This is a genomic window from Microvirgula aerodenitrificans DSM 15089 (assembly GCF_000620105.1).
Classification (GTDB): Bacteria; Pseudomonadota; Gammaproteobacteria; order Burkholderiales; family Aquaspirillaceae; genus Microvirgula; species Microvirgula aerodenitrificans.
In genome coordinates this window covers 1-57,191 of the sequence record NZ_JHVK01000003.1, presented here as the reverse complement: position 1 = coordinate 57,191, position 57,191 = coordinate 1, and the positions used below count along the sequence as shown (strand labels likewise).

Below are 57,191 nucleotides of genomic sequence, written 5' to 3'. Positions count from 1 at the left end.
GTGGAACCGTATCTGGCCGAGCGACGCCAGTTCGGCCAGGCCATCGGCGACTTCCAGCTGATGCAGGGCAAACTGGCCGACATGTACGTGACGCTGTCGGCCAGCCGCAGCTATGTGTACGCCGTCGGCCGCGCGCTCGATGCCGGCTATGCCGGCCGCCGGGTACGCAAGGATGCCGCCGGCGCCATCCTGTATGCGGCCGAGCGGGCGACGCAGATGGCGCTCGATGCCATCCAGTGCCTCGGCGGCAACGGCTATATCAATGACTACCCGACCGGGCGCCTGCTGCGCGATGCCAAGCTGTATGAAATCGGCGCCGGCACCAGCGAAATCCGCCGCTGGCTGATCGGTCGCGAACTGATGGCCGACCAGCGCCAGTAAAGGACAGCGGACCATGCCGATCATCGAATCCTCGCTCAATCCGCGCGCCGCCGATTTCCTGCGCAACGCCAGCCGCATGCGCGAGCTGGTCGACGACCTGCGTGCCCGCGTGGCGGTCAATGCGCTTGGCGGCGGCGACGCCGCACGGCAGAAGCACGTGGCGCGCGGCAAGCTGCTGCCGCGCGAACGCATCGACCTGCTGATCGATCCCGGCAGCGCCTTTCTCGAACTGTCGCAACTGGCCGCCTTCGGCATGTACGGTGACGACGCGCCGGGCGCCGGCCTGATTACCGGCATCGGCGTCATCCACGGCACCGAATGCGTCATTGTCGCCAACGACGCCACGGTCAAGGGTGGCACCTACTACCCGATGACAGTCAAGAAGCACCTGCGGGCCCAGGACATCGCCCGCGAGAACCGCCTGCCGTGCCTCTATCTGGTCGACTCCGGCGGCGCCTTCCTGCCGCTGCAGGACGAGGTGTTTCCCGACCGCGACCACTTCGGCCGCATTTTCTACAACCAGGCCACGCTCAGTGCCGCCGGCATCCCGCAGATTGCGGTGGTGATGGGCTCGTGCACCGCCGGCGGCGCTTACGTGCCGGCCATGGCCGACGAGTCGATCATCGTCGCCCACCAGGGCACCATTTTTCTCGGCGGGCCGCCACTGGTGCGCGCGGCCACCGGCGAGGTGGTCAGCGCAGAGGAACTGGGTGGCGCCGATGTCCATACCCGCATCAGCGGCGTGGCCGACCATCTGGCGCAGAATGACGCCCATGCCCTGGCCATTGCCCGTCGCTGCGTCGCCAACCTGAACTGGCGCAAGCAGGGCGAGCTGGCCCGCGCCACGTCACGCCCGCCGCGCCACGATCCCGCCGAGCTGTACGGCGTCATCCCGACCGACAGCAAGACCCCGTTCGATGTGCGCGAAATCATCGTCCGGCTGGTCGACGACGGCGAATTCGATCCGTTCAAGCAGAACTACGGCAGCACGCTGGTCTGCGGCTTCGCCCGGCTGGACGGCTGGCCGATCGGCATCATCGCCAACAACGGCATCCTGTTCAGCGAGTCGGCACAAAAGGGCGCCCACTTTATCGAGCTGTGCTGCCAGCGCGGCATTCCGCTGCTGTTCCTGCAGAACATCACCGGTTTCATGGTCGGCAAGAAGTACGAGCACGGCGGCATCGCCAAGGATGGCGCCAAGCTGGTCACGGCGGTCGCCTGCGCCCGGGTGCCCAAGTTCACGGTACTGATCGGCGGCTCGTTCGGCGCCGGCAACTACGGCATGTGCGGTCGCGCCTTCGGCCCGCGCCTGCTGTGGATGTGGCCGAACGCGCGCATTTCGGTCATGGGCGGCGAACAGGCGGCCGGCGTGCTGGCCACGGTCAAGCGCGAGCAGAAAGGCGAGGACTGGAGCGACGACGACGATGAACGGCTGAAAGCCCCGGTGCGCGAGCAGTACGAGCGCCAGGGCCATCCGTACTATGCCAGCGCCCGCTTGTGGGACGACGGCATCATCGACCCGGCCCAGACCCGCGAGGTGCTGGCCCTGGCGCTGTCGGCCTCGCTCAGCGCCCCGGTCGAGACCACCCGCTTCGGCGTCTTCCGCCTGTAAGCGCAAGCACGCGCTCTGGAGAATTTTCATGTTCAGCAAGATCCTGATCGCCAACCGTGGCGAAATCGCGTGTCGCGTCATCCGCACCTGCAAGCGGCTCGGCATCCGTACCGTGGCCGTGCACTCCGATGCCGACCGCGACGCGCAGTTCGTGCGCGACGCCGACGAAGCCTGGCGACTCGGGCCGGCCCCGGCAGCAGACAGCTACCTGCGTGGCGACCTGATCCTCGACATCGCCCGTCGCAGCGGCGCACAGGCCATTCATCCGGGCTATGGCTTCCTGTCGGAAAACGCCGGCTTTGCCGCCGCCTGCGCCGAGGCCGGTGTCGTCTTTATCGGCCCGCCGGTCGAGGCCATCGCGGCCATGGGCAGCAAGTCGGCAGCCAAGCGCCTGATGGAAGCAGCCGGCGTGCCGCTGGTGCCCGGCTACCATGGCGACGCCCAGGACAGCGCCACCCTGCACGCCCGCGCCGACGACATCGGCTACCCGGTGCTGATCAAGGCCTCGGCCGGCGGCGGCGGCAAGGGCATGCGCATTGTCGGCACGTCGGCGGAATTCGACGACGCGCTGGCCTCGTGCCGGCGCGAGGCGGCGGCCAGCTTCGGCGATGATCGCGTCCTGATCGAGCGCTATCTGCAGCGCCCGCGCCATATCGAAATGCAGATATTCGCCGACAGCCACGGCCACTGCGTCCACCTGTTCGAGCGCGACTGCTCGGTACAGCGCCGCCACCAGAAAGTACTGGAAGAAGCGCCGGCACCCGGCATGAGCGACGAGCGCCGTCGCGAAATGGGCGAAGCCGCCTGCAATGCGGCGCGCGCCGTCGGCTATGTCGGCGCCGGCACCGTCGAATTCATCGTCGAACCGGATGGCCGCTTCCACTTCATGGAAATGAACACCCGGTTGCAGGTCGAACATCCGGTCACCGAGATGATCACCGGGCTGGACCTGGTCGAGTGGCAGTTGCGGGTCGCGGCCGGCGAGCCGCTGCCCTGCGCACAATCGGCGCTGACGCTGCATGGCCATGCGATCGAGGCACGGGTGTATGCGGAAGACCCGGAACGCGGCTTCCTGCCCGCCACCGGCCAGTTGCGGCGGCTGAGTCCGCCGCAGGCCGGCACCGGGGTACGCATCGACAGCGGCGTGGCCGAGGGTGACAGCATCACCCCGTTCTATGACCCGATGATCGCCAAGCTGATCGTCTGGGCGGAAGACCGCGATGCCGCGCTGGCCCGGCTCGATCGGGCACTGGCCGACTGGCGGGTGGTCGGTGTCGCCACCAATATCGACTTCCTGCGCCGGCTGATCACGCACCCGGCCTTTGCCGGGGCCGACCTGGACACCGGACTGATCGAGCGCCATCACGATGCCCTGTTCCCTTCCACCACGCCCGCGGCCGACGTGGCGCTGCTGGCTGCCGCACTGGCCGAATGCCAGCCCGGCTCCAGTCAGGACGCCTGGAAGGTCCGGCCCGACTGGCGCCTGAACCAGCCCGGCCAGCGCACGCTGCGCTTCGTCACCGCCGATGGCCGCGAGCACGCGGTGCATGTCCGCCATGACAATGACGGTGCCCGGCTGACGCTGGACGATATCCCCCACTGCGGCATGCTGGCCGGAGAAGGCGAACAGCGGGTACTGCACATCGATGGCCACCGGGTGCCGGTCACGCTGATCCGCGACGGCGAGCAGTACATCGTGTACGGACCACAGGGCAGGCAGGCACTGCGGCGGGTCGATCCGCTGGCGGTCATTGCCGATGACACGCAGACCGAGAGCCACTTGCGGGCTCCGATGCCCGGCCGCGTGGTCGCCGTGCTGGCCAAAACCGGCCGACCGGTCGAGAAAGGCGCGCCGCTGATGATTCTCGAAGCGATGAAGATGGAACACACCATCACCGCGCCGAGCAGCGGCAGCGTGTCCGAGTTCTATTTTGCCGCCGGCGAACAGGTCGGCGAAGGCGCGGACCTGCTCGACTTCGTCGCCGCCTGACGCACCCTGCCCAGCCAAGGAGAATCCGATGCCCCCTTCCCGTGTCACCCTGGTCGAGGTCGGCCCGCGCGACGGCTTGCAGAACGAGGCCGCGCCGGTCAGTACCGCCGACAAGATCGAACTGATCCGCCGCCTGGCGGCCACTGGCCTGACCCTCATCGAGGCCGGCAGTTTCGTGTCGCCGCGCTGGGTACCGCAGATGGCAGACACCGCCGAGGTGCTGGCCGCGCTGGATTTCGACGGTCCGGTCCGCTATCCGGTGCTGACGCCGAACCTGCACGGATTCGAAGCCGCCCGCGCTGCCGGCGTGCGCGACATCGCGGTGTTTGCCGCCGCCAGCGAGGCGTTCTCGCGCCGGAACATCAATTGTTCGATCGCGGAAAGCCTTGAGCGCTTCCAGCCGGTGGTCGAAGCCGCCCTCGCTGCCGGGGTCCGCGTTCGCGGTTATGTCAGCTGTGTACTCGGTTGTCCTTATCAGGGCGAGGTTGCCCCCGAAGCCGTGGCCGATGTCGCCGCCAGACTGTCCGACATGGGCTGCGAACAGATCTCGCTCGGCGACACCATCGGCCGCGGCACGCCGGAAGCAACGCGGCGACTGATCGGCACGGTGGCGGCACGGGTGCCGATGGAGCGGCTGGCTGGCCATTTTCACGACACCTGGGGCATGGCGGCGGCCAACGTCTACGCGGCATGGCGCGAAGGCGTGGCCACTTTCGATGCTTCGGTCGGTGGCCTTGGCGGCTGCCCGTATGCACGCGGCGCCAGCGGCAACGTGGCTACCGAGGATCTGGTCCACCTGTTCGCCGGACTGGGCGTCGACACCGGCGTCGATCTGGTATCGCTGGTCGAAACGGCGGTTTTTATCTGCGAACGCCTGGGACGTTCACCCGTCAGCAAGGTTGCTAAGGCAGTATTGGCTTCACAAGCCTATGATGTCAGGGAATGACATTGACAATAAAATAACAAAACACTTGATCCATTTTTTTCATCAACTTACTCTTGAAAAAAATTTCGCAGAAAATCCCATGCCGGCAGAAGCCCCCATCGACTTCGATCAACTCTGTATCCTGCTCGCACAGAAAGTGCCGGGCCTGTCCCCACAACTGGCCCGGGCGGCAACCCTGATCGAGCCGAACGTCGAGGATTTCGCGCTGCTGCCGCTGCGCGAACTGGCAAGCCGTTTCGGCCTGCCCATCGCCACGTTCTCCAGACTGGCCCGCGCACTCGATTTCGACAGCTTTGCCGCCCTGCGGCGTGTCTGTGCGAACCAGTTGCGCCAGCCCGGCGGCTTCAGCCAGCGGGTCGGCATGCTGGGCACGCCCGGCAACGGCACGCCATCGGACAGCGAACGCATCGGCAGCAGTCTGCTCGGCCATCTGCAATCGATGTTCACCCGCTGCGGTGATGACGAGCTCGATGCCGCAGCCCGCCTGTTGCACAGCGCCCGGCGAATTCACCCGTTTGCAGCGCGCAGCGGCGTCGCCCTCGCTCATACTTTCTGTTATATCGCCCAGCTGTTCGATGACCGCATCGTACCCATCTACGGCATCGGCGATACGCTGAACGACGGCCTGCGCCATGTCGGGCCGGAGGACGTGGTGCTGGCCATGACCTTCGATCCGTACACGCGACCGGTGGTCGAAGGGCTGTACTGTGCCCACGAGCGGGGCGCCCGCATCATCTACCTGACCGACAGCCCGCTCGCACCCGGTCATGAGCTGGCCGACGTGCTGCTGGTCGCACCGGTCGAGATTCCGTCGTTCTTCCACTCGTTCGCGGCGCCAATGGCCATGCTCGATGCGCTGCTGCTGCGCTGGTACCGGCTGGCCGGCGCCGAGGCTTTCAACCGGCTGGCCACCAGCGATGCCCAGCTCAAGCGGGCCCGCGCTTTTGTTCGCGCGGCGCCGCCCAGAGGAGGTCGTCTCGAACACAAGCATGCCGACGAGGCCGGCGACTGATACGATCACCCTTCGGATTCGACACAACAGGTCCGTCCACGGACCGCAAACCATAACAAAACAGGTGGCACACCGCCTGAGTCGCGACACGCCGGATTCCCCGGCGCGTCTCCATCCTGGAGCCTTTGGAGATTTATCAATGTTACGCAGACAATTGCTTGCTATCGGTGCCGCCCTTGCCCTCGTCGCTGCCGTGCCGGTCAAGGCAGCGGAAAAGGAACTGGTCGTCGCCTGCGACACCGCGTTCGTGCCGTTCGAATTCAAACAGGGTGACAAATATGTCGGTTTCGACATCGACCTGTGGAACGAGATCGCCAAGGACATCGGTGTCAAGTACAAGCTGCAGCCGATGGACTTCAACGGCATCGTGCCTGGCCTGCAGACCCGTAACATCGATGTGGCCCTGGCCGGCATCACCATTCGCGAAGACCGCAAGAAAGTCATCGACTTCTCCGATCCGTACTACGAGAGCGGTCTGCTGGCCATGGTCAGTGCGAACAACAAGACCATCAATACGGTGAAGGATCTGGACGGCAAGATCATCGCCGCCAAGACCGGCACCGCCACCGCCGACTACCTGAAGGCGAACGTGAAGTCGAAGGAACTGCGCCTGTTCCCGAACATCGACAACGCCTATCTCGAACTGCGCACCGGCCGCGTCGACGCCGCCGTGCACGACACGCCGAACGTGCTCTACTACGTGAACACGGCCGGCAAGGGCGCGGTCCGGGTCGTCGGCCAGTCGGTCAAGGGTGGCGACTTCTACGGCATCGGTTTCCCGAAGGGGTCCCCGCTGGTGCCGAAGGTCAATGCCGCACTGAAGAAGATCAAGGCTGATGGCCGTTACGACGCCATCTACAAGAAGTGGTTCGGCACCGCACCGAAGGCCTGAGTCCTGCCACCGGGAAATCAAGCCGCCTGACGGCCTGATCCGCCCGGACAATGTCGTCCCCGGCCATCGTGCCAGACAGTGGTCGCCGCCTTGTGCAGCGGCCGGGGACGACCGTATCCACCGGAACGTCCCGTCCGACGCCACCCTCGGCATCGGGAAGGAAACACACAAGCATCAAGGGGACCCGTTATGGACTTTCAATGGTCCGTGGTCATCGAAGCGCTGCCGAGCCTGTTCGACGGCGCCAAGCTGACTGTCATCATCGCCCTGATCGGCCTTGCCGGCGGCTTTACCGTCGGCCTGCTGGCCGGTCTGGCACGCGCTTATGGCCCGCTGTGGCTCAACGCCCTGGCGCAGATCTACATTGAACTGATTCGTGGCACGCCTATCGTCGTCCAGGTGATGTTCATCTACTTCGCACTGCCGCTGGTGGCCGATATCCGCATTGACGGCGTGACCGCCGCCGTGACCGCCATCATCATCAATTCCGGCGCCTATATTGCCGAGATCGTGCGCGGCGCCTTCCTGTCGATCCCGCGCGGGCTGAAGGAAGCCGGGCTGGCCATGGGCATGCCGTTCTACCGCGTGCTGATCTTCATCATCGGCCCGCTGGCGTTCCGCCGCATGATTCCGCCGCTGGGCAACCAGTGCATCGTCAGCCTGAAGGACACCTCGCTGTTCATCGTCATCGGCGTCGGCGAGCTGACCCGTCAGGGGCAGGAAATCATGGCCGGCAACTTCCGCGCGGTTGAAATCTGGTCCGCCGTGGCAGTGTTCTATCTGGTAATGACCGGTGTGCTGAGCCTGATCCTGCGCATCACGGAAAAGAGGATGCACATCCTATGAGCATGATCGAGTTTCGCAAGGTCACCAAGTGCTTTGGCGACAATGTCGTGCTGCAGGACATCGACCTGTCGATCGAACAGGGCGAGAAAGTCGTCGTGATCGGCCCGTCCGGCTCCGGCAAGTCGACCATGCTGCGCTGTATCAATGTGCTGGAAACCATCAATGGCGGCGATCTGATCGTCGACGGGCTCAGCGTTCGCGGTTCGCAGTCCGACATCCACCGCATCCGGCTGGAAGCCGGCATGGTGTTCCAGCAGTTCAATCTGTTTCCGCAGATGACCGCGCTGGAAAACGTGATGTTCGGCCCGATCCGGGTACGCGGCACGTCGCGCAGCGAGGCGCGCGCGCAGGCCGAGGCACTGCTGGACAAGGTCGGTCTGAGCCCGCGTGCCGGCCACTATCCGCACGAGCTGTCCGGTGGCCAGCAGCAGCGCGTGGCCATCGCCCGCGCACTGGCAATCCGGCCCAAGCTGATGCTGTTCGACGAGCCGACCTCGGCGCTGGACCCCGAGTTGCGCCAGGAAGTGCTGAAGGTCATGCAGACGCTGGCCGACGAGGGCATGACCATGGTCGTGGTCACGCACGAGATCGAGTTCGCGCGCCGCGTCGGCACCCGGCTGCTGTTCATGGAAGGCGGCCATATCGTCGAAGACGGCCTGCCCGCCTCGCTGATCGACAACCCGCAAAGCACCCGGCTGCGCGACTTCCTCCAGCACGTAAAATGACACTACCTCCTTCCCTGCCCCTGGTCCGCATTGACGGCACGCCGCGCCATGTCGGCCGCGTGCTGGGCGAACTCGCCCGCCCGGTCATGCGCGACTGTCTCGACCAGAGCCGGACCTGGCATGCACTGCAGGCCTGGCGCGATCACCCGCGACTCGACCGGCTGGCCGTGGCCGCACAGCGGCATCTGCCGCTGGTCTGGGACGAGCTGTCCGGCATGGCCGAAGGGCTTGCCATGCCGATGCACGACCTGTTCCTGTGGAACTGCCGTGGCGATCTGGTCGGCCGCACGCCGGACGGCTGCACCACGGCAGCGATCAACCGGCCCGGGCGGCAGTGGATAGGTCATAACGAAGACGGTGACCCGTATGTCCAGGGTCACTGTTTTATCGCAGACGTGCATCTTGATGATGCCCCGGGCTTTGTCAGTTTCTGCTACCCCGGCTCGGTACCCGGCCACACATTCGCGGTCAACCGCGCCGGCCTGGTGCAGACCATCAACAATCTGCGCATGGTCGAGACGCTGGACGGCCTGCCGCGCCAGTTCCTGAGCCGCGCCGTGCTGGACTGCACGACACTGGATGCGGCACTCGACCTGTTGTCCGGCCTGCCGCGCGCCGGTGCCTTCCACCATACGCTGGGTCAGTGCGGCGACGCGCGCATGTTCAGTGTCGAGGCCACGCCGCGCGCCTGCTCGGTCCAGCCGGTATCCGGCGTCTACGGCCATGCGAACCACCGCATCCATCCCGGTGCGCAGGCCGAGCCGCAGGTGATCACCGAGTCATCGCACGACCGCCAGGTGCGCATCGACAGCCTGACCGCCGCGTTCCCCGCCCAGGCGGGTGGCGAAGAGATCTGCGCCGCCCTGACCGACCGCGCCGCGGACGGCCTGCCGATCTTCCGCGACGATCCGGCCGACCCTGACGACGAGAACACACTGGCCAGCGCGATCTTCCGGCTCGAATCCGATCGCGTGGTCCTGAACGTGCACCAGGGCGGCAATGCCGCCGCGCCCCCGACTCATACCCTGGAAATCGCGCCCAGCCGCTAGTTTCCGGCCCCGCTCGCTCCCCGCAGCCCTCCTGTCGCGGCCTTTCCGGCCGCAACGGGGAACGTGCGCCCGGAGCAAATGCAAACCGCCCCACCCCGGAGCCGCATCATGTCCCACATTTTTCACCGCAATCCACGCCAGCAGCTGCCGACCGCCGTCGGCGGCGAAGGCATCTATCTGATCGACAGCACCGGTCGCCGCTATCTGGATGCGTCCGGTGGCGCCGCCGTGTCCTGCCTCGGTCACGGCCACCCGCGCATCATCAAGGCGATCCAGCAGCAGGCACAGACGCTGGCCTATGCGCACACCTCGTTCTTCACCACCGAAGTGGCCGAGGCCCTGGCTGACCGCCTGATCGAGCACGCCCCGGCCGGTCTGGACCAGGCCTATTTCGTTTCCGGCGGCTCGGAAGCCGTCGAGGCGGCGCTGAAACTCGCCCGCCAGTACTTTGTCGAAACCGGCGAGCCCGATCGCCAGTACTTTATCGCCCGGCGCCAGAGCTACCACGGCAATACGCTTGGCGCCCTCGCCATCGGCGGCAACGCCTGGCGGCGCGAACCATTCCTGCCGATTCTGGTACCCGGTCACCATGTGTCACCGTGCTATCCGTACCGCGACCAGCGCGAGGACGAGAGCGCGGAGCAGTATGCTCAACGGCTTGCTGATGAACTGGAAGCGCGCATTGTCGAACTCGGTGCCGGCAAGGTCGCCGCCTTCGTGGCCGAGACCGTGGTCGGCGCCACCGCCGGGGCGCTGGCCCCGGTCGGTGGCTATCTGCAGAAAATCCGCGCCGTGTGCGACAAGTACGGCGTGCTGCTGATTCTCGACGAAGTCATGTCCGGCATGGGCCGCACCGGCTACCTGTATGCGTGCGAGGAAGACGGCGTATCGCCCGACATCCTCTGCATCGCCAAGGGCCTCGGCGCCGGCTACCAGCCGATCGGCGCCATGCTGGCCAGCCGCCGGATCTACGACGCCATTGTCGGGGGCTCCGGCTTCTTCCAGCATGGCCACACTTATATTGGCCATGCCATTGCCTGCGCCGCCGCGCTCGAAGTGCAGCAGGTCATCGCCGACGATCACCTGCTCGACAATGTCCGCGCCCGCGGCGAGCAGTTGCGCGCCAGCCTGCGCGCCCGCTTCGCCGATCACCCGCATGTCGGCGATATCCGCGGTCGTGGCCTGTTCGTCGGTGTCGAGCTGGTGGCCGACCGTCACAGCAAGGAACCGTTCGCGCCGTCGCGCCGGCTGCATGCCCGGATCAAGCAACTGGCGATGCAGCGCGGCCTGCTGTGCTACCCGATGGGCGGCACGGTCGACGGCCAGCGTGGCGACCATGTGCTGCTGGCGCCGCCCTTCATCTGCACCGAAGCAGACATCGAGCTGATCGTCGCCCTGCTTGGCGATGCCATCGATGCCGCCATCGCCGAAAGCTGAGCCGATGACAGATACCTCTGCCCTGCCCGCCGTCGCCATTGCCGTCGCCCCGAATGGCGCGCGCAAGACCCGGGCCGACCATCCGGCCCTGCCGGTCACGCCGGATGAGCTCGCCGCCTGCGCCCGCGACTGCCTGGACGCCGGCGCCGCCATGCTGCACCTGCATGTCCGCCGCGCCGACGGTCGCCACAGTCTGGCCGCCGCCGACTACCGCCCGGCCATCGAGGCCGTGCGCCGCAGTGTCGGTGACGCACTGGTGCTGCAGCTGACCAGCGAGGCGGTCGGCATCTACGCCCCGCCGGAACAGATCGCCATGGTGCGCGAGCTGCGCCCGGAAGCGGTGTCGGTCGCGCTGCGCGAACTCGTGCCGGATGCCGGCCACGAGACCGACGCCGCCGACTTCTTCTGCTGGATGGCCCGCGAGCGCATCGTCCCGCAGTACATTCTGTATTCGGACGGCGACGTGCTGCGCTATCTCGACCTGCGCCGGCGCGGCCTGATTCCGCCGGCAGGACACGGTGTGCTGTTCGTGCTGGGCCGCTACAGCCAGGGACAACGTTCGGCACCATCCGACCTGCTGCCGTTCCTGGCGGCATGGCATGGTGGTGGCGAACTGACGGCCGGGGTGCCATGGTCGATGTGTGCGTTTGGCGCACGCGAGGCCGGCTGCGCACTGACCGCGGCACTGCTGGGTGGCCACGTGCGGGTCGGCTTCGAGAACAATATGCTGCTGCCGGACGGCAGCACGGCCACCGACAACGCCGCACTGGTGCGCGGCATTGCCGAACGGCTGCAATCACTGGGCCTGGCGCCAATGACGGCGGAGGCCTTGCGCACCCTGTATCACCCGGACGCCTGACGCGGGTCGGTCAGCCGTACACGACGATCGGCAACACCCATGCGGCGAAGACCGCAAGAGGAGACACAGCATGAACGATACCCTGCCCATCTGGACCCCGTCGGCGGAGCGGATTGCCGCCAGCCGGCTGACCGCCTTCACCCGCGAAGCCGAGGCCCGCAGCGGCCGGACTTTTGCCGACTACCCGGCGCTCTGGCAATGGAGCGTCGACCAGCGCGCCGACTTCTGGGATCTGCTGTGGGATTTCACCGGTGTCATCGGCAGCAAGGGCGAGGTCGTGCTGGAAAACGGCGAAGCCATGCCCGGCGCACGCTGGTTCCCGCAGGCCGAGCTGAACTATGCGGAAAACCTGCTGCGCCGGCGCGATGACGGGCCAGCCGTGGTGTTTTCCGGCGAAGGCCATGTCAGCCGCCGTCTGAGCCACCGCGAGCTCTACGACGCGGTCAGCCGGGTCGCACAGGCACTGGCCGCCGACGGCGTCGGTCCCGGCGACCGGGTCGGCGCCATGCTGCCGAACCTGCCGGAGACGCTGATCGCCATGCTGGCCACCGCCAGCCTCGGCGCGATCTGGGCGTCGTGCTCGCCGGATTTCGGCACCGATGGCGCGCTGGACCGTTTCGGCCAGATCGGGCCAACGGTCTGGCTGGTGCCCGATGGCTATCTGTATAACGGCAAGGCGGTCGATGTCGCGGCCCGGGTCGACCATATCGCGGCGCAGTTGCCGGATGTGCGACGGGTAGTGGTGGTGCCGTATGTGCCGGCCGGCATGCCGACCGATGCCCGCACGCAGCGCTGGGACGACTGGATTGCCCCGTATGCTGCCGGTGATATCGCCTTCGATCGCGGGGCCTTCGACCGGCCGCTGTTCATCATGTTTTCCAGCGGGACCACCGGCAAGCCGAAGTGCATTGTGCACGGGGCCGGCAGCACCCTGCTCCAGCACCTGAAAGAACACCAGCTGCACACCGATGTGCGGCCGGGCGACCGCCTGTTCTACTTCACCACCTGCGGCTGGATGATGTGGAACTGGCTGATGACCGGGCTGGCCAGCGACGCCACCCTGCTGCTGTACGACGGCTCGCCGTTCGCCAGCCGGGGGAGCGCCCTGTGGGACTGGTTCGCCGCCGAGCAGGGCACCCATTTCGGCACCTCGGCCAAGTATCTCGACGCGGCACACAAGACCGGCCTGAAACCAGTCGTCAGCCACAAACTGGATGCCCTGCGCGTGCTGATGTCGACCGGCTCGCCGCTGGTGGCCGAAGGTTTCGATTATGTCTATCGCGACATCAAGGCCGATCTGCAGCTGGCATCGATTTCCGGTGGCACCGACATCGTGTCGTGCTTTGCGCTCGGCTGCCCGACACTGCCGGTCTGGCGTGGAGAACTGCAGTGCCGGGGGCTGGGAATGGCGGTGGAGATCACCGACGAGCAGGGCCGGGCAGTGCGTGAGGAAAAAGGCGAGCTGGTGTGCCGCAAGCCGTTCCCGTGCATGCCGGTCGGCTTCTGGAACGACCCGGACGGCAGCAAATATCATGCGGCCTATTTCGCCCGCTTCCCCGGCATCTGGTGCCATGGCGATTTCGCCGAACTGACCGCGCACGACGGCGTGATCATCTACGGCCGTTCCGACGCGGTGCTCAACCCGGGCGGGGTGCGCATCGGCACGGCGGAAATCTACCGTCAGGTCGAGCAGATCGATGAGGTGCTGGAAAGCCTGGCCTGCGGCCAGCGCCAGGACGGCGACGAGCGCGTGGTGCTGTTTGTGCGGCTGCGTGATGGCATCACGCTGGATGACGCACTGCGCGATCGCATCCGCCAGCAGATCCGCTCAGGCGCCAGTCCGCGCCATGTGCCGGCCCGCATCGCCCAGGTCCACGACATCCCGCGCACGCTGTCGGGCAAGATTGTCGAGCTGGCGGTCAAGAACACCATCCATGGCGAGCCGGTGCTGAATCTGGGTGCACTGGCCAACCCGGAGGCGCTGCGGGAGTTCGTCGACCGGCCGGAACTGGCGGACTGAGGCCCGCGGGCGGTCAGCGCCGGATCAGGTAGTAGAACTCCTTGCGATCGCCCGGACGCTGGCCGGTCCAGACCCAGTTGGCCGGCCGGTCGCTGTCGCGATAGCGCATCACCAGGCTGTAGCGGCAGTCAGCATGCGCCCCGCTGTCCGGATGCAGGACCAGGCCGCCGTGATAGCGCGCCAGGGCGATAAACGACAGGCCGGCATCGGTCACCATGCAACTGTCGGTCGGCGCCGCCGGTCGCAGCTGCGAGATCAGTGGCGCATAGCTTTTCTGGATGTCGATCCAGGGCAGCCACAGGCTGGCCGCCAGTGCCCAGATCAGGGTCACGCCGGCCGCCCAGTTGGTCGACGCCTTGCGCCCTTCGAGATTGCGGCGCGTCACGGCCCACAGCCACACCAGCGTCGCCGCGCATGCGACCAGCAGCATCGGCAGGTTCAGTTCGGCCTTGTAGGTCGGCGCAAAGAACGCCGCCCGCTCGGCCAGCCGCGCCGGCCAGCCGAAGTTCAGGGCAACCCAGCCCAGCCAGATGAAGGCGGCGATCAGGCCGAAGGTCATCAGGCCGAACCAGTTGAAGCAGGCTGCCGCGCCGCGCTTCAGCGTGTCCAGCTCGGCGGCCGCCAGCACCGCCAGCGGCACCAGCCACGGCAGTGCCAGTTCCTGCGCCTGGACCGGAGACAGCGTCATCATGACGGCCAGCACGACGAAGAACAGCATCGGCAGCTGCAGCGCCGGCGACGACAGGGCCGCACGACGGCGCCACAGCGTCCACAGGCTCAGCGGCCACAGCGGCATCGCGAACCAGGGGAAAATCTGCAGGTAATAGCCGAAGTCATGCAGGAACGCAGTCCGCCCGAAGCCCTGGAACGTACCCAGCGCCCGGTGCCGCCACCAGTAGCTGGCCAGGGCCGGGTCGACCTCGGTCAGTGCCAGCGGCCAGGCCAGCGCCAGCGGCAGACCCACGGTCAGCGCCACCGCCAGTGCCTTGACGTGTTCCGGCGTTCGCCACGCCTTGAAGGCAAACAGCAGCAGCGCGATGATCCAGGCCAGCCCCAGTTCCAGCATGCTCGCCGACAGCGCCAGCATGCCGGTGGCGATGCCGAACAGCAGCCCGGCCAGCCAGCCGTGCGAGCGCGACAGTGACAGCGACCACAGCACCAGGGCAAAGCCGCAGAAGGTGGCAATGTCGGGCGACGCCGCATGGCCGAAAGTCATCAGACCCAGTGAGCCCAGCAGCAGCATGGCCACCGAGCGGCCGTAGCGACGGCCGAGCAGGTCGCGGCCGGCCAGACCGACGAACCACAGCGCGAACACCATGAAGAACGGCGTCGCCAGCCGCATGCCGTCCGCCAGCGGCAGAATCGGCGATGTCAGCCAGGCAAAACCCGCCGCCACCCAGTAGTACAGCGGCGACGAGTCCAGATACGGTACGTTGACGATGGTCGGCACCAGCCAGTGCCCGTCCTCCAGCATCGACTGGACCACCCCTGCCACATAGCCTTCGTCCGGCTTCCACGGCGCATGGCCAAAGATGCCGGGCCAGAGCCAGACGAAGCAGAGCAGGAGCAGCATCCACGGCTTTTCATTCGTGGCCGGGGCGGTGTCCATGCGGGGCGGAGTGTAGGTCAGCATGCGTTATCGGCGGTCAGGGAAGTGGATGGCCGGCGCGGAACCGGCCGGTAGCGGCCGCCATGATACCCGCCCCGCCCCGGCCACCGCCATGGGAATGGGTGTCAGATCGTATCCGACATCCTTCCGGTGGCGACTCAGCGGCTGGCGACAACCTTGATTTCGACCTTCCAGGCCGCATTGGCCAGTCGGGCTTCGATCGTGGCACGGGCCGGCGGGTTGGCGCTGTCGACCCAGGCGTCCCAGGCGACATTCATGCCGTCGTAGTCGGCAATATCGGCGAGGAAGATGGTCACGTCGACCAGCTTCGACTTGTCGCTGCCGGCCTGGGCCAGCAGGGCATCAATGGCCGACAGCACGTCGGCGGTCTGACCGGTGATGTCCTTGCTGGTGTCATTCGGCACCTGTCCGGCGAGGAAAACGAGGTTGCCGGCAACGACGGCTTCGGACAAACGCTTGCCCGGTTCAATGCGCTGGATGCTCATGGGGTTTCTCCTGTTTTTCTGGGGGGAATCGTGCAATCACCGGCGAGAGACTCGTCACCGGGACGGTCCGCATTGTCTCCGATTCCGCGCGACGGCGCCTCTGTCTGTCGCATTTCGCCCGCCAGTTCCGCCTCGATCTCCTCGATGCTGGGCAGACTGCGGGCCAGCGTATCCGGCAAATCCTGCAGCAACTGGTACTCCGCCACGCCGATGGGTTTGTCGATGCCATTGACCGCATATTGCGCCACCAGCCGGTTCTGCTGACGGCACAGCAGCAGACCGATGGTGGGCTTGTCGTCCTCGGCCCTTACCTGGTCATCGATGACCGACAGATAGAAATTCAGCTTGCCGACGTGCTCGGGCCTGAACGCCCCGGCCTTGAGTTCGACCACGACATAGCATTTGAGGCGGGTGTGATAGAACAGCAGGTCGATAAAGAACTCGTCGCCGCCGACATCCAGCCTGAACTGGCGCCCGACAAAAGCGAAACCGGCCCCCAGCTCCAGCAGGAACCGGGTGATATGGCGAACCAGAGCATCTTCGATATCCCTCTCCTGGGCATCGTCGGCCAGTCCCAGAAAATCGAACAGGTATGGATCCTTGAGCGCTTCATGGACCAGGGCAGAGTCATGCGGGGGCAGGCGTAACGCAAAGTTGCTGACAGCAGAGCCCTGACGCTCATGCAGCCGATTCCGGATGTTCTGTTCCAGCGTCAGTCGCGACCAGCCTCCCGAGACAGCCTGCATCGCATACCACTCACGATTGGCGGGTTGCAGCTTGGTCAACAGGGTCACGATGTGGAACCAGGGCAATTGGTCAGCAGGCTGCTGACCAAACTGGACACCGGGACAATGCTCGGCGAAATAGCGCATGTACTTGATGTTGCTACCTGAAAAACCTTTCATGTCAGGAAAGGCATCCTTGAGGTCACGGGCAACGCGCTCTATCACCTTGGCTCCCCAGCCATGGCGTGTTTGCCGGTCAAGAATATCCCGACCAATCTGATGGTACAGCCGGATCAATCCGGCATTGACCGTCAGTGCAGCGCGACTGCGCGCCGCGCGGATACGGCTTTTCAGGGACGTCAGCCAATCAGCGTAATCGGGGGGAATGGGCGCCAGGACCATGTTCATCCGCTCCGGTAATGAACGATGCGTTCAGCCCTGTTCTTCGCCGGGCCATCGCCACTTATACCCAATCACCCCGGAAGCTTCCAATTCGGCACAACAGCCCTGCCCCCTGTCCCCGCTAGCCCCGGTCTGGCACCAGCACAGTCCGGTTGCCATTGGTCTCCATCGGGCTGACCATGCCGGCCTCTTCCATCTGCTCGATCAGGCGCGCGGCGCGGTTGTAGCCTATGCGCAACTGACGCTGGACTGACGAGATCGACGCCTTGCGCGTCTTCAGCACAATGGCGACCGCTTCATCGTACAGCGGGTCCTCTTCGCTGCCACGGCCGCCGCTTGCCGCTGCGGCGCCAGCGTCCTCCGCCTCGGCGCCGCCGGTGAGCAGATCGTCAATGTAATCCGGTTCGCCGAACTGCTTCAGGTACTCGACGACCGCATGCACTTCCTCGTCAGCGACAAACGCCCCGTGCACCCGCTGCGGATAGCCGGTGCCCGGTGGCAGGTACAGCATGTCCCCCTGCCCCAGCAGGCTTTCGGCCCCCATCTGGTCGAGAATGGTGCGGCTGTCGACCTTGCTCGACACCTGGAACGCGATGCGCGTCGGGATATTGGCCTTGATCAGGCCGGTAATCACATCGACCGAGGGGCGCTGGGTAGCGAGAATCAGATGGATGCCGGCCGCACGTGCCTTCTGTGCCAGCCGGGCGATCAGCTCTTCGATCTTTTTGCCGGCCACCATCATCAGGTCGGCAAACTCGTCCACCACCACCACGATGAACGGCAGTGGCGACAGGGGTTCCGGATCGTCCGGCGTGAGGGTGAACGGATTGACAATCCGGCGCCCGGCCGCCTCGGCCCGACGCAGCTTCTGGTTGAAGCCGTCCAGATTGCGCACCCCGAGCGCGCTCATCAGCCGATAGCGCTTTTCCATCTCGGCCACACACCAGTTCAGCGCATTGGCAGCCAGCTTCATGTCGGTCACCACCGGGGCCAGCAGATGGGGAATATCGTTGTAAACCGACAGTTCCAGCATCTTCGGGTCGATCATGATGAAGCGGACTTCTTCCGGCGTCGCCTTGTACAACAATGACAGAATCATCGCATTGACGCCGACCGACTTGCCGGAACCGGTAGTGCCGGCCACCAGCAAGTGCGGCGCCTTGCCGAGGTTCATTGTCACCGGCTGACCGGTAATGTCCTTGCCCAGCGCCAGCGTCAGGCGCGAGTCGGGACGCTGGAACACCCCGTCGGACAGGATCTCGGACAGGCGGATCATCTCGCGGCGCGGATTCGGCAACTCCAGCCCCATGCAGGTCTTGCCGGGAATGGTTTCGACCACGCGAATCGACGCCAGGCCAAGCGCACGCGACAGGTCCTTGACCAGATTGACCACCTGGTTGCCGCGCACGCCGACGTCCGGCTCGACCTCATAGCGGGTAATGACCGGGCCGGCATAGGCATCGACCACCCGCACCTTGACCTTGAATTCGGCCAGCTTCTCCTCGATGACAATGCCCCGCTCCATCATCGACTCTTCACTGACCGCCACCTCCGAATTGTCATCGGCCGGCATCAGCAGCGACAGCGGCGGCAGGGCGTAATCGCCATAGGCCGGCGGCCACGCCTCTGCCGGCGGAGCCTGCACCGTGCTGTACGCTGTGGCAGGCGCGGCAAAGGACGGTGACTCACTCACCGGTGCAGGACTGGACCGCCACGGCGGGGTCACCGGTGTCGGCGGCAATTCGTGAACCACCGGCGCAGGCCCGGCAACGGGCAGCGGCGGAGGGGGTACCCAGGCAAAGGCAGGAGCGGACGCGGGTTGCACTTCCGCTTCGTCGTCGACGATATTCCAGGCCAGCACATGGCCCGTGTCGGGAGTGGCGGGCGACAAGGCAGCCGGCCCGGTCACCGGCTCGCTGGCCGGAGCCGGTACCGGCGGCGGGCCGGACGGGGACAGTGACGACTCATGCGCGGCAGGCAGCGGGATCAGCCCTTCGGCGGCCGCTTCTTCCGGCGTCACCAGCGAACGGATTTCCGGCATCACCACCGGACTCGCCGGGGACGAGAACCGCACCGGCTCGATCATCGCCGGCTGCAGCCGCCGACGCCGCGCAGCAGCCAGGTCGGCTTCGCGCTGCAGGCGGTCCTTGTGCAGGACCTGCACCCGCGCCCGCACCACATTCGGCTCGATCAGTGTCACACTGCGCGCCGGAGCGGCAGCGCTGCGGTCATGCCGGCGCGCTGCCGGTACATAACCGCCGCGCAGATTGTTCCTGACATCGGCCAGTCCGATCACCGGAGGCGCATCACTGCTGTCATGGACTTGTGGTCGGGACGGGCGGGCGTCGGCCTTGCGTGCGATATAGCTGCTGCGAAGATTGTTCTGCACTTCGGCCAGACCGATCACCGGCCGCTCGGGAACGGGAGCCGGACGGGCTGCGGCGGGTACCTCGACACGCGCGGCAGGCGGCTTCGGCACAGGCATCGGCACCCGGACCTGGGGCCGCTCGATGTCGCGAGGAGGAACAACCGGTCGTTCCGGCGCCTTGCGGGCAGGTTCGGTCGCCGTCGGGGCATCCGGCTGCTGGCGCGGGCTCCAGTCGAGCTCATCCGGGCCGACGGTTGGCTCCGCCGGCTCGACCGGTTCATAAGGCGCGGGCGTGCGCCACTCGTCCAGCAGCGAACGCCCCAGGGCAATCAGTCTGGCCAGTGCCCGCACCGATGCCTGCCACAAGTGTCGCCACAGCGGCACGATCTGGTGCCAGGTGCGAAAGGCAGCGGCAACGGCAATCTCGCGGGCAGGCTGCAGGTCGCGCGCGGTGAGCTGTGCGCGTTCGAAGCCGCGCTCCAGCCATTCCGGCAATGCCCCGTTCCGCCAGCACCAGATACCGACGGCACTGACTACCACCAACAACACAATCAGCAAGAAAACGACCGACACGGTTCCCTATCCAGACAATTTCATTCAGACCGGCTTCGGACGCACCGCCGCCCGCCGGCAAACCGACATGATAACGGGGAATATCCGCTTGCAGACATTCCCCGCAGGAGACAATCACGCCCGCAATGCGCCAGACGGCGCCATCGCAGGCACCGGGACCACTAGCACTCGGTAATGTTCACGGTCACGGCCAGCCCGCCCAGTGAGGTTTCCTTGTACGTGGTTTTCATGTCGCGCCCGGTCGCCAGCATGGTCGCGATCACGGTATCCAGCGACACCTTGTGCTGGCCGTCTTCGAGCAGGGCCAGTTGCGCCAGCTTGATGGCTTTTTCCGCCGCAATGCCATTGCGTTCGATGCACGGAATCTGCACCAGCCCGCCGACCGGGTCACAGGTCAGCCCCAGGTGATGCTCCATGGCCATCTCGGCCGCATTCTCGACCTGCGCCACCGTGCCGCCCAGCACGGCGCAGTACGCACCGGCTGCCATCGAGCAGGCCACACCGACCTCGCCCTGACAGCCGACCTCGGCGCCGGAAATCGACGCCCCCAGCTTGTACAGCATGCCCAGCGCGCCGGCCGTGGCCAGGAACTCGATCACCTTGTCATCGCAGGCCGACGCGGCAAAATGGCGGAAATACTGCAGCACGGCCGGCACGATGCCGGCAGCGCCATTGGTCGGCGCCGTCACCACTCGTCCGCCGGCCGCGTTTTCCTCGTTGACCGCCATCGCATACAGCATCGGCCACAGCAGATTGTCCATGCGACCGGACAACTGCTGCGACACCATCTTGCGGAAGATGCCCGGCGCCCGGCGGCGCACATCCAGCCCGCCCGGCAGGGTGCCGTCATGCCGGCAGCCCGCCTCGATGCAGTCGCGCATTACATTGGCGATTTCCAGCAGCCCGACACGCACTTCGTCCGGATGCCGCCAGCAGGCCTCGTTGGCCAGCACGATCTGGGCAATGCTCTTCTGCTCACGCCGGCAGTGCGCCAGCAGCTCGGCGCCGGTGGCGAACGGGAACGGCGGCGGCGACAGCGTCGCCAGCGGCGTGCCGAACTGCGCCTCGGTGACAATGAAACCGCCACCGATCGAATAATAATGTTCGTGCTGCAGCACTTCGCCGGCAGCGTCGAACGCCTGGAAGCGCATGCCGTTCGGATGCAGCGGCAGCGCCTTCAGCTTGTTCAGATGCACATCGCGCGCATAGTCGAACCCGATATCGTGCCGCCCGGCCAGCTTCAGCGCCGCCCCCTGCCGCAGCTCGGCGGTACGTGGCAGCAGCCGCAACGGGTCGACCGTCGGCGGCAATTGCCCCTCCAGCCCCAGCAGCATGGCCGGCACCGTGCCGTGGCCTTCGCCGGTCAGGGCCAGTGAACCATAAAAATCCACCTGTACGCGGCTGACGCGGTCGAGCAGGCCGGCGGCGTCAAGATCGGCGGCAAACGCGGCGGCAGCCTTCATCGGCCCCACCGTGTGCGAACTGGACGGGCCGATGCCGATCTTGAACATGTCGAATACGCTGATCATCGCGTGTTTCCTTGCTGCGTATGCATTGAGTAGCTTCCCGCGCCCGACCATGCCGGTCAGCCACGCGGGACAAATAACAAACCGCCCCCGGTTATTCCGGGTTGCGGGAATCGAGCAACATCGTCACCGGTCCGTCATTGACCAGTGACACCTTCATCTCGGCGCCAAAAACGCCGGTCGGCACCGGCTTGCCGAGTTCGACCGTCAGACGCGCAACAAATTCGTTGAACAGCGGCAGCGACACCTCCGGCGGCGCCGCGCGGCTCCATGACGGGCGAGCGCCTTTGCGGCAGCTCGCAAACAGGGTGAACTGGCTGACCGCCAGCGCCTGTCCATCGATATCGGCCAGCGAGCGGTTCATCTTGCCCGTGCCGTCCTCGAAAATCCGCAAACCGACCAGTTTTCGCACCAGCCAGTCAATATCTGTCGCATTGTCGTCACCTTCGATGCCGACCAGCAGCAGCAGCCCCGCGCCGATGGCGCCGACGACCCGTTCTTCCACTTCCACCCGGGCCTGTTCCACCCGTTGCAGCAATACGCGCATGACTCTCCCCGATTCAAGGTCGGAATATTAGCAAACACAAATATTTTTGGGTGAGGGATAGCGCACCGATTTGGCGCGCCGGGCCGATTTTCCTACAATCGCGCCTTCCCCTATCGCGAGGACCGCCCGATGCAGATGGTCATCTCTCCCGCCAAGTCACTGGATTTCACCACGCCTGCCGCCATCGCGACAGCCAGCATGCCGCCCCTGCTCGACCGTTCGTCGACACTGGTCAGACTGCTGAGCCGCAAGAGTCCGCAAGACCTGTCCGCGCTGATGGGCATCAGCGACACGCTGGCGCACCTGAACGTTGCCCGCTTCGCCCAGTGGCATCCCGACTATGCCGCGCCCGAGGCCAAACAGGCCGTGTTCGCCTTCAACGGGGACGTCTACGACGGGCTGGATGCCGCCTCGCTCGATCACCCGACCCTGGACTGGCTGCAGACACGGCTGAACATTCTGTCCGGCCTGTACGGCATCCTGCGTCCGCTCGACCTGATCCTGCCCTACCGGCTGGAGATGGGCACCCGGCTGGCCAATCCGGCAGGAGCCAACCTGTATGCGTACTGGGGCGATACGCTGACCTCGCTGCTGAACGAGCGGCTGGCGGCCGACGACAGCCCGGTAGTGGTCAATCTGGCCAGCGACGAGTATTTCAAATCGGTCAGGCCGAAGAAACTCTCGGCCCCGGTCTGGACGCCAGTATTCCAGGACAGCAAGGAAGGCGGGCCGTACAAGATCGTCAGCTTCTGGGCCAAGCGCGCCCGCGGCCTGATGGTGCGCTGGATTGCCGAACACCGGATCACCCGGCCGGAGGCATTGCGCGATTTCGACAGCGATGGCTATCGCCATTGCGCTGCGGCCAGCGACGGCACTACGCTGGTGTTCCGCCGGGAGCATGCGTCGCGCTGACGGGAAGAGTCAGGCCGGAACCGCCTGACTCAGTCCGTGCAGGCAGGTCACTGACATCATCTGGCCGGGCGGCGGTCCGGGGAACCAGTCCCGGCAGATTAATCAAATCGGGAACATCGAGCAGACTGTCCCCCGGCATTTCGGGATACCTTCCGGATTCCACACGAGGGCAGCCCGCTTTCACCCTCAACCCCAGTCAGGAGACAACACATGTCGGCAACCCACCCCCTTCAAGGCAAGGTCGCATTCGTTCAGGGCGGTTCACGCGGCATCGGCGCTGCCATCGCCAGACGTCTTGCACGCGAAGGCGCAGCGGTAGCCCTCACCTACATGGCTTCTGCTGAGCGGGCTGAAGCCGTCGTCGCCGACATCACGGCAGCGGGAGGCCAGTCCATTGCCATTCGTGCCGACAGTGCGGATGCCGCTGCCTTGCAGCAGGCCGTACGCCAGGCGGCAAGCCACTTTGGCCGGCTCGACATCCTGGTCAACAACGCCGGGGTGCTGGCCTGGGGAACGACCGAAGACCTCTCGCTGGAGGACTTTGACCGCACCCTGGCAATCAACGTGCGCAGCGTGTTCGTTGCCAGCCAGGAAGCGGCGTGTCATATGCAGGAGGGTGGCCGCATCATCAATATCGGCAGCACCAACGCCGACCGCATGCCGGTGGCGGGCGGGGCGGTTTACGCCATGAGCAAATCGGCGCTGGTGGGGCTGGTGAAAGGCATGGCGCGTGACCTCGGCCCGCGCGGCATCACCGTCAATAACGTGCAGCCCGGCCCCGTGGATACGGAAATGAACCCGGACGCAGGCGAGTCTGCCGAGCAGCTGAAAGCACTGATGGCGCTGCACCGCTATGGCAAGGCGGAAGAGATTGCCGGCTTCGTCGCCTATCTGGCAGGCCCGGAGGCAGGGTATGTCACCGGCGCAAGCCTGAGCATCGATGGTGGCTTTGCCGCCTGAACGGCAGGAAGTCCGAAAAGCCCCCCGGGCCGCCCCGGGCGGGACGCAATAACAGGAAAGCCATGCTGAGCTTCAATCTGGGCCCCCTGGCCATCCCCTTCTCAGTCGCGCTGTCGGGGTGCGCCTGGCTGATGGCCCTGGGTGCCGGTTATCTGGCGGGACGCCGTCAGCGCATCAGCGTGGCCGGGCCCCTGAATGACATGCTGCTGTGGGGTCTGGTTGCCGCCCGCCTGGGCTTTGTCGCGATCTGGTTTGAACAGTACCGGCCACAGCCATGGGGCATGCTGGACATACGCGACGGGGGATTCAACCTGTGGGCCGGCATCGGCGGCGCCCTGGCCTGGGCGATGTGGCACGGCAGCCGTCAGCCGGCCCTGCGCCGGCCACTTGCCATTGCCCTGCTGGCCGGAGCACTGACCTGGGGAGCGGGCAAGGCATGGCTGACCGGCAATGAAACACCTGCGCTATCGGCGCAAGCACTGGCTACCCTGTCCGGCCCGCAGACCACCCTGCCCGCACTGGCCGAAGGCCGGCCGGTGGTCGTCAGCCTGTGGGCCAGCTGGTGCCCGCCTTGCCGCCGCGAGATGCCTTTGTTGCAGGCAGCCCAACAGCATGAAAACGACGTGCGCTTCATCTTCGTCAATCAGGGCGAAACTACCGCCGCCGTGCAGCAGTACCTGCAGACGGAGAAGCTGCAACTGGAAAATGTGCTGCTGGACCCCGCCGGCCAGCTGGGAAAAACGTACCGCTCGGTCGCACTGCCCACCACGCTGTTCTTCGATGCCCGGGGAAAGCTCGTGGCTACCCATCTGGGCGAGCTGTCGGCGGCCTCGCTCGCCAGCAAGCTGGAACCGCTGCGCCGCAAACCATCGCCCTGGCCCCCGGCAATACCGGCGGCTGACGAGGCGGCGGATTCTGCACAGCGACCGCCCGTCCTGCACCGCCTGGCGGAGGCCGAAGCGCGCAGGGCGTCATCTGCTCACTCTGGTATTTGACCGGACAAAGACGCCATCCGCGCCCGCGCCATGTGCAGCTTTTTGTAGCTGTCGATCAGGCGCTGATGGCGGTCGAGCCCGTCCAGATTCATCCCCGTTGGCGTCAGGCCAAAGAAGCGCACGCTGCCGTCCACGGACCCCATCACCGCATCCATCCGCGGGTTGCCAAACATCCGGCGGAAATTGACCTCGTAATCGGCCAGTTCCAGGTCGTCGTCCAGCAGCACCTCCAGCACCACATGCAGGGCCTGATAGAACAGTCCGCGCTCGACCGTGTTGTCGTTGTACTGCAGGAAAGCGCCCGCCAGATCGTGCGCCTCATCAAACTGCTTCAGCGCAAGATTAATCAGCAGCTTCAGCTCCAGAACCGTGAGCTGACCCCAGTTGGTATTCTCGTCAAACTCGACGCCGATCAAGGTAATGATGTCGGTGTATTCATCCACCTCGCTGTCTTCCAGCCGATTCAGCAAGGCTGCCAGCGCGGCATCGTCGAGACGGTGCAGGTTCAGGATATCGGCGCGGAAAGCCAGCGCCTTGTTGGTGTTATCCCAGACCAGGTCTTCCACCGGATAGATTTCCGAATACCCCGGCACCAGGATGCGGCAGGCGATCGCACCGAGCTGGTCATACACCGCCACGTACACTTCCTTTCCCATGCCTTCGAGAATGCCGAACAAGGTAGCGGCTTCGTCGGCATTGGCGTTTTCGCCCTGACCGGAGAAGTCCCACTCGACAAAATCGTACTCCGCTCTGGCGCTGAAAAAGCGCCACGACACCACGCCGCTGGAATCGATAAAGTGTTCGACGAAGTTGTTCGGCTCGGTAACGGCGTGACTTTCAAAGGTCGGCCGGGGCAAATCGTTCAGCCCTTCAAAACTGCGCCCCTGCAGCAGCTCGGTCAGACTGCGTTCCAGCGCCACTTCCATGCAGGGGTGCGCCCCGAAAGAGGCAAACACACCGCCGGTACGCGGGTTCATCAGGGTGACGCACATCACCGGATACTTGCCGCCCAGCGATGCATCCTTGACCAGCACCGGAAAGCCCTGATTTTCCAGCTCGGCAATGCCGGCCAGAATGCCCGGATATTTCGCCAGCACGTCCTGCGGCACATCCGGCAGCACGATTTCGCCTTCGAGGATTTCGCGCTTGACCGCCCGCTCGAAGATCTCCGACAGACACTGCACCTGCGCTTCCACCAGCGTGTTGCCGGCGCTCATGCCGTTGCTCAGGAACAGGTTGTCGATCAGGTTGGTCGGGAAATACACCACTTCACCATCCGACTGGCGCACATAAGGCAGCGCGCAGATACCGCGTTCGGTATTGCCGGAGTTGGTGTCGTACAGATGCGAGCCGCGCAGCTCGCCATCCGGGTTGTAAATCTCCAGACAGTATTCATCGAGCATCCCGGCCGGCAGCGCCCCCCTGTGGCCCGGCTTGAACCAGCGCTCGTTCGGGTAATGCACGAACGCCGCGTTGCCAATGTCCTCACCCCAGAACTGGTCGTTGTAGAAGTGATTGCAACTCATCCGCTCGATGAACTCGCCCAGCGCCGAGGCCAGGGCACTTTCCTTGGTCGCACCCTTGCCATTGGTAAAGCACATTGGCGAATGCGCATCGCGAATATGCAGCGACCACACGTTGGGAACCAGATTGCGCCATGAAGCGATTTCGATCTTCATGCCCAGGCCGGCCAGAATGCCCGACATGTTGGCGATGGTCTGCTCCAGCGGCAGGTCCTTGCCGATGATATAGGTGCTCGCATCCGCATCCGGGTTCAGCGTCAGCAAGGCCTGCGCATCGGCATCGAGATTCTCGACTTCCTCGATCACGAACTCGGGCCCGGTTTGCACAACTTTTTTCACCGTGCAGCGGTCAATGGAACGCAAAATGCCCTGCCGGTCCTTGGCGGAGATGTCCGCCGGCAGCTCGACCTGGATCTTGAAGATCTGCTGGTAGCGATTTTCCGGGTCGACAATGTTGTTCTGCGACAGGCGGATGTTCTCGGTCGGAATGTTGCGCGTGTCGCAGTACAACTTCACGAAGTAGGCCGCACACAGGGCCGATGAGGCCAGAAAGTAATCGAACGGCCCCGGCGCCGAACCATCGCCCTTGTAGCGCACAGGCTGGTCGGCAATGACCGTGAAGTCATCGAACCTGGCTTCAAGGCGAAGCTTGTCAAGAAAATTGACCTTGATTTCCATGTGGGAATTCCAAAATAGCGTGCAAAACGAGTTGGCCGCCATTATCCGGTTTTTCCAGCAGGAAAGCCGTGCTTCTCGGCTGTTCGGAGGGCTCCAGTGCTGGCGCTGACAGTGGCAGACGATGCGTCAAAGACCGGGTGCATCACAATGCCGCGCCTGCCTCGCTCTTCAACAGGGGGGCTTTTCAGGCGCTACATCACGCTTGTGATGCTGCAGCGGGGACCTTCATCTGTCCGGCAGGCAACCTGCCGTTCGATGCATTTACACCTGAGCCGCAGGTGAACGGCTGCTGCTGAGCTGGCAAAGGCCGGATGCTCTGGGCCGGCTGCGACCGATGACTTGTTTCTTATGATGGCTTTCTGACTGCAAGTCGGCCATTGCAGTTATTTATGACAAAGTTGTAGCATGGCTGCTTACGGCCAGAAGCTACCCTTTCTCAACAATGCCAAAAAGTGGTCGTTTTCGCGCTAATCAAGTAGTCTAAAGATAACCGTTAATCCAAATGAAACGCACAAAAGCTGAATACGAAAATGACGTCAATTCCATTTTGGTCGGAAGACGGCTAGCAGGAGTGCGATATTTCGAAATTCGGTACCACACTGATAAACCGAACTATCAGGACGATTCGTTCCAAGGGCACCATTTGGATTATGGTTGTGATTTAGAGATGGAAGATGGGTCAACGGTTGGGATTGTCTGGGATGGGGAATTCTTCCAATACGGGATTGGCATATTGAGGTCGTCACTTTCAAGCCAGCTCACGGACTTTATGAGCTGGGATGTAACTGCTAACCAATACTGGGCGCCATTGATTGGGAAAGCTGTAAATGAAGTTAAAGTTTATTGGTCGTGGGCTCGCTACGAGGGTAGAGAAATAAAAGAATATCCTCAAGACCTGGAAGTTGCTTTTGAGGATGGTTCGAAAATTTATCTCTCAGCATCCCAATACAATGAAGAAACAGATACATTGTGGGGTATGTCAGATGATGTGGCGGTCGTATTTTCCTTAGACATTGCCAAGAGGTATTGCATAGGACCCTATGCGGATAACAACTGAATCGGCCTCCCCTGTCCGCTTTCCCAGGGGGCAGCGTCCGCTCAGGGTCGGTAGCGGTCATTGGCCAAAGCTTGAGCCAACGGCCGCTTGGGCCAATGCCCCGCCCAAAGCCAGTGCTCACTATCCGGTTGTTGCGCCCCGTGCTTCGTCAAGAATCCACGTCGAAAATGCCCGTACTGGCCCTTCACTCAATTCGATCCGCTCAGGCAGAACGAGGCAGAAATTTTTGGCAATCGTCTTGCCCTCAGGCCAGGGCGTGACCAGACGACCTTGCTCTAGCTCGGCCCCAACGTAAAGCCGCGGTACCAATGCCACGCCCAGGCCGGCAAGTGCGGCCTCAATCAGCATGGAATGGAGGTCGTAACGTGCACCAATTGCCGAATTGGTCAGCGTTACACCTGTCTCTTGAGCATAAATCTGCCAGGCATGCGGGTTTTGCCGCCGGTGAAGGCGTGGCAGCGCGTCCAGCGGCGCATGGGCACCGGCATCTTCAAGAAGCTGTGGGCTGCAGACCGGTACAAGCACCTCTTCCAGCAGAGGATGCAGATGCATGCCCGCCCATGCCGGGTGTTCAAAATGAATGGCCGCATCGAAACCGCTACCTGCCAGCAGGAAGGGCTCCATCCGTTCTGCGATATGCACCGTAATATTTGGATGCTTGTTCTGAAAGCGTTTCAGCCGGGGGATAAGCCAGCGGGTGGCGAAAGTCGGAATGGCCGCGATCTCAATGCTCGCGCCCTCACTCGGCTGCCCCATCAGATACAGGCTGTCCCGTTCCAGGCGCTCCAGCGTCTCACGCACCTGTGCCGCATAGCGCGCGCCATTGGGGGCAAGCCGTACACGGTTTCCCACACGCTCGAACAGTACCGCCCCCAGAAATGCCTCCAGCCGGGCAATCTGGCGGCTGACCGCGCCCTCTGTTCGTGCCAGTTCTTCCGCCGCGCGGGCAAAGCTGCCATGCCGGGCCGCAGCCTCAAATGCCTGGAGCGCGGAACTGCTGGGAATTTTACGTCGCATTGAAGTCTCGCCGATCAAAATGGATTCAAAGTCAGCTTGATTAAATATCACTGAAGGCTGACTTTATTTCGTTATATAGGCCGAAAACATCAGACTACCATGATGTTACTGCAATGAGCATCACGTGTTCGCGGAAGAATGCTTAACCGTAACGAAGGAAAATCCGATGATCTATACCGTGGAATGCAGCTTCGCCGATCCTGCCAGCGAAGCCGAATGGAACGACTTCTACAGCCTTGAAAAACTGCCCGCGCTCATCTCGGTAACCGGCTTTCATTCCTCGCAACGTTTCAAATCGATCAGCGAAGGTTGTCCCGTCTACCTGGCCATCCACACGGTGGACGGCCTTGATGTCCTGACGAGAGAGGAATATCGCCGCAAAGGCGGCGGCAATTTCGCGCGGTGGCAGCAACAGATCACCGACTGGCACCGCAATCTCTACAGTGACATTGGTCTGGCGCCGGCAGTCCATGCCGACGAACTCCTCGTTCTGGGTACAAAGGGCCCCGACTCGCTGATTGCGATGGGCCTCGAACCGCTGGGCATGCAGGCCGTTGCGCTGGAAAAGTATCCGGAACGGCGGTGGCTCGCCATCCTGCCCCGGAGCAAGCTCCACCTTGTCGAGACGCTCCCGGAGGGCGTAGACCTGTACGAGCCGATGACGACGCAATTGACCCGCGCCGGTGCCCTTCCGGCCGGGGAAAACAGGCAGGCCAGCGATGCCAAACCTGACCTTCTACATTGACGCGGGCCAGATGCCGTCCGAAGAGTGCCTTGCCGGGCTTTCCCGCGACTGCATCAAGCTCTGTACCGGAATCCTTGAGGCGCAACTCAAAAATGTTCATGTCATTTATATCAATGTACAACCCGGCCAGGGGCATCCCGTCTTTGCGGAAATCCGGTATCGCCTTGAGGTGTTTCGCACACCTGCGGTCATGAACCGGTTCATGACCGCTTTGGACAACACCATCGCTCATCACACGGGTCTTGCCGCGCGCATTCGGTGTTTTGGTTATGCCGCGTCAAACATTTACGCCCGAAACTAACCGCTCTGGAGACGTATTGTGTCCATCCTTGCCTTTCCCGGTCAGCAGGTCGGGGATTTCACGGTCACCGCAATCAGCGATGGCTACCTCAATGCCAGCCTCGATTTCCTCTCGAACATCGACGCGTCCGAAGCGTCCGGAATCCAGCGCGATGCGGGTCAGAATGAGCCCTCTGCGATACATATCAACTGCTACGTGATACGCAGCGCCGGGCGCACCATTCTTGTCGATGGTGGCGCTGGCGGTATCAAGCAATGGGGCGGGCGGCTGCAGGCCAATTTGTTGCTGGCTGGCATCGAGCCATCCATGATCGATACCATCCTGCTCACGCACGCCCACCCCGACCATGTCGGCGGGCTGGTGAATGCTGCCGGACAAGTGATTTTTCCGAATGCGGAACTGGTTGTGCATCGGCGCGAGGTCAAGTTCTGGCAGGACGACGCAAATCTGGCCCGTGCCAGTGAGCGGGCGCGCGGTAATTTCCTGATCGCGCGTCAGGTATTCCACGGCTATAGCGACAAGCTGCGTACTTTCGATAAAGGAGAGGTGCTCTCCGGGATCAGCGCGATGCCGTTACCAGGGCATACCGACGGGCATACCGGATATATCGTCGAATCCCGTGACCAGAGTCTGCTTGTCTGGGGAGATATCGTGCATTTTCCGTATATCCAGATTCAGCGACCGGACGTGTCGATTGCATTTGACCAGGACCCATCCCTGGCAGCCGCCACCCGATCACGTCTGCTGGACAGGGTCAGTTCCGAAGGGCTTTTGATCGCCGGCATGCATCTGGGAGAGGCCGGTTTCGCGCGAATCAAGCAAACAAAGGGGAAGTACGGGCTGTTTTACGAGACCGAAGCGTGAGGGCGCAAACAGAAGCGACCCTGTCTGAGATCACTCCCGCACTCCACACCTGGGCGACCACGAAAACGTTGATGCCTGCATAACGGTCTTGGCCGCTTCGGCCGAGCTGCACGCCTGGCCTGTTCGGCCGGTCTCAAATAACGGATACGTCGAACTCATCCGAATCGGCTATCGGGCGGTAGTGCGAATACAGCATGCAAGACGGCGGTGGTGACGAGCCCAAAACAGGCTCTGCCACGGCCGCCGCACGAGGCTGGATTTCCGTTTGCTCTGAGATCTCCAGTGCATCGTCTACCTCAATCAGCTTGAGGGGCGGCTTCAGGCTGGCAAGCGTCATTCGTAATACCAGAATAAAATGACGCGTTCGCGCATTGGAAATCCTCGCTCAAGCCAAACCCATCGTCGAGGTATGACTCCGGTCTGTTCCCGAGCATGCCGACCCGGCCAGATACGGCTGGAGGCGTCTTAAACCTCCTTCATCAGCAAGGCTTGCTGACGCTGCAAGTGCGCCTGAAAAAGCGCCGGATAATCTGCGGAAACTGCAGCGCTCACGCTCGCTCTCGCACTGAGCGCTTTGCGCCAGGCATTGACCCCGGGAAAGTCTGTGAACAGCGATTCGGTGCTATCGGTTTCCAGCACATCGAAATAGCGGAAAACGGGCGCAAAAACCGCATCCACCATGCCAAAGGCCTCACCCGCAAAGTACGGGCCAGACCCGAGAATCTTTTCGAGTTGAGCCAGTTTGTCCTTGAGCGAAGCGGCTTTCAGATCGGCGCTAGCTTGATCCCTGGCGTTCAGATACCCCCAGGCCTCTTCCAGGGTTGCGGAGCCAAATTCAATCCATGCTCGGTGCTTCGCTCGCATCAGAGGATCATCCGGATAGAGGCCGGGACCGGGCCGGGTTTCCTGCAGGTATTCGCAGATAGCCACACTCTCGAACAGTATTTCCTCCGCGCCATATGCATCCTGCACCTGAAGCAGGGGGACTTTGCCGGTCGGTGAAATCGCCAGAAACCAGGCGGGTTTGTCACCAAGATCCACATTGATGCGATGAAACGGAACCTGTTTTTCGAGCAACACGATGGCGGCTCGCTGAACGAAGGGGCACAGCGGGTGGCTGATCAGGGTAAGCGTGGGCATTGTCAGGTCGGGTTTTGAAGGGTGGGATCGAGGAAGGGGCGCGGGGATATTCGCCACGCCCCTCCTGCCTGTTGGCTGCGGTCTTGAAGCCGAGGGCTTGTTACCGAATGCGGCGACCTGGACGCCAGCCTTGCGTGGTCAGCGGTTGAGCAGGCGGCCGCCATCCACGACGATTTCCGAACCGAGCGTCCAGCGGGACTCGTCGGAGGCCAGATACAGCACCGCCTTGGCTACCTCGTCGGCGGTACCGAAGCGGCCGAGCGGGATAGTGGCGGCGATGTCCTTGTTCACCTGCGCGCGATAGGCATCGGGGATGCCGAGCTTGTCGTACAGCGGCGTTTCGACCGGGCCGGGACTGACCGCGTTGACGCGAATCCCGCGCCCCAGCAATTCCGTCGACAGCGTCTTCGACATGTTCAGGAATGCGGCCTTGGTGGCGGCATAGACGGAAGAGCGATCCGCGCCGGCATGCGCGCTGACCGAGGTTGTCAGGATGACGGAGGCGGGATTCGCAAACACCGGCAGCAGTGCCTGAAGCAAGAAATACGGCCCCTTGACGTTGATATCGAAGGAACGGTCGAACATCTCTTCCGTCCATTCCTCGATCGGCAGCCACATGGATACGCCGGCATTGAGGAAGGCGACATCGAGCTGGCCGTAGTGGTCCTTGACGGCCTACGCCAGTTCCCTTTGCGCAGCGACGCTGGCCGAGTCAGCGCGCAGCACCGGAACCTCGGGCCCGAGTTCAGCCCGGGCCTTTGCGATTGAATCGGGATTGACGCCCGTGACGATGACGCGAGCGCCTTCGGCCAGGAACTGTTTTGCGGTTTCCAGACCGATGCCGCTGGTGCCACCGGTGATGAGCGTACGTTTACCTTGCAAGCGTGACATTGTGTTCTCCATTCAGTAACGACCACGGTGGTCGGCAGGGAGAAATGTGCACCTATGCTTCAATCTGGATAAGATGGTCGTATTGAATATATTTAATGCCCTGAGTGCATGAATACGGAGGCTGCGTGGACCGATTTCTCTTGATGACCTGCTTCGCGCGCGCCGTGGAGACCGGCAGCTTTTCTGCGGCAGGACGCGATCTGGGCCTGGGGCAACCCAACGTCAGTCGCTACGTGGCAGCGCTGGAAGACCACCTGCAAACGCGGCTGCTGCACCGATCCACGCGCAAGCTGTCTCTGACGCCGGAGGGCGAACGCTACTACGCCGACATCCGGCGAATCCTCGACGCGGTGGAGGAGTCCGAATCCTCATTCAGGAGCAATGCCGATCCGTCAGGGCTCTTGCGCGTCGCCTGTCCCACCGCGCTCGCCCATGCCTTCGTGTTGCCACACGTGCCGGCATTCCTGGAGCGTTATCCCAGACTGACGCTGGATCTGCAGATCAACGATCGCTACGTGGACCTCGTCAATGAGGGGACCGAACTCGCGATTCGCATCGGACAACTGGAGGACAGCGCACTCCGCGCCCGGCGCATCGGGTCGTACGAACGCGTCTTCGTGGCCAGTGAGGATTACCTGGCCAAACGCGGGATTCCCCGGACACCTGATGATCTGCGCGAGCACGACTGCGTGGTCTACACCTTGCTGGCGTCTGGTGCGACATGGCGCTTCCGCAATACCGAAATTCCGGTTTCCGGCAGGCTGAGAGTGAACTCGCCCGACGCCGTCCGCGCAGCAGTCACCGCGGGACTGGGGGTTGGGCACGGACCGGCATGGCTGTTTGACGAAGGCTTGAAGAGCGGGCGCCTGAAGTACATCCTGACGGGATATTCAGCACCGGCTGTCCCTGTGCAGATCGTCTATGTCGCCAACCGGCTTCTGCCAACCCGGGCAATCGCGTTCATGGACTTCATCGCCGATGTGTTTTCGGAGATCCCGGCTTTCAATGAGGCCACTCCATCGTCCAGGCTGCAGGGGAATGATTACCCTCGCTCTGGCCGATATCCGGGCACTGAGGTTTAAATAGGCTTTCAGGCATCACGGCTTCGGCGGCGGCGGCGTCGGTCTTTGCATTGTGTCGGCACGTGGTGGTTTCCATGCCGAAGGCCCTCTGGCACAGGTGGCCGCTCTTAGTGGCTTTGTCCGTCTCTCGCCCAACTGGATTCCCGCATCCGCTTGATATCGCGATTCGGAGGATCTCCGAATAATCGGCTGTACTCCCGACTGAACTGTGATGCGCTCTCGTACCCGACACGTGTCGCCGCACTGCCCGCATCCAGATTCTCATTGAGCATCAGTTGCCGGGCATCGAGTAGCCGCAGGTTCTTCAGGTACTGCAAGGGACTCACGCCGACCACTGCACGAAAATGCTGCCGAAAAGTTGAAGGGCTCATGTGAGCTTTGGCCGCGAGATCATCTATCAGCACGCTCTCTGTGTAGTGCTGTTTCAGCCATGTGACCACCTTGGCAATTTGCTGGCTCGGCGAGCCTATCGCAACGAGACGGCGCAGGTTGGAGCCATGCCCCCCATGCAGCAAGCGAACGACGATCTCCTGCTGGATCAGGGGGGCGAGGAGAGGAATCAGTGATGGCTCGGCGAGCAGCCGGAGCAAGCGGGTCAGCGCATCCTGCAGACCTGGCTCCAGTGCAACAAGGGATACTCCTCGTGCCGTCGAGGCCTGGAGCGGGGCCGCAAACTCCATCTCCGCCGCCATCTGGGCAATAAGACGAGCATCCAGTTCCAGCCAAATCCCGAGGAAAGGTTCTGCGGCGCTGGCACGAGTGACGTACGCCACCACGGGCATGTCCACGGTGGTGATAAGGGATTGTCCGACCCCGTAGTCGAAGACCTCATCGCCCAGTGTGATCCGCTTGCCGCCCTGCACGATCAGCGCAAGGCCCAGGCCATAAATGCAGGGCATCGGATCGGTGGTGGAACTGCAGCGACGAAGTTTCAGCGCTGCAATCGGTGTGTCGTAGTCTCCATCGATTTGTGCAATGTTGCCCACCAGACTGACAAGTTCTCCGATGTCAGGCTTTGCTTCAATGGTCACTGGATACCTCCATGAAAACTTGTGTTTTCCTTTGTGTTTCGTGATTGAAGCTTAGCATTGCCGAATGCAGACCAGGCCCTTCATTGATCGAAGCTCATCACATCAGGCAAGAAACGCGACGGTTTTGGCAAACGGAACCAAGGCATTCAGGAACACACTGCTTGCCATGGGAGCACAAACCACCGCAGAGCGCTTTTTCAACGATGGAGATCCGATTCAAATGACCCAAACCATATCGAGACTGCTTCAGCCTTTGGCTTTCAAGAACGGCCTGACCCTGCGCAACCGCGCTGTGATGGCACCGATGACGACATGGTCGGCGAATCCGGATGGCAGCATCTCCGACCAGGAGGTGGCCTACTACCGCGCTCGCGTCAACGGTGTTGGCATGGTGGTGACGGGTTGCACGCACGTGACGCCGGACGGCATCGGCTTCACTGACGAATTCGCCAGTCACGATGATCGCTTTATTCCCAGCCTCCGTCGCCTGTCGGAAGCAGCCAGGAGCGGCGGAGCGCCAGCCATCTTGCAAATATTCCACGCCGGCAACAAAGCCTTGCCACACCTCGTGCCGGATGGTCGCGTTGTCAGTGCCAGTGCGCTGAAGGTACCGCCCAGCCCGTTCAATAGCGCCGAAGTGACCAGTCATGCGCTGAGCAAGGAAGAAATCGAAGGGATCATCCGAGCGTTCGGCGAAACAACTCGTCGCGCCATTGAGGCAGGCTTCGACGGCATCGAGCTGCATGGCGCTCATGGCTTTCTCATCCAGAACTTCTTCTCGCCCATGTTCAACCAGCGCGAGGATGAATGGGGTGGCTCGCTCGAAAACCGTATGCGCTTCCCCCTGGCCGTCGTACGCGAAGCACAGCGGGTCATCGCCGAACACGCCAAGCGGCCATTCCTGCTGGGCTACCGCATCTCACCGGAAGAGCCTGGCGAAGGAGCGCTACGGATTGGCGACAGCTACGTGCTGATCGACCGGCTGATCGAGGCGGGGGTCGATTACCTTCATGCGTCGCTCTTTGACATTCCGAATGCCAGACCTGCGGACTACAGCGGCGAGCAAACCACTGCCGAGCTGATTGTTGAGCACGTTGCCAACCGCATTCCCTTGATTGCAGCGGGTCTTATCCGGACGCCCGATGATGCCGAAAAAGCACTCGCGACGGGCCTGGAGTTGGTCGCAATCGGACAGGGGCTGGTGATGAATCCGAAATGGGTAGAACTCGCCACCGAAGGACGGGGAACAGAGATTGCCACAGCGCTCGATTCCGACCGCGTGCCGCAACTGACGATCCCCGACAAATTGTGGGGCGTCATTCAGGTGGCCAAGGGCTGGTTTCCACTTGTTGAGGCAACACCACCTGCCGCTTGATGACTCCTCAACGCAACCAGGCACTCAGTCATCTTGGGGCCAACTGCCTTCGGTTTCTGCGTCTGACCTTCAGCAGTTGGTCGGGCTGACTGAGCTCTTCAAGCACCGTCACCAAATAAGTCCAGCATGCAGTGATTGCCAGGTGATCAATTGAATCGAGCCAGATTTTGTTGAGACCGCGCGGGCTGCTTTTGGCGCTGCATATGCCACTCAAGCAAGGAGGGCTGAACAGCAGCTTTGGCCGAACAGCAGCCTCCCAAGGCCCCCAAGCGAAACTCGCCCGGTTGCAAATCCGCCCCCCATCCCCTCATGAACGCCCCCCCGACAAACACCCCTCAATCCACCCAATCAACTCATCAATAACCCGGTCGCGATCCAGATCATTCAGCGTCTCATGGTAGTTGTCCGGATACAGGGCCAGATCGACATCGGCCGAGCCCACGCCAGCCGCGAATTCGCGGCTGCCGTCCGGCTCGGTCAGTCGGTCGGCGGTGCCATGGAACACGCGTACCGGCAGCGTCAACGTCTGCCGGCCGGCCGCAATGCGGCGCATGGCCACGATCAGTTCGGCGCCGGTTCGCGCCGGTACGCCACAGTGATGGACCAGCGGGTCGGCACGGTTGTCGGCAACCACAAGCGGATCGCGGGACAGCAGCGCGGCGTCAATGCGCCGCACCGGCAGGCCCGGCGCAAGGCGACCGATCACCTGGGCGACGGCAATCATCCAGCGTGGTACGTCGGCACCGAGCGACAGCGCCGGGCTGCTCAGGATCAGCCCGGCCAGCGCCACCCCGCTGGCGGGCAGGCGCTCGATCGCCCATAGCGCGGCAATTGCGCCGCCCATGCTGTGTCCCATCAGGAACAGCGGCACGCCGGCCGGACAGTGGCGGCCGGCCAGTGCCAGCAAGGCTTCGGCATCGTCCAGGTAGTCATCAAAATGGCGCACCCGCGCCCGGGCGCCGGCCGAGCGGCCATGGCCGCGCAGGTCGACCGTGACCAGCGAGATGCCGGCCCGGTTCAGCCGCTCGGCAAAGGCAGCATAGCGGCCGCCGTGTTCGGCCAGCCCGTGCACCAGCGCCACTACCGCGCGCGGGGCGGCAGCGGGCCAGATCCGTCCGGACAAGGCCGTGCCGTCACGGCTGCTCAGGGCCTGTTCCAACGCGGCCGTCACGCTCAGACCAGCGCCGACATCGGCAGAAAATCAACCAGATCACCGGGTTTGACCGTCCGGCCCGGCGCCAGCCGCACCAGCCCGTCCGCCCACGCGCACGAGGTCAGCACGCCCGAGCCCTGGTGCGGGTAACGTTCGACGGCCAGGCCGCCATCGTCCTGCCCGACCAGCCGGGCGCGCAGGAATTCGGTCCGGCGCGCATCCGCCCGCGTCCAGTCGAAGGCTGCCGGCAGGCGCAGCGGCAGTGGCAGGCGCACGGCGGTGCGTCCCATGCGCTGGCGCAGGAAGGGCACGATCAGCGTCAGCAGGGTCACGTAGCCGGACACCGGGTTTCCCGGCAGGCCGATAAAGTCGGCGGCACCAATGCGGCCATAGGCCAGCGGCTTGCCGGGCTTGATGGCGATCTTCCACAGATGCAGCTCGCCCTCGCGCTCGACGGCGGTCTTGACATGATCTTCTTCGCCCACCGACACGCCGCCGCAGGTCACCACCACATCGGCACTGGCCGCCGCATCGCTCAGCGCCAGCCGGGTCGCCGCCAGGCTGTCCGGAATGATGCCGAGATCGCGGATCTCGCAGCCGATCTGCGCCAGCAGACCGCGCAGCCAGTAGCGATTGGAGTTGTAGATGCGGCCGGGCTGCAGGCGTTCGCCCGGCTCGGTCAGTTCGTCACCGGTAAAGAACACCGCGACGCGCAACGGCCGGAACACGTCGACATCCGGTACGCCGACCGACGCGATCAGGCCGATATCGGCCGGCGTCAGCCGTTTGCCGGCAGCGACAATCACCTGGCCATGGCCGATGTCCTCGCCGGCGCGGCGGATGTTCTGTCCGATGCCCGGTGCATGCAGGATGCGGACCCGGTCGCCGTCGAGCTCGCTGTCTTCCTGCATGACCACCGCGTCGGCGCCGGCGGGAATCGGGGCGCCGGTAAAGATGCGCGCCAGGGTGCCAGCCTTTAGCGGTCCTGGCTGGCTGCCGGCCGGCACGCGCTGGCTGACTTCGAACGTGACGCCGTCACGCCAGTCGGCCACGCGCAGCGCATAGCCGTCCATGGCACTGTTGTCGTGTGGCGGCACGTCGATGCCGGACACCACCTCGTGCGCCAGTACCCGGTTGCGGGCGCGGATCAGCGGCACGGTCTCGGTGTCTTCGAGCGGACGCGCACGGGACAGCAGCCAGTCGGCGGCGGCCTCGAAGTCGAGCATGGTGGAAGCAGCGGTCACGGCAAATACCTTTCTGTAATGAAGGCGACGACACCCTCGACGTCGTCGCGATGAAACACGGGCAGCGCATCGCCAATGGCGGTCGGCAGGTCGGTCACGACCGCCCGCACGCGCGGATCGGCAGGTGCCAGTCGCGGCCGGCCGGCCGTGCTGTCGACGACCTCGAGCTTGTCGATCGCTTCGTTCTTGAAGCCTTCGACCAGCACCAGATCACACGGCGCCAGTCGGCGCACATGCTCGTCCAGTGCCATGTCGTTGGCATCGGGCACGGTCTCGATCAGCATGCGTCGGGCCGGTGTCACCAGCATGACCTGTGCGGCGCCGGCCTGCCGGTGTCGCCAGCTGTCGCGACCGGGGGTATCGAAATCGGCATCGTGATGGGTGTGCTTGATCACTGCCACCCGCACACCGGCCGCCGTCAGTCTGGCGACGACTTTCTCCAGCAAAGTGGTTTTGCCACTGCCGGAATATCCGGCGAATCCAAGGACCTGCAACGGCGCCTCCAGGACAGCGTACCCGGCGGGGCCGGGGCTGGCAAAAATTCAATAGCGGCTGGGCAGCCGCCAAAAGTAAATGACTATGGTCTGAAATTCTGGACGATTCCCCCCGGGGCGGCAACCGCCCCGGTCAGGCTGGCATAATGCCCTGTCAACCGACGCCCTGTCGTGCCCTGCCCCTTACCGGAAACCGCTCCCCATGCCTCACCTGACACTGGAACACAATCTCGACCTCGACGCCCGCTCGCTGCTGCTGGAACTGAACCGCACGCTGATCGCCAGCGGTCATTTCTCCGCCGACGACATCAAGAGCCGCGCCTACCGTGCCGACGTGGTCTGCATCGGGGAGGACGCCGACATCGACTTCGTCCATGTCACGCTGTTCCTGCTGTCCGGACGCAGCGCCGACGAGCGCCGGGCCCTGACCGCCATGTTGCTCGACACGCTGACGCAGCGGCTTGCCAATCGCGCCGGACGTGCCCTGCAAATGACGGTCGATGCCCGCGAAATGGAACGGGCACTGTACGCCAAGGCCGTGACCGGCCCGCTGGCCTGAGCCCCTCCCCCCCACTCTTCCGTATCGAAACAGGTTCCCTCATGCAACTCGCTGCCCGACTGGCGCAGATCCAGCCGTTTCATGTCATGTCCATCCTTGAGCGCGCCAAGCGCCTGGAACAGGACGGCCACGATGTCATTCACCTTGAAATCGGCGAACCGGACTTCCCGACCCCGGCGCCCATCGTTGCCGCCGCGCAGTCGGCGCTGAGTCGCGGCGAGACGTTCTATACCGCGGCAATGGGCCTGCCGGCGCTGCGGGAAGCGATTGCCGGCTGGTACCGCGACCGCTACCGGCACGAGGTCGACCCGGCCCGCATCTGCGTGACGCCGGGCGCTTCCGGCGCCCTGCTGATTGCGCTGGCGCTGCTGGCCGAGCCGGGCCGTTCGGTGCTGCTGCCCGACCCGACCTATCCGTGCAATCGCCACCTGGTCAGCCTGCTTGATGCCGAGCCGGTCAGCGTGCCGGTCGATGCCGCCAGCCGCTATCAACTGAGCGCCGCCGACATCGACGCGCACTGGCGCGAAGACAGCGTCGCGGCCATGATCGCCAGCCCGGCCAATCCGACCGGCACCCTGATCACGCCGGACGCGCTGGCCGACCTGCATCGCGCCGTCGCCGCGCGCGCCGGCACGCTGATTGTTGACGAGATCTACCACGGCCTGACCTATGGCTGCGACGCCCCGACCGCGCTGGCCCAGTCCGACGACATTTTTGTCATCAACAGTTTCTCCAAGTACTTCCAGATGACCGGCTGGCGTCTCGGCTGGCTGGTGGTGCCGGATGCCTATATTGCCGCGACGGAACGGCTGATGCAGAACCTGTTCCTGGCCGCGCCGACGCTGTCGCAACATGCCGCACTGGCCGCGTTCGCCCCGGAAACCGTCGCCGGTCTGGAGGTCCGCCGCAGCGAGTTCGCCCGCCGGCGCGACGCCCTGCTGGCCACATTGACGCCGCTGGGCTTTCGTTTCCCGGCCATACCGGAGGGCGCGTTCTACCTGTATGCCGATGTCTCGGCACTGACCGACGACAGCTTTGCCTTCGCCCGCGACCTGCTGGAACAGGCCCATGTCGCCGTTGCGCCGGGGCGGGATTTCTCGCTGCACGATGCCGAGCGCTATGTCCGCCTTGCCTACACCTGCGACAGCGAACGGCTCGCGGAAGCGGGACGGCGCATCGCCGGTTTTGTCGACCGCCGGAACTGAGCCAGTCATCGCAGGTTCACAATGCGGTAAATGGCTTGTCATTTACCGCAAGCATAGTCTAGTCTTATCTGCAAGCCGAAAACGGTATGGGCCTGTAACAACAATCGGTTTAGCCCCGGGACACACTGCCGGGGTGTCAACGCAGGCTCTTTGACAAGAACGCCATCGGGCATCCCCCGAATGTGCGGTTGGTTGGAGACTAAAATGAACAATGCGATGAAATTGCTGGACCTGTATGCAACGATCCATCACCGCCCCCGCCAATCCAGTTATCGGGAAATCCAGTGCTGCGTGATCGCGATCACCGCGAACCGCCGGGCACCGCTTCCGGTTGCCAGCCAGCGCCACAGCGAACGCTGATAACCCGGACGGGGACGGCAATGCCTGCCTGACTCCCCGTTTCCCCCCAACGACAACACGCCAACCGCCCAGGTTGGCGTTTGTGCGTCCGGACATGTGGCATGTCGCATACCAGCCGGGTCGTCAGTCTGGCAAAATAAGGGATTGTCGCGCGCCGGCCTCCGCCGTTCGCGCCCGCTTCCCATTCAGGACCGCCATGAACCGCATCACGCTTTCCCGCTTCCTGCTCGACGCCGAACGTCAGGGCCAACTGGCCGACGCCACGCTGCGCGAACTCATTCTTACTGTAGCCAACACCTGCGTCGCCATTGGCGACGCCGTCAATCGCGGCGCGCTGGCCGGCGTGCTCGGCGAAGCCGGCACCGGCAATGTGCAGGGCGAGGACCAGAAGAAACTGGACGTCATCGCCAACGACATGCTGCTCGAAGCCAATGAATGGACCGGTCAGCTGGCGGCCATGGCCTCGGAAGAAATGGACGATCCGTATCCGATCCCGGCCACCTACCCGCAAGGCCCGTATCTGCTGCTGTTCGATCCGCTCGACGGCTCGTCGAATATCGACGTCAACATTTCCGTCGGCACCATCTTCTCGGTGCTGCGCGCCCCGGAAGGCAAGACCGGCATCGAAGTCGCCGACTTCCTCCAGCGCGGCACCACCCAGGCCGCGGCCGGCTATGTGCTGTATGGCCCGCAGACCATGCTGGTGCTGACCAGCGGCCATGGCGTCAACGGCTTCACCCTCGATCACGGTACCGGCCAGTTCGTGCTGACCCACCCGCTGATGCGCGTGCCGGAAACCGCCAAGGAATTCGCCATCAACATGTCGAACCAGCGCCACTGGGAAGCCCCGGTCCAGCGCTATGTCGGCGAACTGCTCGCCGGCAAAACCGGTCCGCGCGGCAAGGACTTCAATATGCGCTGGGTGGCGTCGATGGTGGCCGAGGTGCATCGCATCCTGTGCCGTGGCGGCGTGTTCATGTACCCGAAGGACAGCCGTGACCCGTCCAGGCCCGGCAAGCTGCGCCTGATGTACGAAGCCAACCCGATGTCGTTCATCATCGAGCAGGCCGGCGGTGCCGCCAGCAATGGCCACGGCCGCATTCTCGACCTGCAGCCGGAAGGCCTGCACCAGCGCGTCGCCGTCTTCCTTGGCGCAAAGGAAGAAGTCGACCTCGTGACCGCCCTGCACGCAAACTGAGCGGGATGCGGGCTGCCGGATTCCGGTCCGGCAGCCCGTCGCGCGCTCACACCGACGCCGCGATGTGCTCGCGCAGCCACTGATGCGCGGGATCACGGTGCGAGCGCTCGTGCCACAGCATGTGCATCTCGAAGCCGGGCACGGCCACGGGCGGCTCGACCTGCTGCAGCCGGGGATCGTCCTGCACCAGCCGCGACGGCAGCATGGCCACCAGATCGGTACTGGCCAGCACTGATTTCAGAAACAGGAAATGCGGGACGGAGAGCACGACCCGTCGGCTCAGCCCCCGTTCCAACAACGCAGAGTCAGTCACGCCGCGAAATCCGCCACCATCCGGCGAGACGATCGCATGCTCGAACCGGCTGAATTCGGCGAGGGTCGGACGCCGGCTCAGACCCGGATGGCCGGCCCGGCCGACCAGCACGTACTGCTCGGCAAACATGAGCCGCCGGCGCAACCCCCCGGGCGCCTCGTCCCCGACATGAAATGCCAGATCTATCCCGCCCTGTTCAAGCTGCCGGCCCATGTCGGCGGGCGCGACCTCAAGAACCGCCAGCCGGGTACCGGGCGCGGCGGCACGCAAACCGGCCAGCGCCGGCAGCAGAATGGTTGACTCGCCGTAGTCGAACGAGGCGACGCGCCAGGTCTGGCTGGCCCGTGCAGGATCGAACACCGCAGGTGCCGACACCGCCTGCGCCAGGGCATCCAGCGCCTGCCGCAGCGGGTCGCGCAACGCCTCGGCACGCGCGGTCGGACGCATGCCCCGGGGGCCCGGCAGCAGCAGCGGATCGCCGAGCGCTTCCCTCAGCTTGCCCAGCTGGATACTGACCGTGGGCTGGGACAGATGCAGCCGCTCGGCGGCGCGCGTCACGTTGTGCTCGACCAGCAGCGCATCGAGCGTCACCAGCAGGTTCAGGTCCAGCCGGCGCAAGACATTGTTCATTGCAATACCCGGAATATCAGAAATTCATTTCCAATATACCTGATGCACCCCCTATCGTGAGCCCCTCTTGCTGATGGAGCCCCGACCATGAATGTACTGCTCGTCCATGCCCACCCCGAACCCGGATCGCTGAATGGCGCACTCAGGGATTTTTCGATCAAGCGGCTTGAAGCCGCAGGCCACCACGTCCAGCTGTCGGACCTGTACGCCATGAACTGGAAAGCCGTTCTCGACGCGAACGACAGCACCGCCCCCCCCGGCCGGCACGCGTTTCGACCCGTCGCTGGACAGCGGCCGCGCGTTCGCGAACGGAACGCAGACGGCGGATATCGCCGGCGAACAGGACAAGCTGCGCTGGGCGGACGCCGTCATCCTGCAGTTTCCGCTGTGGTGGTACTCGATGCCGGCCATCCTGAAAGGCTGGGTGGATCGCGTCTACGCCCATGGTTTCGCCTACGGCGTCGGTGAGCATTCCGACCACCACTGGGGCGACCGTTTTGGTGAAGGCACGATGGCAGGCAAACGCGCCATGCTGGTCGTCACGGCCGGCGGCTGGGCATCGCATTACAGCCCGCGCGGCATCAACGGCCCGATCGACGACATCCTGTTCCCCATCCAGCACGGCATCCTGTACTACCCGGGCTTTGATGTTCTGCCGCCGCATGTGATCTACCGGACCGGGCGTCTCGACCAGGACGGGTTCGCCCGCGCCTGCGCGGCCCTCGGGCAGCGCCTCGATACCCTCGCCACGACCGCTCCCCTGCCATTCCGCCGGCAGAATGGCGGTGCCTACGACATCCCGGCCCTGACCCTGCGCCCGGAACTGGCGCCGGGCCGGCACGGCTTCGCCATCCATCTGGACCAGGCTTAGCCCCATAAACGGAAACACCCCGCCTGGGCGGGGTGTTTCTGCTTCCGGACAGGCCAGAGGCGCTTACTCGGCGTTCGGCATTTGCCGGATCATGACCTTGTAGTGCTCGCGCAGGCTGTTCAGATAGCTGGTTGCGTCCGCGTTGGCCTGCATCTTGCCGAGCAGGTCGGCCAGGTACTGGCGGTCGGTCGGGTTGATCGGTGCGGCCGGAATCACCCGTTCCACCCGGTACAGCACATAGCCGTTGCCCTGCACCGCACCGGCATAGGCCGGCAGCCTGGCGGCATCGGCCGAGAACACGGCGCGAACGGCATCGCGGCTGAGCGCACCCGGTGCGCGACGGCTGACCAGTTGACCCGGCCCCCAGTTCGCGCTGACGCTCTTGCCAGCCTTCAGTTCGGTCAGCATTTCCTTGCCCTTCTTGACCGCCATCGTTTCGGCCGCCTTCAGCTTCAGTTCCTGGCGGATGATCGGTGCCACTTCGGCCAGCGGCTGCTGCACGGCCGGCTTGTGTTCGGCAATGCGTACCACGGCACTGCTGTCATTGCCGATATCGACCACTTCGCTGTTGTGCTTGCCGTTGAGTACGTCATCGCTGAAGGCCGCGTCGATCAGCTTCGGATTGGCCAGCACGCCTTCGCCCGGCTTGCCGCGCAGCAGCCAGCCACTTTCCTCGATCTTCAGCTTCAGGGCATCGGCAGCCGGCTTCAGGCTGTCGGCTTGCTGATAGGTGACGTCGGACAGGCGTTCCAGTTGCTGGCGATAGGTCGCGCCGGCTTTCTGGCGGGCCATGCGCTGCTTGATGTCCTGCTTGACCGCCGCGAACTCGGTCGAGCGCACACCGTCGAGCTTGATGACGTGGTAGCCGAATTCGCTTTCGACCACATTGCTGATCTCGCCCTGCTTGAGTGCGAACGCAGCCTGCTCGAACGGCTTGACCATCATGCCGCGCGGCACCCAGCCAAGCCCGCCGCCGTTGGCAGCCGAACCCGGGTCCTGCGAACGCTGCCTGGCGATCTCGGCAAAGCGGGCCGGATCGGCCTTCACTTCCTTGTCGATCGCTTCGGCCGCCGCCTTGACCTTGGCCTTGTCCGCGGCGCTGGCGCCGGACGGCACCGTCAGCAGGATGTGCGACAGCTGGCGCTCTTCCTTGCCGAGGTCGGCCTTGTGTTCATTGAAATACTGTTCGGCGTCCGCATCGCTGACCTGCACCGACTGGGCGACCTGGTCCAGCGACAGCAGCACGTACTGCAGCCGCACCTGCTCGGGCAGGCGGAAGCGGGCGAGATTGGCGTCGTAGTACTTCTTGACCGCGCTGTCGTCGACTCTGGCGTCGGCGACAAAGTCAGCGGCCGTCAGCGTGAACGCGTCGACCTGGCGCTGTTCGGCCAGCAGGCGATGCATGCGCTCGATTTCACCCGGGGTGACAAAGGACGCGTCAACAAAGGCAGACACCTGTTTCTCGGTCAGCAGTTCGTCGCGCAGGCGCTGTTCGAATGCAACCGGCGTCAGGTACTGCGCTTTCAGGAATGCCTCGTAGCGACTCGGGCTGAACTTGCCGTTGTCCTGAAAAGCCGGAACGGCCGCGATCGCGCGACGCAGTGCTTCATCGCTGACCACCAGGCCGGCGGCACCGGCATCGGCCAGCAGCAGCTTCTGGCGAACCAGGCTTTCCAGCACCTGCTGACGCACCGCGCTGTCGGCCGGCTGGCCATTGAGCACCCGATCCACGTCCTGCTTGTAGATCTTCAGGTCGGCGACCTTGGCAAGATAGGGATCATCCGACGAGGCGGTGTAGCTGCCGACACCGAAGCCGACAAAAGTCAGCGCCACGGCACCGAGAATGACCTTGATGAGGAGCGTGTTTTTCTGGACGAAATCAAACATGAGGGCGATATGGGTCCGTCTGACCGCGGCCGCCGCCGGACGGCAAAACCGACCCGGACAGCTTGATGCGGAAGATAGCAACAAAAAAGGTGAACGGCAGCGCGTTCACCTTTTTGGATTCTGGCGGAGTGGACGGGACTCGAACCCGCGACCCCCGGCGTGACAGGCCGGTATTCTAACCAACTGAACTACCACTCCGCTGTGGTGGGCGGTACTGGACTCGAACCAGTGACCCCTGCCGTGTGAAGGCAGTGCTCTACCAACTGAGACTAACCGCCCGATTCTCGCTAGGAGACCGAGCGCGGATTATAGCGCGTCTTTGAGGCCCTTGCCAGCGCGGAACTTCGGCGAACGGGCAGCAGGAATCTTGATCATCTCGCCGGTTTTCGGATTGCGACCATTGCGTTCGGCGCGCTCGCCGACGTAGAAGGTGCCGAAACCGACCAGCGTGACCGACTCCCCCTTGCTCAGGGCGGCGGTCAGCGCATCGATCGCACCGTCGAGCGCCTTGCCGGCAGCGGCTTTCGAGATGTCAGCCGAAGCGGCAATCGCGTCGATCAATTCGGATTTTTTCACTTACGTCCCCTTTCCATGTTATGGCCACCGGAACCGCGACTCCGGCAAACAGAAGGCTTTATAGCAAGCCGAATTTTGGCGTGTCAAGGCAGTGGCAATTGGGTCAGTGCTTGGTCACGCGCGCTTCGGCGGGCTCCTCGGTTTTAGCAGGAATCGTGCCGATTTCGTCGCTTTCCGGCAACGCCTCCGGCATCCGTTCCAGCGCCAGTTCAAACACCTGTTCGATCCACTTTACCGGATGGATTTCCAGGCTGCGCTTGATGTTCGCCGGAATTTCCGCCAGATCCTTGACGTTGGTCTTCGGAATCAGCACATGCTTGATCCCGCCGCGATGCGCCGCCAGCAGCTTTTCCTTCAGGCCGCCGATCGGCAGCACTTCGCCGCGCAGGGTGATTTCGCCGGTCATGGCGACATCCGCACGCACCGGGATGCCGGTCAGCGCCGACGTGATCGCCGTGACCAGGCCGATACCCGCCGACGGGCCATCCTTCGGCGTCGCCCCTTCGGGCAGGTGGATGTGAATGTCCTGCTTTTCATAGAAATCAGGCTTGATGCCCAATGTCCGTGCACGACGCCGCACCACGCTCATGGCTGCCGTGATCGATTCCTGCATCACGTCGCCCAGCTGACCGGTCCGGATGATGTTGCCCTTGCCCGGCAGCGACACCGCCTCGATGGTCAGCAGTTCGCCGCCGACCTCGGTCCACGCCAGCCCGGTCACCTGACCGACCTGGTTCTGCTCCTCGGCCACGCCGTACTCGTACTTCTGCACGCCGAGATACTTGTCGAGGTTGCGCGACGATACCGTCGTGCGCACCAGCGCGTTGTCGTCGCGATGCTTGGTCAGGTTGTTCTTGACCACCTTGCGGCCGATCTTGGCAATCTCGCGATCGAGGCTGCGGACACCGGACTCGCGGGTGTAGTAGCGCACGATGTCGCGCACCGCGCTTTCCTGCACCTGCAGCTCGCCTTCCTTGAGGCCGTTCGCCTTGACCTGCTTCGGCACCAGATAGCGTTCGGCGATGGCGACCTTCTCGTCCTCGGTGTAGCCGGACAGGCGGATGATCTCCATCCGGTCCAGCAGCGCCTGCGGAATGTTCAGCGAGTTTGCGGTCGCGACGAACATCACGTCGGACAGGTCGAAATCGACTTCGGCATAGTGGTCGCTGAAGGCATGGTTCTGCTCGGGGTCGAGCACTTCCAGCAGTGCCGCGCTCGGGTCGCCACGGAAATCCGCGCCGAGCTTGTCGACTTCGTCGAGCAGGAACAGCGGGTTCTTGACGCCGACCTTGGTCATGCTCTGCAGGATCTTGCCCGGCATCGAGCCGATATAGGTCCGGCGGTGACCGCGGATCTCGGCTTCGTCACGCACGCCGCCCAGTGCCATGCGCACGAACTTGCGTCCGGTCGCACGGGCAATCGACTCGCCCAGCGAGGTCTTGCCGACCCCCGGCGGGCCGACCAGGCACAGGATCGGTCCCTTCAGCTTGTCGACCCGGCCCTGCACCGCGAGATACTCGAGGATGCGTTCCTTGACCCTGTCCAGCCCGTAGTGGTCTTCGTCCAGCACCTTCTCGGCAGCGATGATGTCGCTGCTGATCTTGGTCTTTTTCTTCCACGGCAGGTCAACCAGGGTCTCGATGTAGTTGCGGACCACGGTCGCTTCGGCCGACATCGGCGACATCATGCGCAGCTTCTTGAGCTCGCTGTTTGCCTTGTCGCGGCCTTCCTTGGACATGCCGGCGGTCTTGATCTTCTTTTCCAGATCGTCGAACTCGGCGTTTTCGTCGCCTTCGCCCAGCTCTTTCTGGATCGCCTTGACCTGTTCGTTCAGGTAGTACTCGCGCTGGCTCTTCTCCATCTGCCGTTTGACCCGGCCACGGATGCGCTTTTCGACCTGCAGGATATCGATTTCGGATTCGATCTGCGCCAGCAGGTGCTCAAGCCGTTCGACGGCATTGAACATCTCCAGCACGTCCTGGCGCTGTTCGATTTTCAGCGGCAGGTGGGCGGCAATGGTGTCGGCCAGCCGTCCCGGGCTGTCGATGCCGGACAGCGACGCGAGGATTTCCGGCGCGATCTTCTTGCTCAGTTTGACGTACTGCTCGAACTGGGCCAGCAGCGCGCGGCGCATTGCCTCGGTCTCGGTGTTGGCACCGGCATCGATCGACGCCGGCGTGATGTCGGCGACGAACAGGCCGTCGTCCTCACGCACGTCCTCGACCAGCGCGCGGCTCTTGCCCTCGACCAGCACCTTTACCGTGCCATCGGGCAGCTTGAGCATCTGCAGCACGGCCGAAACCGTGCCGACGTCGTACAGATCCTCGATAGACGGCTCGTCCTTGGCGGCGGATTTCTGCGCGACCAGCAGGATCTGCTTGTCTTCCGCCATCGCGCGTTCGAGAGCCTTGATGGACTTCGGACGGCCGACGAACAGCGGGATCACCATATGCGGGAACACCACAACGTCGCGCAGGGGCAGCAGCGGCAGGTGGGTCACCGGGGTAGTCATTTCGCTTTGCGACATGGCTGGAATCTCTTTGTCTGGTGTTGTCATGCTGCGCTGCAAATGGGCGCAAAGAGCGAGAATTCAAGCTCGCCCGCGTCGAATGCAGTCTACTCCGCACACCGGCAGCCCGGTGCACGGCAAAATAAAAAAGCCGTCCGTTACCGGACGGCCTTGAATCACATCGACCTTTTGTCGCGAAGAACCAGCGAGCGAAGCGAGGTCGCCCCGTGTATCAGGCACTGTGCTTGAGCACGTTTTCCTGATACACCAGCTTCGGTTTCGCGCCCTGTTCGATCACGGTTTCGTCGACCACCACGCGTGCCACGCCTTCCAGCGACGGCAGGTCGTACATGGTATCGAGCAGTGCACGCTCGACGATCGAACGCAGACCACGGGCACCGGTCTTGCGCGCCAGCGCCTGGCGGGCGATGGAGCGCATGGCCGACGGGCGGATTTCCAGTTCGACACCTTCCATCGAGAACAGCTTGCGATACTGCTTGGCCAGCGCGTTCTTCGGTTCGGTGAGGATGGTCATCAGCGCTTCTTCATCGAGCGGCTCCAGCAGCGCGACGACCGGCAGACGGCCGATGAACTCGGGGATCAGACCGAACTTGATCAGATCCTCGGGCTCGGTTTCGCGCAGCAGTTCGCCGATGGCACGCTGATCGTCCTTCGACGTCACCGTGGCGCCAAAGCCGATGCCGCCCTTTTCCGTCCGCTGGCGAATGACCTTCTCCAGCCCGTCAAACGCGCCACCGCAGATGAACAGGATATTGGTCGTATCCACCTGGATGAACTCGGCATTCGGGTTCTTGCGACCGCCTTGCGGCGGCACATTCGCCACACTGCCTTCGATCAGTTTCAGCAGCGCCTGCTGGACGCCCTCGCCGGACACGTCGCGCGTGATCGACGGGTTGTCGGACTTGCGCGAGATCTTGTCGATTTCGTCGATGTAGATGATGCCGCGCTGCGCCTTCTGCGCGTCGTAGTCGCACTTCTGCAGCAGCTTGGTCACGATGGACTCGACGTCCTCGCCGACATAGCCGGCTTCGGTCAGTGTCGTCGCATCGGCAATGGCGAACGGCACGTCAAGCACCCGCGCCAGCGTCTGCGCCAGCAGGGTCTTGCCGGAACCGGTCGGGCCGATCAGCAGGATGTTGCTCTTCGACAGCTCGACTTCGGCATCGGCCTCGGTGGCGTTCAGGCGCTTGTAGTGGTTGTACACCGCCACCGACAGCGTCTTCTTGGCCTGGTCCTGCCCGATCACGAACTGGTCCAGCGATTCGCGCAGTTCGCGCGGGCTGGGCAGACGTGCCTCAGCCTCGCCTTCGGACGCCTTGTCAGCCCCCTGCCCGGCCGCGCTCAGGTCGGCGATGATGCCTTCGCAATCGCGAATGCATTCGTCGCAGATGAAGACCTGCGGCCCGGCGATCAGGTGTTTGACTTCCTGCTTCTTGCGCCCGCAAAACGAGCATGCCAGTTGCTGGCTGTCCTGTTTATCCGTCATGACTGCTTACCACCTATGTGCGCGATTGCGGCTCGATGACACGGTCGATCAGACCGTACTCGACCGATTTTGCAGCGCTCATGAAATTGTCGCGGTCGGTATCGCGTTCGAGGTCCTCGACCGGACGACCGCAATGCTGTGCCATCAACTCGTTGAGCTTGCGCTTCAACGACAGGATTTCCTTCGCGTGAATCTCGATGTCGGATGCCTGCCCCTGGAAACCGCCCAGCGGCTGGTGAATCATCATCCGCGAGTTCGGCAGCGCGAGACGCTTGCCCTTGGCGCCGGCCGACAGCAGGAACGCGCCCATGCTGGCTGCCTGGCCAATGCACAACGTGGAAACGTCGGGCTTGATGAAGTTCATCGTGTCGTAGATCGACAGCCCGGCCGTCACCACCCCGCCCGGCGAGTTGATGTACAGGTTGATGTCCTTGTCAGGATTTTCCGATTCCAGGAACAACAGCTGCGCCACCACGAGATTGGCCGTTTCATCCGTCACCGGACCGACCAGGAATACGATGCGTTCCTTCAGAAGTCGCGAGTAGATGTCGTAGGCACGTTCGCCACGACCACTCTGTTCGACCACCATCGGCACCAGGCCCAGGGCCTGAGGTGCGGATTGAGACAGTTGCCAATCCCGTAGGTTATGCATGCTTAGGCGTTCCCCATCAGTTCGTCGAACGAAACCGCTTTCTCAGTCACTTTGGCCTTGCCGAACACGAATTCAACCACGTTGTCTTCCAGCACCATGCTTTCCGGACCATCGAGGCGTTCCGGGCTTTCGTAGTACCACTTGACCACTTCAGCCGGATGTTCGTAGCTGTCGGCGAATTCTTCAACGCGGGCCTTGACCTGTTCGGCGGTGGCCTTCAGTTCGTTGGCCTTGACCAGTTCCGACAGGATCAGGCCCAGCTTGACGCGACGTTCAGCCTGGTCCTTGAACAGTTCCGGCGGCAGTTGCGGCATGCTCTTGGTGTCCAGACCGCGACGGGCGAAGTCTTCTTGCGCCTGTTGCATCAGACGACCGATTTCCACCTGCACCAGCGACTGCGGCAGGTCGAGTTCGCTGACGCTGATCAGCGCTTCCATGACCGCTTCCTTGTTGCGGGCGGCCAGGCGGCGAACCACTTCGCGCTTGACGTTCTTTTCGATCTCGGCGCGCATCTTGGCGACGTCGCCGTCAACGATGCCCAGTGCCTTGGCGAACGCGTCGTCCAGTTCCGGCAGCACGGCTTCGGCAACATTCTTCACGCTGATGGTGAACACGGCCTTCTTGCCGGCCACTTCCTTGCCATGATAGTCGTCCGGGAAGCTGACTTCGACGTCGCGCGATTCGCCTTCCTTCAGGCCGATCACGCCGGTTTCGAATTCCGGCAGCATCTGGCCCTGGCCGAGCACGAACGGGAAGTTCTCGCTGGAACCGCCGGCGAAGGCTTCGCCGTCGATCACGCCCTTGAAGTCGATGATCACGCGGTCGCCATCGGCGGCGGCACGTTCAACGCGGTTGAAGCGGGTGCGCTGCTTGCGCAGGATGTCGATGGTCTTGTCGATCTCGGCTTCGGTCACTTCGCAGACCGCTTTTTCGAGTTCCTGGCCTGCGACGTCACCGATCTTCACTTCCGGATAGACTTCGAACAGCGCGCTGAACTTGAAATGGTCGGCGCTGGCGCCTTCGGCAGCCACCGGCTCGAAGCGCGGATAGCCGGCCACGCGCAGCGACTGCTCGGCCACGGCCCTGGAGAAGCCGATCTGGACCTGTTCGCCCAGCACTTCTTCGCGCACCGAGGCACCATAGTTCTGTTCGACGATCTTCAGCGGGGCCTTGCCCGGACGGAAACCTGCCACCTTGGCGGTGCGAGCCACGCGGCCGAGACGCTTTTTGACTTCGGCGTCAATGTCAGCCAGCGGCAGGGCGATGTCGAGGCGACGCTCGAGGGCGCCCAGCGTTTCCAGTTGCACTTGCATGTCGAATCCTTAGAGGTAAAAGGGGTACCGGTACAATGTCCGGTGATGTGCGGGAACGCGACGGGAGGTCCCGCCGGTCAGTATTCTTGTGGTGCGAGGGAAGAGAGTCGAACTCTCACGCCTTTCGGCGCTGGAACCTAAATCCAGTGCGTCTACCAATTCCGCCACCCTCGCAGAATCCGTTGCGGCCGTGCGTCGAGCCTTTGCCGGCCAGCAAAAGGCGAAATTTACCCGAATAGCGGAAGCCGAGGCAAGACAAGGGCGCACGAAGGGGACGATTGGACACCATATCGGGCGCAGACCCGACATCGACAAGGGCTGCGGCCAAAAAAACCTTGCCGGCTGTCAGTCTGCCTGTCCGTCATGCACAAACAATGCTGTCGCAAGCATTTCATAACCCGACCTTAAGTCTTGGCGTCTAGTCTTCAAGCATGCCCGAGTCGGGCCTACCCAGCGGAGACGCATTCAAAATGGACAAATACCTCAACACTTCGTATCAGACTTCGGCGCTGTCCGCGAGCCGGAACAAAGTGTTGCGCAACACGTATCTGCTGCTTGCGCTCACGATGATTCCGACCATTGTCGGCGCCCTGATGGGCATCAACATGAGCTTCGGCTTCATGCGTGCCAGCCCGATCGTGTCCAGCGTGGTCATGCTCGCCGCGATCTACGGCATGTTCTTCCTGATCGAGAAAAACCGTGACAGCGGCCTTGGCGTCGCCCTGCTGCTCGCCCTGACCTTCATGCTCGGCGTGCTGCTCGGCCCGCTGCTGCAGGTCGCGCTGAGCCTGCGCAACGGCGGACAGCTGATCACGCTGGCTGCCGGCGGTACCGCCGTGGTGTTCTTCGCCATGGCCACGCTGTCGACCGTCATCAAGCGCGACCTCGGCTTCCTGAACAAGTTCATGGTCGTCGGCGGCATCGTGCTGATGGTCGCCGTGGTCGCGAACATCTTCATGCAGATCCCGGCGCTGCAACTGACCATCTGCGCAGGCTTCATCCTGTTCAGTTCGGCCATGATCCTGTTCCAGCTGAAACAGATCATTGAAGGTGGTGAAACCAATTATGTGTCGGCCACGCTGACGCTTTACATGGGTATCTACAACATCTTCACCAGCCTGCTGCAGATCCTGCTCGCCGTATCCGGCCAGAGCCGCGACTGATTGATCAAGTCACCCCACCCCTGGCGGCGCCCCCAGCGCCGCCTTTTTTATTGGCCGCTTTCGACCCACCCGAACGCCCAGCCCGTCTCGCCGGGCCGGGCCAGCCGGTCGCTCGCCACGGCAATGCCGGGCAGTGCCAGCAGTGCGCCATCGGCCCACAGCCGCGGCCAGCGCTGACGGCGCCATGGCGCCAGGCCGGCCTCCTGCCACAGTTTGCGGCAGGCCTTGTGCCCCACACCCTGCGCCAGGGTCTCGCCATCGGCCGGCGGCCGAACCTCGATCCTGCTTCCATCGGCCAGCACCACGCCGCCCACCGCCTGCCGTGACAGGCGCAGCGTGCCCGGCCAGCCGGGCAGCGGCACCTCTCCCTCGACCAGCGGCAGGATGAACGTGGCCGACGGCAGCGGTCCGTCCGGGCGCACCAGCAGCGTGCCGCGATAGCCGAGCAGCACCCGGTCACCGACCCGCAGTTCGAAACCGTGCGCCGCCTGGGCCAGCAATGTTTCCAGCAGTGCCGGCGATACGGACACCGCCTGTCGTTCCAGATAGGCCGCCAGCAGCAGGCGCTGCCAGGGCAGCGGGCGCTGCAGCAGCGGCGTCAATGCCAGCGCCCCGTCGGCGCCAGTCAGTCCGGGCAAGGTACTGGCGGCGACATCGGCCAGCACCGCAGCCTCATCGGCGGCCCGGGCGGCCGTGCGGGCCAGTTGACGCCGGTAATCAGGAAAATGGTTTGCCAGAACCGGCACCAGCTGGTGGCGGATGGCATTGCGGCGATAGCGCGGATCGGCGTTGCTTTCGTCCTCGATCCAGTCCAGGCCGGCCCGGCGGGCGGCCTGCTCGATGTCGGCACGGGCAAGTTGCAGCAGCGGCCGCCACAGCCAGCCACCGTGTCCGGACTGGCGCAGCACCGGCATGGCGGCCAGCGCGCGCGCTCCGCCGCCGCGCAGCGCCTGCAGCAGCACGGTTTCAGCCAGGTCATCGGCATGGTGCGCCAGTGCCACCACGTCGGCACCACCGGCGGCGATGGCCCGGTAACGGGCATGTCGAGCCGCCGCCTCCAGGCTCCCGCCGCCGCGATCGACGCGGACCCGCTCGATGCGCAACGGCACCTGCAGCCGCGCGCACAGCGCCGTGCAGAACGCAGCCCAGTGGTCGGCATTGGGGCTCAGGCCGTGGTGAACATGCACGGCCGTCAGCCGCACGCCGCGCGCCGTCGCCAGCGAGGACAGCGCGCACAGCAATACGACCGAATCCACGCCACCGGACAACGCCACCTCCACGTGCGACTGGCCGGAACGCAACAGCGTTTCCGGCCAGTGGGTGGCGATCGCGGCGGCTACTGCCGCCAGCGGTGCGTCCGGTGCGTCAGGCGGCGTCTTCTTCCTTGAAGCGTCCATAACTCATCAGGCGATCGAAGCGATGTTGCAGCAGTTCATCCTGCGGATGGCTGCTCAGGCCTTTCAGCGCCTCGTGCAGGCTGCGCTTCATGGTCTGCATCATCTGTGCATGATTGCGGTGCGCGCCACCAACCGGCTCGGCGATCACCTTGTCGACCAGACCCAGCGTCTTCAGCCGGCTGGCGGTAATGCCCAGCGCTTCGGCGGCATCCGACGCGCGCTCGGCGGTCTTCCACAGGATGGATGCACAGCCTTCCGGCGAGATCACCGAATAGGTCGAATACTGCAGCATGTTGAGCTGATCGCCGACCGCGATGGCCAGCGCCCCGCCGGAACCGCCCTCGCCGATGACCGTGCACACGACCGGCACGCGCAGGCGGGTCATTTCGTACAGATTGCGGCCGATGGCCTCGCTCTGTCCGCGTTCTTCCGCGCCAATGCCCGGATAGGCGCCGGGTGTGTCGATAAAGGTGAAGATCGGCAGGCCGAACTTGTCGGCCAGCTTCATCAGGCGCAGCGCCTTGCGGTAACCCTCGGGACGGGGCATGCCGAAATTGCGGAGGATCTTCTCCTTGGTGTCGCGTCCCTTCTGGTGACCGATGATCATGACCGGCTGGCCATTGAAGCGGCCCATGCCGCCGACAATGGCAGCATCATCGGCATAGCTCCGGTCGCCGTGCAGTTCCTCGAAATCGGTGAAGATCGACTTCACGTAATCGAGGGTGTACGGGCGTTGCGGGTGCCGCGCCACCTGGGAGATTTGCCAGGGGGTGAGCTTGCTGTAGATGACCTTGGTCAGATCCAGGCTTTTTTTCTGCAGCCGGGAGATCTCTTCGGAGATGTCCAGGACCGAGTCGTCCTGTACATAGCGCAGCTCTTCGATCTTGTTCTCGAGCTCCGCGATCGGTTGCTCAAAATCGAGGAAGGTGGTTTTCATGCTTCTCGGCGTTCCACTTTCAGAATCGGGCAATCATACCGGAGCGCCGTGCCCTTTGCCATGTCGGACAATTCGTGCGACGCATCCAGGTCTATCTTGTTCAAAACAGTCGAAATCCGGGTTCTTTTCCCAAAACCCTTGCCGGCGACAATTTACTGTGCTTAAATGCGCGCCTCTCGTCGCTGCGGAAACGCGGTCGGCGGAGGGTGATTAGCTCAGTTGGTAGAGCGTCTCCCTTACAAGGAGAGGGTCGGCGGTTCGAATCCGTCATCACCCACCAGTAGTGGAGTGGTAGTTCAGTTGGTTAGAATACCGGCCTGTCACGCCGGGGGTCGCGGGTTCGAGTCCCGTCCACTCCGCCAACGCTCTGGAGCGGTAGTTCAGTTGGTTAGAATACCGGCCTGTCACGCCGGGGGTCGCGGGTTCGAGTCCCGTCCACTCCGCCAACACGTTGTACGCAGTACCTGCTTGCCCGGGCGGTTAGTCTCAGTTGGTAGAGCACTGCCTTCACACGGCAGGGGTCACTGGTTCGAGTCCAGTACCGCCCACCATGGTTTATGGAGTGGTAGTTCAGTTGGTTAGAATACCGGCCTGTCACGCCGGGGGTCGCGGGTTCGAGTCCCGTCC

Annotated in this window: 50 protein-coding genes, 7 tRNA genes and 2 pseudogenes (1 of these 59 running past the window's edge); 32 read left to right on the top strand and 27 right to left on the bottom strand. The window is 63.7% G+C overall.

The genetic code is table 11. From position 1 onward, the window contains the following. From Q352_RS0103860 to Q352_RS0103805, 12 genes are all read left to right on the top strand, one after another. A protein-coding gene (locus tag Q352_RS0103860) for an isovaleryl-CoA dehydrogenase (RefSeq protein WP_028498210.1) crosses the window boundary here: on the top strand, positions 1-381 show its final stretch. 795 nt of this gene lie to the left of the window's left edge; only the last 381 of its 1,176 coding nucleotides appear in the window; the start codon falls outside the window, past its left edge; the stop codon is at positions 379-381. A gap of 13 nt (positions 382-394) precedes the next feature. Further along, entirely contained in the window at positions 395-1,993 is a 1,599-nt protein-coding gene (locus Q352_RS0103855) for a carboxyl transferase domain-containing protein (RefSeq protein WP_028498209.1), read from the top strand. 28 nt (positions 1,994-2,021) lie between these two features. Beyond that, positions 2,022-3,983 (top strand): acetyl/propionyl/methylcrotonyl-CoA carboxylase subunit alpha, encoded by a 1,962-nt coding sequence (locus Q352_RS0103850; RefSeq protein ID WP_028498208.1) that lies wholly within the window; start codon positions 2,022-2,024, stop codon positions 3,981-3,983. Positions 3,984-4,011: 28 nt separating this feature from the next. Further along, complete coding sequence (locus Q352_RS0103845; RefSeq protein ID WP_028498207.1) at positions 4,012-4,929, top strand: hydroxymethylglutaryl-CoA lyase; 918 nt, start codon at positions 4,012-4,014, stop codon at positions 4,927-4,929. 79 nt (positions 4,930-5,008) lie between these two features. Further along, positions 5,009-5,941 (top strand): MurR/RpiR family transcriptional regulator, encoded by a 933-nt coding sequence (locus tag Q352_RS19680; protein WP_112692212.1) that lies wholly within the window; start codon positions 5,009-5,011, stop codon positions 5,939-5,941. Positions 5,942-6,080: 139 nt separating this feature from the next. Further along, a complete protein-coding gene (glnH, locus tag Q352_RS0103835) occupies positions 6,081-6,833 on the top strand; it encodes a glutamine ABC transporter substrate-binding protein GlnH (RefSeq protein ID WP_028498206.1) in 753 nt (250 codons plus the stop codon). Between the two features lie 189 nt (positions 6,834-7,022). Beyond that, positions 7,023-7,679 (top strand): glutamine ABC transporter permease GlnP, encoded by a 657-nt coding sequence (gene glnP / locus Q352_RS0103830; protein ID WP_028498205.1) that lies wholly within the window; start codon positions 7,023-7,025, stop codon positions 7,677-7,679. Positions 7,680-7,681: 2 nt separating this feature from the next. After that, on the top strand, positions 7,682-8,404 hold the full coding sequence (gene glnQ / locus Q352_RS0103825; protein WP_107890252.1) for a glutamine ABC transporter ATP-binding protein GlnQ: 723 nt from the start codon (positions 7,682-7,684) through the stop codon (positions 8,402-8,404). After that, positions 8,401-9,453, top strand: coding sequence for a C45 family autoproteolytic acyltransferase/hydrolase (locus Q352_RS0103820; protein WP_051528661.1), 1,053 nt, complete (start codon positions 8,401-8,403; stop codon positions 9,451-9,453). The genes glnQ and Q352_RS0103820 overlap by 4 nt, the downstream gene beginning before the upstream one ends. A gap of 108 nt (positions 9,454-9,561) precedes the next feature. Beyond that, entirely contained in the window at positions 9,562-10,890 is a 1,329-nt protein-coding gene (locus tag Q352_RS0103815; protein ID WP_028498202.1) for an aspartate aminotransferase family protein, read from the top strand. Positions 10,891-10,894: 4 nt separating this feature from the next. Next, on the top strand, positions 10,895-11,749 hold the full coding sequence (locus Q352_RS0103810; RefSeq protein ID WP_028498201.1) for a beta-keto acid cleavage family enzyme: 855 nt from the start codon (positions 10,895-10,897) through the stop codon (positions 11,747-11,749). A gap of 70 nt (positions 11,750-11,819) precedes the next feature. Next, on the top strand, positions 11,820-13,769 hold the full coding sequence (locus Q352_RS0103805) for an acetoacetate--CoA ligase (protein ID WP_028498200.1): 1,950 nt from the start codon (positions 11,820-11,822) through the stop codon (positions 13,767-13,769). A gap of 13 nt (positions 13,770-13,782) precedes the next feature. Here Q352_RS0103805 and Q352_RS0103800 read toward each other — a convergent pair whose 3' ends face one another. The 6 genes from Q352_RS0103800 to dtd all read right to left on the bottom strand — a co-directional run bounded on the left by Q352_RS0103800 (position 13,783) and on the right by dtd (position 22,025). Beyond that, positions 13,783-15,402: an ArnT family glycosyltransferase gene (locus tag Q352_RS0103800; RefSeq protein ID WP_028498199.1), complete on the bottom strand. Its 1,620-nt coding sequence runs from the start codon at positions 15,400-15,402 to the stop codon at positions 13,783-13,785. A 134-nt stretch (positions 15,403-15,536) separates the two neighbouring features. Continuing rightward, entirely contained in the window at positions 15,537-15,884 is a 348-nt protein-coding gene (locus tag Q352_RS0103795; protein ID WP_028498198.1) for a RidA family protein, read from the bottom strand. Continuing rightward, positions 15,881-17,017, bottom strand: coding sequence for a PDDEXK nuclease domain-containing protein (locus Q352_RS19675; RefSeq protein WP_084299816.1), 1,137 nt, complete (start codon positions 17,015-17,017; stop codon positions 15,881-15,883). The genes Q352_RS0103795 and Q352_RS19675 overlap by 4 nt, the downstream gene beginning before the upstream one ends. A gap of 115 nt (positions 17,018-17,132) precedes the next feature. Beyond that, complete coding sequence (locus tag Q352_RS22645) at positions 17,133-19,952, bottom strand: DNA translocase FtsK (RefSeq protein WP_028498197.1); 2,820 nt, start codon at positions 19,950-19,952, stop codon at positions 17,133-17,135. A gap of 161 nt (positions 19,953-20,113) precedes the next feature. After that, positions 20,114-21,481, bottom strand: coding sequence for an L-serine ammonia-lyase (locus Q352_RS0103780; RefSeq protein ID WP_028498196.1), 1,368 nt, complete (start codon positions 21,479-21,481; stop codon positions 20,114-20,116). A 91-nt stretch (positions 21,482-21,572) separates the two neighbouring features. Then, entirely contained in the window at positions 21,573-22,025 is a 453-nt protein-coding gene (gene dtd, locus Q352_RS0103775; RefSeq protein WP_028498195.1) for a D-aminoacyl-tRNA deacylase, read from the bottom strand. A 129-nt stretch (positions 22,026-22,154) separates the two neighbouring features. Here dtd and yaaA point away from each other — a divergent pair, with 129 nt between their 5' ends. The 3 genes from yaaA (at position 22,155) to Q352_RS19660 (ending at position 24,892) form a co-directional block, all read left to right on the top strand. Beyond that, positions 22,155-22,937, top strand: coding sequence for a peroxide stress protein YaaA (gene yaaA / locus Q352_RS0103770; protein ID WP_028498194.1), 783 nt, complete (start codon positions 22,155-22,157; stop codon positions 22,935-22,937). A 210-nt stretch (positions 22,938-23,147) separates the two neighbouring features. Further along, positions 23,148-23,897, top strand: a complete 750-nt coding sequence (locus Q352_RS0103765) for a 3-oxoacyl-ACP reductase family protein (protein WP_028498193.1) — start codon at positions 23,148-23,150, stop codon at positions 23,895-23,897. Between the two features lie 62 nt (positions 23,898-23,959). After that, the gene (locus tag Q352_RS19660; RefSeq protein ID WP_084299815.1) at positions 23,960-24,892 is read left to right on the top strand and encodes a TlpA disulfide reductase family protein; all 933 of its coding nucleotides are present in this window, start codon (positions 23,960-23,962) and stop codon (positions 24,890-24,892) included. On the opposite strand, the gene Q352_RS0103755 is transcribed toward Q352_RS19660, so the two are convergent. Beyond that, complete coding sequence (locus tag Q352_RS0103755) at positions 24,877-27,093, bottom strand: OsmC domain/YcaO domain-containing protein (RefSeq protein WP_028498192.1); 2,217 nt, start codon at positions 27,091-27,093, stop codon at positions 24,877-24,879. The two genes, Q352_RS19660 and Q352_RS0103755, sit on opposite strands and share 16 nt — an antisense overlap. A gap of 502 nt (positions 27,094-27,595) precedes the next feature. Here Q352_RS0103755 and Q352_RS23190 point away from each other — a divergent pair. Then, positions 27,596-28,150 carry a hypothetical protein gene (locus Q352_RS23190; RefSeq protein WP_156952458.1) on the top strand — a complete coding sequence of 185 codons (555 nt, stop codon included), beginning with the start codon at positions 27,596-27,598 and terminating at the stop codon, positions 28,148-28,150. A 120-nt stretch (positions 28,151-28,270) separates the two neighbouring features. Here Q352_RS23190 and Q352_RS22640 read toward each other — a convergent pair whose 3' ends face one another. Next, on the bottom strand, positions 28,271-29,218 hold the full coding sequence (locus Q352_RS22640; RefSeq protein ID WP_244879552.1) for a LysR substrate-binding domain-containing protein: 948 nt from the start codon (positions 29,216-29,218) through the stop codon (positions 28,271-28,273). Between the two features lie 115 nt (positions 29,219-29,333). Here Q352_RS22640 and Q352_RS0103740 point away from each other — a divergent pair, with 115 nt between their 5' ends. From Q352_RS0103740 to Q352_RS0103730, 3 genes are read left to right on the top strand one after another with little or no spacing between them, the layout of a single operon-like run. Then, positions 29,334-29,912: a hypothetical protein gene (locus tag Q352_RS0103740; RefSeq protein ID WP_028498190.1), complete on the top strand. Its 579-nt coding sequence runs from the start codon at positions 29,334-29,336 to the stop codon at positions 29,910-29,912. Next, the gene (locus tag Q352_RS0103735) at positions 29,887-30,213 is read left to right on the top strand and encodes a hypothetical protein (protein WP_028498189.1); all 327 of its coding nucleotides are present in this window, start codon (positions 29,887-29,889) and stop codon (positions 30,211-30,213) included. Before Q352_RS0103740 ends, Q352_RS0103735 begins: the two co-directional genes overlap by 26 nt. Positions 30,214-30,231: 18 nt before the next feature. Continuing rightward, positions 30,232-31,077, top strand: a complete 846-nt coding sequence (locus Q352_RS0103730) for an MBL fold metallo-hydrolase (protein ID WP_028498188.1) — start codon at positions 30,232-30,234, stop codon at positions 31,075-31,077. 133 nt (positions 31,078-31,210) lie between these two features. Here Q352_RS0103730 and Q352_RS0103725 read toward each other — a convergent pair whose 3' ends face one another. The 3 genes and pseudogenes from Q352_RS0103725 to Q352_RS19655 form a co-directional block, all read right to left on the bottom strand. Continuing rightward, on the bottom strand, positions 31,211-31,414 hold the full coding sequence (locus Q352_RS0103725; RefSeq protein WP_028498187.1) for a hypothetical protein: 204 nt from the start codon (positions 31,412-31,414) through the stop codon (positions 31,211-31,213). Positions 31,415-31,542: 128 nt separating this feature from the next. Further along, complete coding sequence (locus Q352_RS0103720) at positions 31,543-32,217, bottom strand: glutathione S-transferase family protein (protein WP_211249595.1); 675 nt, start codon at positions 32,215-32,217, stop codon at positions 31,543-31,545. Positions 32,218-32,355: 138 nt separating this feature from the next. After that, a pseudogene (locus Q352_RS19655) lies at positions 32,356-33,108 on the bottom strand (SDR family oxidoreductase). 125 nt (positions 33,109-33,233) lie between these two features. Between Q352_RS19655 and Q352_RS19650 the strand changes: the two are divergent. Then, positions 33,234-34,190: a LysR family transcriptional regulator gene (locus tag Q352_RS19650; protein ID WP_169735631.1), complete on the top strand. Its 957-nt coding sequence runs from the start codon at positions 33,234-33,236 to the stop codon at positions 34,188-34,190. A 107-nt stretch (positions 34,191-34,297) separates the two neighbouring features. Here Q352_RS19650 and Q352_RS0103705 read toward each other — a convergent pair whose 3' ends face one another. Next, positions 34,298-35,221 (bottom strand): AraC family transcriptional regulator, encoded by a 924-nt coding sequence (locus Q352_RS0103705; protein WP_028498185.1) that lies wholly within the window; start codon positions 35,219-35,221, stop codon positions 34,298-34,300. Between the two features lie 64 nt (positions 35,222-35,285). Between Q352_RS0103705 and Q352_RS0103700 the strand changes: the two genes are divergently transcribed. After that, positions 35,286-36,596: an NADH-dependent flavin oxidoreductase gene (locus Q352_RS0103700; RefSeq protein ID WP_199905525.1), complete on the top strand. Its 1,311-nt coding sequence runs from the start codon at positions 35,286-35,288 to the stop codon at positions 36,594-36,596. A gap of 307 nt (positions 36,597-36,903) precedes the next feature. On the opposite strand, the gene Q352_RS0103695 is transcribed toward Q352_RS0103700, so the two are convergent. The 3 genes from Q352_RS0103695 to mobB are packed head-to-tail and all read right to left on the bottom strand — an operon-like array spanning position 36,904 to position 39,487. Then, positions 36,904-37,767: an alpha/beta hydrolase gene (locus tag Q352_RS0103695; RefSeq protein WP_211249594.1), complete on the bottom strand. Its 864-nt coding sequence runs from the start codon at positions 37,765-37,767 to the stop codon at positions 36,904-36,906. A gap of 2 nt (positions 37,768-37,769) precedes the next feature. Next, a complete protein-coding gene (locus tag Q352_RS0103690) occupies positions 37,770-38,993 on the bottom strand; it encodes a molybdopterin molybdotransferase MoeA (protein ID WP_233495202.1) in 1,224 nt (407 codons plus the stop codon). Further along, complete coding sequence (gene mobB, locus Q352_RS0103685) at positions 38,990-39,487, bottom strand: molybdopterin-guanine dinucleotide biosynthesis protein B (protein WP_028498181.1); 498 nt, start codon at positions 39,485-39,487, stop codon at positions 38,990-38,992. The genes Q352_RS0103690 and mobB overlap by 4 nt, the downstream gene beginning before the upstream one ends. Before the next feature lie 202 nt (positions 39,488-39,689). Here mobB and Q352_RS0103680 point away from each other — a divergent pair, with 202 nt between their 5' ends. From Q352_RS0103680 to Q352_RS0103665, 4 genes are all read left to right on the top strand, one after another. Beyond that, the gene (locus Q352_RS0103680; protein ID WP_028498453.1) at positions 39,690-40,046 is read left to right on the top strand and encodes a 5-carboxymethyl-2-hydroxymuconate Delta-isomerase; all 357 of its coding nucleotides are present in this window, start codon (positions 39,690-39,692) and stop codon (positions 40,044-40,046) included. A 41-nt stretch (positions 40,047-40,087) separates the two neighbouring features. After that, positions 40,088-41,251: a pyridoxal phosphate-dependent aminotransferase gene (locus Q352_RS0103675; protein WP_036385214.1), complete on the top strand. Its 1,164-nt coding sequence runs from the start codon at positions 40,088-40,090 to the stop codon at positions 41,249-41,251. 204 nt (positions 41,252-41,455) lie between these two features. Beyond that, positions 41,456-41,611 (top strand): hypothetical protein, encoded by a 156-nt coding sequence (locus tag Q352_RS23185; RefSeq protein ID WP_156952457.1) that lies wholly within the window; start codon positions 41,456-41,458, stop codon positions 41,609-41,611. A gap of 196 nt (positions 41,612-41,807) precedes the next feature. Continuing rightward, the gene (locus Q352_RS0103665; protein WP_028498179.1) at positions 41,808-42,809 is read left to right on the top strand and encodes a class 1 fructose-bisphosphatase; all 1,002 of its coding nucleotides are present in this window, start codon (positions 41,808-41,810) and stop codon (positions 42,807-42,809) included. Positions 42,810-42,855: 46 nt separating this feature from the next. Here the strand turns inward: Q352_RS0103665 and Q352_RS0103660 are convergent, their stop codons facing one another. Beyond that, the gene (locus tag Q352_RS0103660) at positions 42,856-43,752 is read right to left on the bottom strand and encodes a LysR family transcriptional regulator (RefSeq protein ID WP_028498178.1); all 897 of its coding nucleotides are present in this window, start codon (positions 43,750-43,752) and stop codon (positions 42,856-42,858) included. Between the two features lie 87 nt (positions 43,753-43,839). On the opposite strand from Q352_RS0103660, the pseudogene Q352_RS24535 reads away from it, so the two are divergent. Both Q352_RS24535 and Q352_RS23850 read left to right on the top strand, forming a co-directional pair. Further along, positions 43,840-44,001: pseudogene (locus tag Q352_RS24535) on the top strand (NAD(P)H-dependent oxidoreductase); the annotation flags it as partial. Positions 44,002-44,035: 34 nt separating this feature from the next. Further along, a complete protein-coding gene (locus Q352_RS23850; RefSeq protein WP_308417829.1) occupies positions 44,036-44,623 on the top strand; it encodes an NAD(P)H-dependent oxidoreductase in 588 nt (195 codons plus the stop codon). 63 nt (positions 44,624-44,686) lie between these two features. On the opposite strand, the gene Q352_RS0103650 is transcribed toward Q352_RS23850, so the two are convergent. From Q352_RS0103650 to Q352_RS0103610, 9 genes are all read right to left on the bottom strand, one after another. Continuing rightward, positions 44,687-46,510, bottom strand: coding sequence for a SurA N-terminal domain-containing protein (locus tag Q352_RS0103650; protein ID WP_028498177.1), 1,824 nt, complete (start codon positions 46,508-46,510; stop codon positions 44,687-44,689). A gap of 121 nt (positions 46,511-46,631) precedes the next feature. Further along, positions 46,632-46,708 (bottom strand) — tRNA-Asp (locus Q352_RS0103645). A gap of 4 nt (positions 46,709-46,712) precedes the next feature. Further along, positions 46,713-46,789, bottom strand: a tRNA-Val gene (locus Q352_RS0103640). A gap of 27 nt (positions 46,790-46,816) precedes the next feature. Continuing rightward, positions 46,817-47,086 carry an HU family DNA-binding protein gene (locus Q352_RS0103635; RefSeq protein ID WP_028498176.1) on the bottom strand — a complete coding sequence of 90 codons (270 nt, stop codon included), beginning with the start codon at positions 47,084-47,086 and terminating at the stop codon, positions 46,817-46,819. Between the two features lie 103 nt (positions 47,087-47,189). Further along, entirely contained in the window at positions 47,190-49,613 is a 2,424-nt protein-coding gene (gene lon, locus Q352_RS0103630) for an endopeptidase La (RefSeq protein ID WP_028498175.1), read from the bottom strand. A 214-nt stretch (positions 49,614-49,827) separates the two neighbouring features. Beyond that, positions 49,828-51,102, bottom strand: coding sequence for an ATP-dependent Clp protease ATP-binding subunit ClpX (gene clpX, locus Q352_RS0103625; RefSeq protein WP_028498174.1), 1,275 nt, complete (start codon positions 51,100-51,102; stop codon positions 49,828-49,830). 13 nt (positions 51,103-51,115) lie between these two features. Beyond that, the gene (gene clpP / locus Q352_RS0103620; RefSeq protein ID WP_051528659.1) at positions 51,116-51,754 is read right to left on the bottom strand and encodes an ATP-dependent Clp endopeptidase proteolytic subunit ClpP; all 639 of its coding nucleotides are present in this window, start codon (positions 51,752-51,754) and stop codon (positions 51,116-51,118) included. 2 nt (positions 51,755-51,756) lie between these two features. Then, positions 51,757-53,067: a trigger factor gene (tig, locus tag Q352_RS0103615; protein ID WP_028498172.1), complete on the bottom strand. Its 1,311-nt coding sequence runs from the start codon at positions 53,065-53,067 to the stop codon at positions 51,757-51,759. A gap of 89 nt (positions 53,068-53,156) precedes the next feature. Continuing rightward, positions 53,157-53,241 (bottom strand) — tRNA-Leu (locus Q352_RS0103610). Positions 53,242-53,537: 296 nt separating this feature from the next. On the opposite strand from Q352_RS0103610, the gene Q352_RS0103605 reads away from it, so the two are divergent. Continuing rightward, positions 53,538-54,230: a Bax inhibitor-1/YccA family protein gene (locus Q352_RS0103605; RefSeq protein ID WP_028498171.1), complete on the top strand. Its 693-nt coding sequence runs from the start codon at positions 53,538-53,540 to the stop codon at positions 54,228-54,230. A 47-nt stretch (positions 54,231-54,277) separates the two neighbouring features. Here Q352_RS0103605 and tilS read toward each other — a convergent pair whose 3' ends face one another. Further along, on the bottom strand, positions 54,278-55,627 hold the full coding sequence (gene tilS, locus Q352_RS19640) for a tRNA lysidine(34) synthetase TilS (protein ID WP_051528658.1): 1,350 nt from the start codon (positions 55,625-55,627) through the stop codon (positions 54,278-54,280). After that, positions 55,596-56,564, bottom strand: a complete 969-nt coding sequence (locus tag Q352_RS0103595) for an acetyl-CoA carboxylase carboxyltransferase subunit alpha (protein ID WP_028498170.1) — start codon at positions 56,562-56,564, stop codon at positions 55,596-55,598. The genes tilS and Q352_RS0103595 overlap by 32 nt, the downstream gene beginning before the upstream one ends. Positions 56,565-56,768: 204 nt before the next feature. On the opposite strand from Q352_RS0103595, the gene Q352_RS0103590 reads away from it, so the two are divergent. The 4 genes from Q352_RS0103590 to Q352_RS0103575 all read left to right on the top strand — a co-directional run bounded on the left by Q352_RS0103590 (position 56,769) and on the right by Q352_RS0103575 (position 57,115). After that, positions 56,769-56,844 (top strand) — tRNA-Val (locus tag Q352_RS0103590). Positions 56,845-56,849: 5 nt separating this feature from the next. After that, positions 56,850-56,926, top strand: a tRNA-Asp gene (locus Q352_RS0103585). Between the two features lie 7 nt (positions 56,927-56,933). Further along, positions 56,934-57,010 (top strand) — tRNA-Asp (locus tag Q352_RS0103580). A gap of 28 nt (positions 57,011-57,038) precedes the next feature. Further along, positions 57,039-57,115 (top strand) — tRNA-Val (locus Q352_RS0103575). Positions 57,116-57,191: the final 76 nt, after the last annotated feature.

Excerpts from the sequence above, each read along its gene's own strand:
- Q352_RS0103855 (WP_028498209.1), top strand. The coding sequence starts at position 395 with ATGCCGATCATCGAATCCTCGCTCAATCCGCGCGCCGCCGATTTCCTG.
- Q352_RS0103850 (WP_028498208.1), top strand. The coding sequence starts at position 2,022 with ATGTTCAGCAAGATCCTGATCGCCAACCGTGGCGAAATCGCGTGTCGC.
- Q352_RS0103845 (WP_028498207.1), top strand. The coding sequence starts at position 4,012 with ATGCCCCCTTCCCGTGTCACCCTGGTCGAGGTCGGCCCGCGCGACGGC.
- Q352_RS19680 (WP_112692212.1), top strand. The coding sequence starts at position 5,009 with ATGCCGGCAGAAGCCCCCATCGACTTCGATCAACTCTGTATCCTGCTC.
- glnH (WP_028498206.1), top strand. The coding sequence starts at position 6,081 with ATGTTACGCAGACAATTGCTTGCTATCGGTGCCGCCCTTGCCCTCGTC.
- glnP (WP_028498205.1), top strand. The coding sequence starts at position 7,023 with ATGGACTTTCAATGGTCCGTGGTCATCGAAGCGCTGCCGAGCCTGTTC.
- glnQ (WP_107890252.1), top strand. The coding sequence starts at position 7,682 with ATGATCGAGTTTCGCAAGGTCACCAAGTGCTTTGGCGACAATGTCGTG.
- Q352_RS0103820 (WP_051528661.1), top strand. The coding sequence starts at position 8,401 with ATGACACTACCTCCTTCCCTGCCCCTGGTCCGCATTGACGGCACGCCG.
- Q352_RS0103815 (WP_028498202.1), top strand. The coding sequence starts at position 9,562 with ATGTCCCACATTTTTCACCGCAATCCACGCCAGCAGCTGCCGACCGCC.
- Q352_RS0103810 (WP_028498201.1), top strand. The coding sequence starts at position 10,895 with ATGACAGATACCTCTGCCCTGCCCGCCGTCGCCATTGCCGTCGCCCCG.
- Q352_RS0103805 (WP_028498200.1), top strand. The coding sequence starts at position 11,820 with ATGAACGATACCCTGCCCATCTGGACCCCGTCGGCGGAGCGGATTGCC.
- Q352_RS0103800 (WP_028498199.1), bottom strand. The coding sequence starts at position 15,402 with ATGCTGACCTACACTCCGCCCCGCATGGACACCGCCCCGGCCACGAAT.
- Q352_RS0103795 (WP_028498198.1), bottom strand. The coding sequence starts at position 15,884 with ATGAGCATCCAGCGCATTGAACCGGGCAAGCGTTTGTCCGAAGCCGTC.
- Q352_RS19675 (WP_084299816.1), bottom strand. The coding sequence starts at position 17,017 with ATGAACATGGTCCTGGCGCCCATTCCCCCCGATTACGCTGATTGGCTG.
- Q352_RS0103780 (WP_028498196.1), bottom strand. The coding sequence starts at position 21,481 with ATGATCAGCGTATTCGACATGTTCAAGATCGGCATCGGCCCGTCCAGT.
- dtd (WP_028498195.1), bottom strand. The coding sequence starts at position 22,025 with ATGCGCGTATTGCTGCAACGGGTGGAACAGGCCCGGGTGGAAGTGGAA.
- yaaA (WP_028498194.1), top strand. The coding sequence starts at position 22,155 with ATGCAGATGGTCATCTCTCCCGCCAAGTCACTGGATTTCACCACGCCT.
- Q352_RS0103765 (WP_028498193.1), top strand. The coding sequence starts at position 23,148 with ATGTCGGCAACCCACCCCCTTCAAGGCAAGGTCGCATTCGTTCAGGGC.
- Q352_RS19660 (WP_084299815.1), top strand. The coding sequence starts at position 23,960 with ATGCTGAGCTTCAATCTGGGCCCCCTGGCCATCCCCTTCTCAGTCGCG.
- Q352_RS0103755 (WP_028498192.1), bottom strand. The coding sequence starts at position 27,093 with ATGGAAATCAAGGTCAATTTTCTTGACAAGCTTCGCCTTGAAGCCAGG.
- Q352_RS23190 (WP_156952458.1), top strand. The coding sequence starts at position 27,596 with ATGAAACGCACAAAAGCTGAATACGAAAATGACGTCAATTCCATTTTG.
- Q352_RS0103740 (WP_028498190.1), top strand. The coding sequence starts at position 29,334 with ATGATCTATACCGTGGAATGCAGCTTCGCCGATCCTGCCAGCGAAGCC.
- Q352_RS0103735 (WP_028498189.1), top strand. The coding sequence starts at position 29,887 with ATGCCAAACCTGACCTTCTACATTGACGCGGGCCAGATGCCGTCCGAA.
- Q352_RS0103725 (WP_028498187.1), bottom strand. The coding sequence starts at position 31,414 with ATGACGCTTGCCAGCCTGAAGCCGCCCCTCAAGCTGATTGAGGTAGAC.
- Q352_RS0103720 (WP_211249595.1), bottom strand. The coding sequence starts at position 32,217 with ATGCCCACGCTTACCCTGATCAGCCACCCGCTGTGCCCCTTCGTTCAG.
- Q352_RS0103700 (WP_199905525.1), top strand. The coding sequence starts at position 35,286 with ATGCAGACCAGGCCCTTCATTGATCGAAGCTCATCACATCAGGCAAGA.
- Q352_RS0103680 (WP_028498453.1), top strand. The coding sequence starts at position 39,690 with ATGCCTCACCTGACACTGGAACACAATCTCGACCTCGACGCCCGCTCG.
- Q352_RS0103675 (WP_036385214.1), top strand. The coding sequence starts at position 40,088 with ATGCAACTCGCTGCCCGACTGGCGCAGATCCAGCCGTTTCATGTCATG.
- Q352_RS23185 (WP_156952457.1), top strand. The coding sequence starts at position 41,456 with ATGAACAATGCGATGAAATTGCTGGACCTGTATGCAACGATCCATCAC.
- Q352_RS0103665 (WP_028498179.1), top strand. The coding sequence starts at position 41,808 with ATGAACCGCATCACGCTTTCCCGCTTCCTGCTCGACGCCGAACGTCAG.
- Q352_RS0103660 (WP_028498178.1), bottom strand. The coding sequence starts at position 43,752 with ATGAACAATGTCTTGCGCCGGCTGGACCTGAACCTGCTGGTGACGCTC.
- Q352_RS0103650 (WP_028498177.1), bottom strand. The coding sequence starts at position 46,510 with ATGTTTGATTTCGTCCAGAAAAACACGCTCCTCATCAAGGTCATTCTC.
- lon (WP_028498175.1), bottom strand. The coding sequence starts at position 49,613 with ATGTCGCAAAGCGAAATGACTACCCCGGTGACCCACCTGCCGCTGCTG.
- clpX (WP_028498174.1), bottom strand. The coding sequence starts at position 51,102 with ATGACGGATAAACAGGACAGCCAGCAACTGGCATGCTCGTTTTGCGGG.
- clpP (WP_051528659.1), bottom strand. The coding sequence starts at position 51,754 with ATGCATAACCTACGGGATTGGCAACTGTCTCAATCCGCACCTCAGGCC.
- tig (WP_028498172.1), bottom strand. The coding sequence starts at position 53,067 with ATGCAAGTGCAACTGGAAACGCTGGGCGCCCTCGAGCGTCGCCTCGAC.
- Q352_RS0103605 (WP_028498171.1), top strand. The coding sequence starts at position 53,538 with ATGGACAAATACCTCAACACTTCGTATCAGACTTCGGCGCTGTCCGCG.
- tilS (WP_051528658.1), bottom strand. The coding sequence starts at position 55,627 with ATGGACGCTTCAAGGAAGAAGACGCCGCCTGACGCACCGGACGCACCG.
- Q352_RS0103595 (WP_028498170.1), bottom strand. The coding sequence starts at position 56,564 with ATGAAAACCACCTTCCTCGATTTTGAGCAACCGATCGCGGAGCTCGAG.